60 protein-coding genes (2 of these 60 running past the window's edge) are annotated in these 57,671 nt (G+C 33.6%); 43 read left to right on the top strand and 17 right to left on the bottom strand.

The genetic code is table 11. The features are described from left to right. The 3 genes from AC1Q5Z_RS00915 to AC1Q5Z_RS00905 all read left to right on the top strand — a co-directional run. Positions 1–55, top strand: the end of a protein-coding gene (locus AC1Q5Z_RS00915) for a PUR family DNA/RNA-binding protein (RefSeq protein ID WP_095931384.1). It extends 314 nt beyond the left edge of the window; only the last 55 of its 369 coding nucleotides appear in the window; the start codon falls outside the window, past its left edge; the stop codon is at positions 53–55. A gap of 164 nt (positions 56–219) precedes the next feature. After that, on the top strand, positions 220–1,044 hold the full coding sequence (locus AC1Q5Z_RS00910; protein ID WP_492443389.1) for an alpha/beta hydrolase: 825 nt from the start codon (positions 220–222) through the stop codon (positions 1,042–1,044). Positions 1,045–1,067: 23 nt separating this feature from the next. Then, positions 1,068–1,616 carry an RBBP9/YdeN family alpha/beta hydrolase gene (locus tag AC1Q5Z_RS00905; protein ID WP_492443387.1) on the top strand — a complete coding sequence of 183 codons (549 nt, stop codon included), beginning with the start codon at positions 1,068–1,070 and terminating at the stop codon, positions 1,614–1,616. Positions 1,617–1,774: 158 nt separating this feature from the next. On the opposite strand, the gene AC1Q5Z_RS00900 is transcribed toward AC1Q5Z_RS00905, so the two are convergent. Next, positions 1,775–2,110, bottom strand: a complete 336-nt coding sequence (locus tag AC1Q5Z_RS00900) for a tRNA-binding protein (RefSeq protein ID WP_278022415.1) — start codon at positions 2,108–2,110, stop codon at positions 1,775–1,777. A gap of 130 nt (positions 2,111–2,240) precedes the next feature. On the opposite strand from AC1Q5Z_RS00900, the gene AC1Q5Z_RS00895 reads away from it, so the two are divergent. The 3 genes from AC1Q5Z_RS00895 to AC1Q5Z_RS00885 all read left to right on the top strand — a co-directional run bounded on the left by AC1Q5Z_RS00895 (position 2,241) and on the right by AC1Q5Z_RS00885 (position 4,589). Beyond that, a complete protein-coding gene (locus tag AC1Q5Z_RS00895) occupies positions 2,241–3,134 on the top strand; it encodes an alpha/beta fold hydrolase (RefSeq protein ID WP_492443385.1) in 894 nt (297 codons plus the stop codon). A gap of 126 nt (positions 3,135–3,260) precedes the next feature. Next, positions 3,261–3,815: a thioredoxin family protein gene (locus AC1Q5Z_RS00890; RefSeq protein ID WP_492443383.1), complete on the top strand. Its 555-nt coding sequence runs from the start codon at positions 3,261–3,263 to the stop codon at positions 3,813–3,815. Positions 3,816–4,193: 378 nt separating this feature from the next. Beyond that, positions 4,194–4,589: a GreA/GreB family elongation factor gene (locus AC1Q5Z_RS00885; protein WP_198856838.1), complete on the top strand. Its 396-nt coding sequence runs from the start codon at positions 4,194–4,196 to the stop codon at positions 4,587–4,589. 104 nt (positions 4,590–4,693) lie between these two features. On the opposite strand, the gene AC1Q5Z_RS00880 is transcribed toward AC1Q5Z_RS00885, so the two are convergent. The 8 genes from AC1Q5Z_RS00880 to AC1Q5Z_RS00845 form a co-directional block, all read right to left on the bottom strand. After that, on the bottom strand, positions 4,694–4,990 hold the full coding sequence (locus tag AC1Q5Z_RS00880) for a cytochrome c (RefSeq protein WP_492443380.1): 297 nt from the start codon (positions 4,988–4,990) through the stop codon (positions 4,694–4,696). A 92-nt stretch (positions 4,991–5,082) separates the two neighbouring features. Continuing rightward, the gene (locus AC1Q5Z_RS00875; protein WP_198856836.1) at positions 5,083–6,015 is read right to left on the bottom strand and encodes a peptidylprolyl isomerase; all 933 of its coding nucleotides are present in this window, start codon (positions 6,013–6,015) and stop codon (positions 5,083–5,085) included. A 42-nt stretch (positions 6,016–6,057) separates the two neighbouring features. Next, positions 6,058–7,212, bottom strand: coding sequence for an MFS transporter (locus AC1Q5Z_RS00870; protein ID WP_233074116.1), 1,155 nt, complete (start codon positions 7,210–7,212; stop codon positions 6,058–6,060). Positions 7,213–7,426: 214 nt separating this feature from the next. Beyond that, a complete protein-coding gene (locus AC1Q5Z_RS00865; RefSeq protein ID WP_198857226.1) occupies positions 7,427–7,774 on the bottom strand; it encodes a cupin domain-containing protein in 348 nt (115 codons plus the stop codon). Positions 7,775–7,783: 9 nt separating this feature from the next. Then, a complete protein-coding gene (locus AC1Q5Z_RS00860; RefSeq protein ID WP_488754114.1) occupies positions 7,784–8,689 on the bottom strand; it encodes a Zn-dependent protease in 906 nt (301 codons plus the stop codon). A 12-nt stretch (positions 8,690–8,701) separates the two neighbouring features. Continuing rightward, a complete protein-coding gene (locus AC1Q5Z_RS00855; protein WP_492443377.1) occupies positions 8,702–9,574 on the bottom strand; it encodes a sugar phosphate isomerase/epimerase family protein in 873 nt (290 codons plus the stop codon). Positions 9,575–9,605: 31 nt separating this feature from the next. Beyond that, positions 9,606–10,142, bottom strand: a complete 537-nt coding sequence (locus AC1Q5Z_RS00850; RefSeq protein ID WP_492443375.1) for an NADPH-dependent FMN reductase — start codon at positions 10,140–10,142, stop codon at positions 9,606–9,608. Positions 10,143–10,212: 70 nt separating this feature from the next. Next, positions 10,213–10,563 (bottom strand): hypothetical protein, encoded by a 351-nt coding sequence (locus tag AC1Q5Z_RS00845; RefSeq protein ID WP_343589320.1) that lies wholly within the window; start codon positions 10,561–10,563, stop codon positions 10,213–10,215. 181 nt (positions 10,564–10,744) lie between these two features. Here AC1Q5Z_RS00845 and trmD point away from each other — a divergent pair, with 181 nt between their 5' ends. From trmD to AC1Q5Z_RS00830, 3 genes are all read left to right on the top strand, one after another. Beyond that, positions 10,745–11,419 (top strand): tRNA (guanosine(37)-N1)-methyltransferase TrmD, encoded by a 675-nt coding sequence (trmD, locus tag AC1Q5Z_RS00840; protein ID WP_343589322.1) that lies wholly within the window; start codon positions 10,745–10,747, stop codon positions 11,417–11,419. 221 nt (positions 11,420–11,640) lie between these two features. Continuing rightward, positions 11,641–11,991, top strand: a complete 351-nt coding sequence (rplS, locus tag AC1Q5Z_RS00835; RefSeq protein ID WP_144214894.1) for a 50S ribosomal protein L19 — start codon at positions 11,641–11,643, stop codon at positions 11,989–11,991. Positions 11,992–12,271: 280 nt separating this feature from the next. Beyond that, entirely contained in the window at positions 12,272–14,491 is a 2,220-nt protein-coding gene (locus tag AC1Q5Z_RS00830) for an NADP-dependent isocitrate dehydrogenase (RefSeq protein ID WP_492443373.1), read from the top strand. Between the two features lie 182 nt (positions 14,492–14,673). Here AC1Q5Z_RS00830 and AC1Q5Z_RS00825 read toward each other — a convergent pair whose 3' ends face one another. Then, complete coding sequence (locus AC1Q5Z_RS00825) at positions 14,674–15,696, bottom strand: DUF2931 family protein (RefSeq protein ID WP_492443371.1); 1,023 nt, start codon at positions 15,694–15,696, stop codon at positions 14,674–14,676. Between the two features lie 2 nt (positions 15,697–15,698). Next, positions 15,699–17,252, bottom strand: coding sequence for a T6SS phospholipase effector Tle1-like catalytic domain-containing protein (locus AC1Q5Z_RS00820; RefSeq protein ID WP_492443369.1), 1,554 nt, complete (start codon positions 17,250–17,252; stop codon positions 15,699–15,701). A gap of 373 nt (positions 17,253–17,625) precedes the next feature. Between AC1Q5Z_RS00820 and AC1Q5Z_RS00815 the strand changes: the two genes are divergently transcribed. The 9 genes from AC1Q5Z_RS00815 (at position 17,626) to uvrB (ending at position 27,123) form a co-directional block, all read left to right on the top strand. Next, complete coding sequence (locus tag AC1Q5Z_RS00815) at positions 17,626–20,007, top strand: TonB-dependent receptor (protein WP_492443367.1); 2,382 nt, start codon at positions 17,626–17,628, stop codon at positions 20,005–20,007. Between the two features lie 28 nt (positions 20,008–20,035). Beyond that, positions 20,036–20,857 (top strand): DUF4249 domain-containing protein, encoded by an 822-nt coding sequence (locus AC1Q5Z_RS00810; RefSeq protein WP_343586337.1) that lies wholly within the window; start codon positions 20,036–20,038, stop codon positions 20,855–20,857. Positions 20,858–20,859: 2 nt separating this feature from the next. Beyond that, positions 20,860–21,342, top strand: a complete 483-nt coding sequence (locus AC1Q5Z_RS00805) for a GyrI-like domain-containing protein (RefSeq protein ID WP_343586335.1) — start codon at positions 20,860–20,862, stop codon at positions 21,340–21,342. A gap of 1 nt (position 21,343) precedes the next feature. Further along, entirely contained in the window at positions 21,344–21,790 is a 447-nt protein-coding gene (locus AC1Q5Z_RS00800) for a DinB family protein (RefSeq protein ID WP_343586333.1), read from the top strand. Positions 21,791–21,912: 122 nt separating this feature from the next. After that, a complete protein-coding gene (locus AC1Q5Z_RS00795) occupies positions 21,913–22,575 on the top strand; it encodes a thiamine diphosphokinase (RefSeq protein WP_343586331.1) in 663 nt (220 codons plus the stop codon). A gap of 212 nt (positions 22,576–22,787) precedes the next feature. Then, entirely contained in the window at positions 22,788–23,738 is a 951-nt protein-coding gene (gene rlmF, locus AC1Q5Z_RS00790; protein ID WP_492443364.1) for a 23S rRNA (adenine(1618)-N(6))-methyltransferase RlmF, read from the top strand. 85 nt (positions 23,739–23,823) lie between these two features. Beyond that, entirely contained in the window at positions 23,824–24,060 is a 237-nt protein-coding gene (locus AC1Q5Z_RS00785) for a uroporphyrinogen decarboxylase (protein WP_111365373.1), read from the top strand. An 85-nt stretch (positions 24,061–24,145) separates the two neighbouring features. Next, positions 24,146–25,084, top strand: a complete 939-nt coding sequence (locus AC1Q5Z_RS00780; protein ID WP_492443361.1) for an alpha/beta fold hydrolase — start codon at positions 24,146–24,148, stop codon at positions 25,082–25,084. A gap of 47 nt (positions 25,085–25,131) precedes the next feature. Continuing rightward, complete coding sequence (gene uvrB / locus AC1Q5Z_RS00775) at positions 25,132–27,123, top strand: excinuclease ABC subunit UvrB (protein ID WP_198856819.1); 1,992 nt, start codon at positions 25,132–25,134, stop codon at positions 27,121–27,123. Here uvrB and AC1Q5Z_RS00770 read toward each other — a convergent pair. After that, entirely contained in the window at positions 27,120–27,521 is a 402-nt protein-coding gene (locus tag AC1Q5Z_RS00770; protein WP_343586323.1) for a TerB family tellurite resistance protein, read from the bottom strand. The two genes, uvrB and AC1Q5Z_RS00770, sit on opposite strands and share 4 nt — an antisense overlap. Positions 27,522–27,578: 57 nt before the next feature. Here AC1Q5Z_RS00770 and AC1Q5Z_RS00765 point away from each other — a divergent pair, with 57 nt between their 5' ends. The 5 genes from AC1Q5Z_RS00765 to AC1Q5Z_RS00745 all read left to right on the top strand — a co-directional run bounded on the left by AC1Q5Z_RS00765 (position 27,579) and on the right by AC1Q5Z_RS00745 (position 31,665). Continuing rightward, entirely contained in the window at positions 27,579–28,376 is a 798-nt protein-coding gene (locus AC1Q5Z_RS00765; protein WP_198856817.1) for an alpha/beta hydrolase, read from the top strand. A gap of 28 nt (positions 28,377–28,404) precedes the next feature. Continuing rightward, positions 28,405–29,415, top strand: a complete 1,011-nt coding sequence (locus AC1Q5Z_RS00760; RefSeq protein WP_278022435.1) for a dipeptide epimerase — start codon at positions 28,405–28,407, stop codon at positions 29,413–29,415. Position 29,416: 1 nt separating this feature from the next. After that, positions 29,417–30,439, top strand: coding sequence for an aminotransferase class I/II-fold pyridoxal phosphate-dependent enzyme (locus AC1Q5Z_RS00755; protein WP_492443358.1), 1,023 nt, complete (start codon positions 29,417–29,419; stop codon positions 30,437–30,439). Between the two features lie 217 nt (positions 30,440–30,656). After that, positions 30,657–31,124, top strand: a complete 468-nt coding sequence (locus AC1Q5Z_RS00750) for a DUF1456 family protein (RefSeq protein WP_198856814.1) — start codon at positions 30,657–30,659, stop codon at positions 31,122–31,124. Positions 31,125–31,254: 130 nt separating this feature from the next. Then, positions 31,255–31,665, top strand: coding sequence for a hypothetical protein (locus AC1Q5Z_RS00745; RefSeq protein ID WP_492443355.1), 411 nt, complete (start codon positions 31,255–31,257; stop codon positions 31,663–31,665). A 5-nt stretch (positions 31,666–31,670) separates the two neighbouring features. On the opposite strand, the gene AC1Q5Z_RS00740 is transcribed toward AC1Q5Z_RS00745, so the two are convergent. Together AC1Q5Z_RS00740 and AC1Q5Z_RS00735 are read right to left on the bottom strand one after the other, a co-directional pair. Then, a complete protein-coding gene (locus tag AC1Q5Z_RS00740) occupies positions 31,671–32,384 on the bottom strand; it encodes a LytR/AlgR family response regulator transcription factor (RefSeq protein WP_492443353.1) in 714 nt (237 codons plus the stop codon). A gap of 3 nt (positions 32,385–32,387) precedes the next feature. Then, the gene (locus AC1Q5Z_RS00735) at positions 32,388–33,428 is read right to left on the bottom strand and encodes a sensor histidine kinase (RefSeq protein WP_343586310.1); all 1,041 of its coding nucleotides are present in this window, start codon (positions 33,426–33,428) and stop codon (positions 32,388–32,390) included. 221 nt (positions 33,429–33,649) lie between these two features. Here AC1Q5Z_RS00735 and AC1Q5Z_RS00730 point away from each other — a divergent pair, with 221 nt between their 5' ends. Further along, positions 33,650–34,447 (top strand): DUF5694 domain-containing protein, encoded by a 798-nt coding sequence (locus AC1Q5Z_RS00730; RefSeq protein WP_343586309.1) that lies wholly within the window; start codon positions 33,650–33,652, stop codon positions 34,445–34,447. Positions 34,448–34,797: 350 nt separating this feature from the next. On the opposite strand, the gene sucC is transcribed toward AC1Q5Z_RS00730, so the two are convergent. Beyond that, positions 34,798–35,991: an ADP-forming succinate--CoA ligase subunit beta gene (gene sucC, locus AC1Q5Z_RS00725; RefSeq protein ID WP_091131042.1), complete on the bottom strand. Its 1,194-nt coding sequence runs from the start codon at positions 35,989–35,991 to the stop codon at positions 34,798–34,800. Between the two features lie 415 nt (positions 35,992–36,406). On the opposite strand from sucC, the gene gltB reads away from it, so the two are divergent. The 18 genes from gltB to AC1Q5Z_RS00635 all read left to right on the top strand — a co-directional run bounded on the left by gltB (position 36,407) and on the right by AC1Q5Z_RS00635 (position 54,420). After that, positions 36,407–40,924: a glutamate synthase large subunit gene (gltB, locus tag AC1Q5Z_RS00720; RefSeq protein ID WP_492443350.1), complete on the top strand. Its 4,518-nt coding sequence runs from the start codon at positions 36,407–36,409 to the stop codon at positions 40,922–40,924. A 108-nt stretch (positions 40,925–41,032) separates the two neighbouring features. Continuing rightward, positions 41,033–42,487: a glutamate synthase subunit beta gene (locus AC1Q5Z_RS00715; protein WP_012024227.1), complete on the top strand. Its 1,455-nt coding sequence runs from the start codon at positions 41,033–41,035 to the stop codon at positions 42,485–42,487. Positions 42,488–43,085: 598 nt separating this feature from the next. After that, positions 43,086–44,378 (top strand): diaminopimelate decarboxylase, encoded by a 1,293-nt coding sequence (lysA, locus tag AC1Q5Z_RS00710; RefSeq protein ID WP_343586301.1) that lies wholly within the window; start codon positions 43,086–43,088, stop codon positions 44,376–44,378. A gap of 266 nt (positions 44,379–44,644) precedes the next feature. Then, complete coding sequence (locus AC1Q5Z_RS00705) at positions 44,645–44,959, top strand: GIY-YIG nuclease family protein (protein ID WP_343586299.1); 315 nt, start codon at positions 44,645–44,647, stop codon at positions 44,957–44,959. A gap of 170 nt (positions 44,960–45,129) precedes the next feature. Then, positions 45,130–45,534 carry a helix-turn-helix domain-containing protein gene (locus AC1Q5Z_RS00700; protein ID WP_343586297.1) on the top strand — a complete coding sequence of 135 codons (405 nt, stop codon included), beginning with the start codon at positions 45,130–45,132 and terminating at the stop codon, positions 45,532–45,534. A gap of 537 nt (positions 45,535–46,071) precedes the next feature. After that, positions 46,072–46,521 carry a hypothetical protein gene (locus AC1Q5Z_RS00695; protein WP_343586295.1) on the top strand — a complete coding sequence of 150 codons (450 nt, stop codon included), beginning with the start codon at positions 46,072–46,074 and terminating at the stop codon, positions 46,519–46,521. 53 nt (positions 46,522–46,574) lie between these two features. Continuing rightward, entirely contained in the window at positions 46,575–47,111 is a 537-nt protein-coding gene (locus AC1Q5Z_RS00690; protein ID WP_343586293.1) for a hypothetical protein, read from the top strand. An 82-nt stretch (positions 47,112–47,193) separates the two neighbouring features. Further along, positions 47,194–47,559, top strand: a complete 366-nt coding sequence (locus tag AC1Q5Z_RS00685; protein ID WP_492443345.1) for a hypothetical protein — start codon at positions 47,194–47,196, stop codon at positions 47,557–47,559. Between the two features lie 237 nt (positions 47,560–47,796). Continuing rightward, positions 47,797–48,348, top strand: a complete 552-nt coding sequence (locus tag AC1Q5Z_RS00680; RefSeq protein WP_343586290.1) for a hypothetical protein — start codon at positions 47,797–47,799, stop codon at positions 48,346–48,348. A 35-nt stretch (positions 48,349–48,383) separates the two neighbouring features. Continuing rightward, complete coding sequence (locus AC1Q5Z_RS00675; protein WP_343586288.1) at positions 48,384–48,851, top strand: DUF1572 domain-containing protein; 468 nt, start codon at positions 48,384–48,386, stop codon at positions 48,849–48,851. A gap of 21 nt (positions 48,852–48,872) precedes the next feature. Continuing rightward, positions 48,873–49,361, top strand: a complete 489-nt coding sequence (locus AC1Q5Z_RS00670) for a YegJ family protein (RefSeq protein ID WP_343586286.1) — start codon at positions 48,873–48,875, stop codon at positions 49,359–49,361. Positions 49,362–49,414: 53 nt separating this feature from the next. After that, complete coding sequence (locus AC1Q5Z_RS00665) at positions 49,415–50,122, top strand: M949_RS01915 family surface polysaccharide biosynthesis protein (protein WP_343586284.1); 708 nt, start codon at positions 49,415–49,417, stop codon at positions 50,120–50,122. Positions 50,123–50,202: 80 nt separating this feature from the next. Next, a complete protein-coding gene (locus AC1Q5Z_RS00660) occupies positions 50,203–50,568 on the top strand; it encodes a hypothetical protein (protein ID WP_198856798.1) in 366 nt (121 codons plus the stop codon). A 186-nt stretch (positions 50,569–50,754) separates the two neighbouring features. Then, positions 50,755–51,942 carry a hypothetical protein gene (locus AC1Q5Z_RS00655; RefSeq protein WP_343586281.1) on the top strand — a complete coding sequence of 396 codons (1,188 nt, stop codon included), beginning with the start codon at positions 50,755–50,757 and terminating at the stop codon, positions 51,940–51,942. 153 nt (positions 51,943–52,095) lie between these two features. Beyond that, positions 52,096–52,422 (top strand): ArsR/SmtB family transcription factor, encoded by a 327-nt coding sequence (locus AC1Q5Z_RS00650; RefSeq protein WP_198856796.1) that lies wholly within the window; start codon positions 52,096–52,098, stop codon positions 52,420–52,422. Next, positions 52,412–52,909: an SRPBCC family protein gene (locus tag AC1Q5Z_RS00645; protein WP_343586279.1), complete on the top strand. Its 498-nt coding sequence runs from the start codon at positions 52,412–52,414 to the stop codon at positions 52,907–52,909. The genes AC1Q5Z_RS00650 and AC1Q5Z_RS00645 overlap by 11 nt, the downstream gene beginning before the upstream one ends. A gap of 41 nt (positions 52,910–52,950) precedes the next feature. Next, positions 52,951–53,454, top strand: a complete 504-nt coding sequence (locus AC1Q5Z_RS00640) for an SRPBCC family protein (protein WP_278022454.1) — start codon at positions 52,951–52,953, stop codon at positions 53,452–53,454. Positions 53,455–53,550: 96 nt separating this feature from the next. Next, positions 53,551–54,420 (top strand): alpha/beta hydrolase, encoded by an 870-nt coding sequence (locus AC1Q5Z_RS00635; RefSeq protein ID WP_198856793.1) that lies wholly within the window; start codon positions 53,551–53,553, stop codon positions 54,418–54,420. Positions 54,421–54,480: 60 nt separating this feature from the next. On the opposite strand, the gene AC1Q5Z_RS00630 is transcribed toward AC1Q5Z_RS00635, so the two are convergent. Then, positions 54,481–56,016: a YifB family Mg chelatase-like AAA ATPase gene (locus tag AC1Q5Z_RS00630; protein ID WP_492443339.1), complete on the bottom strand. Its 1,536-nt coding sequence runs from the start codon at positions 56,014–56,016 to the stop codon at positions 54,481–54,483. An 80-nt stretch (positions 56,017–56,096) separates the two neighbouring features. Further along, positions 56,097–57,071: a Gfo/Idh/MocA family protein gene (locus AC1Q5Z_RS00625; protein ID WP_492443337.1), complete on the bottom strand. Its 975-nt coding sequence runs from the start codon at positions 57,069–57,071 to the stop codon at positions 56,097–56,099. Positions 57,072–57,386: 315 nt separating this feature from the next. Here AC1Q5Z_RS00625 and AC1Q5Z_RS00620 point away from each other — a divergent pair, with 315 nt between their 5' ends. Beyond that, positions 57,387–57,671: the start of an ammonium transporter gene (locus AC1Q5Z_RS00620; protein ID WP_198856788.1), read on the top strand. 1,032 nt of this gene lie beyond the right edge of the window; 285 of the gene's 1,317 nt are visible here — the first part of the coding sequence; its start codon is at positions 57,387–57,389; its stop codon lies beyond the right edge, outside the window.

The following is a 57,671-nucleotide window of genomic DNA, read 5'->3' as shown; positions in this document are numbered from 1 at the left end:
AAAAACTGAAAGCCAAAGATCTAGCTTCACAGATATCGATTTTGACGATATTTAATCAAAATCATCTATATAAAGTAGGAGTCCAATTTGTTCTGCATTTTGGACTTTTTTTATATATTTATATTTGAGATGTGAATTGTAAAATGTGAGACGTACGATTCAAGCATCTTAAACTTCTAACTTTTTCACAAATTACACTTTACTATTAACTCACAAAAAATGAAAAAACTAATTCTTCTTTTAAGTTTCGTTTTCTTTGGAATTTCCATTTCCGCACAGAATACAGAATATGAAACGAAAAATAACATTCAATATTATAACGCTGCTACAAATAAATCTGATAAATATATCAGCGAACGATGTGTTTTAGATATTTATTACCCAAAAAACAAAACTGGTTTTGCAACAATCGTTTGGTTTCATGGTGGCGGATTAACTGGCGGAAATAAAGAAATCCCGGAAGCTTTAAAAAATAAAGGCTTTGCTATTATTGGTGTAAACTACAGATTATCGCCAAAAGCAAAAGCTGAAAAAGCTATTGAAGATGCAGCTGCGGCAGTAGCTTGGGCATTTAATAATATTTCAAATTACGGAGGAGATAAATCTCAAATTTTTGTTTCTGGGCATTCTGCTGGTGGATATTTAGCTTTAATGATAGGGCTTAATAAAAAATACCTTCAAAAAGAAAATATTGATGCGAATCAAATTGCTGGATTAATTCCTTTTAGCGGACAGTGTATTACACATTTCGAAATTAGAAGAGAAGACGGAATTCCAGAAAAACAGCCAACAATTGACGAATTTGCTCCTTTATATCACGTTCGCGCCGATGCTCCACCATTATTGTTAATTACTGGAGATCGCGAACTTGAAATGTTGGGACGTTATGAAGAAAACGCATACATGGCTAGAATGATGAAATTGGTTGGACATACGCAAACTAAATTATACGAATTAGACGGTTACGGTCACGGAATGACAGAACCTGGTTTTCCGCTTTTGGTTAATGAAGTAAACCGAATTTTAAAAGAACGCAAAAAATAATCACTAAATAAAATTCCACGGCAATGGAGACACAACTATTAATCATACCAGGACTTGGAGATTCTGGAGAGAAACACTGGCAAACTTTTTGGCATAAAAAATTCGGAAATTCCATTCGCGTTGTACAAGACAACTGGGACGAACCTATTCTAGAAGAATGGCTTGAAAGACTAAACGAAAACATTTTAAAACTTAACCAGCCAACTATTTTAGTGGCACATAGTTTAGCAGTTTCATTGGTTTTGCATTGGGCAGAAAAACACAATAATCTAAATATTATTGGCGCTTTTTTAGTCGCACCAGCAGATGTAGATTCACCAAACCACACACCAGAATGTACGAGAAACTTCTCGCCTATTCCGCTTTATAAATTACCTTTTCCGTCTGTAGTCGTTGCGAGCGAAAATGATCCCTATGCTTCTTTTGAAAGAAAAAAACTCTTCGCTGAAAAATGGGGAAGCGATTTTGTGAACATCGGACAGCAAGGTCACATCAATTCTGATTCTGATTTAAAATATTGGGAGGAAGGACAGGAGATACTACAGAAGTTAATTAAAAAGACAAACCTTTAATTTAACCGCAAAGAGCGCAAAGATCTACGCAAAGAACGCAAGCTTTATGCGAAGTTTTTATCAATTAAAGTTCGCAAAGCTTTGCGCTATAACTTTGCGAACCTTGCGTAAGCCTTTGCGGTCTTTGCGGTCTTTGCGGTTAAAACTAAGGATAAAAACTATCCAATACGTAGTCCATTAGGAATCTTGAAATCGGGAGCCAATAAAATCACGTCTCCCTCCTCACCTACAGCACCAAGCACTAAACATTCACTCATAAATTTTCCGATTTGTTTTCTTGGAAAATTTACAACCGCAACAATTTGACGATTTACTAAATCTTCTTTCTGGTATCTTTTAGTAATTTGTGCAGATGACTTTCTAATTCCTATTTCCGAGCCAAAATCTATTGTTAGCTGAAAAGCCGGTTTTCTGGCTTCAGGAAAATCATTTACTTCTATAATAGTTCCAACACGCATGTCGGTTCTTTCAAATTCATTCCAAGTTAAATCCATTTTAATTTCTTTTAATTACAAACCTATAAATTTTGTAATTAATGAGCCTAATTCTATAACCCATTTCTTTTTCTTTAAATCTAATTTTACGAGAAGAAAAAATGAAAATACTCACGTAAAAAGATATAACATGGAACATACTGAACCAAATGCATGCATGTCAACCAAAGATTTTGAATCTAATTTAAAACAGGTTCATACTGATAAATATATAGAAACTGCACAAAACGTAAGGCTGTACGTTAAGGATTATGGTCAAGGAAAACCTGTTATCCTGATTCACGGCTGGCCTCTTTCTAATGAAATGTGGGAATATCAAATAGATCATTTAGTACAAAATAATTATCGTGTTATTGCATATGATCGTCGCGGATTCGGAAAATCTTCTCAGCCTTGGGACGGCTACGATTACGACACTTTAACAGATGATCTTAAGGAAATTATCGAACAATTAGAGTTAGAAAATGTAACGCTTGTTGGTTTCTCAATGGGCGGTGGCGAAGTAGTTCGTTATTTTAGCCGTCATGGCGGAAAAGGCGTAACCAAAGTTGCTTTGATTTCTTCAATTATTCCTTTTCTTCTAAAAACCCATGATAATCCTGACGGTCATCCAAAAGAAAAAAGCGACAATACTGCAATGGCAATCAAAGAAGATCGAATCGGATTTATTGATAATTTTGGAAAAACGTTTTTTGGCGTTAATATTATCAACAAACCTTTAAGTACACCTTTACTAGAATATTACAGAAATTTATGTTCTGTAGCTTCTCCAAGAGCTACTTTAAAATGTGCTGAATCTTTCTCTTATACTGATTTTAGAGATGAAATAGATTTCATTAAAGTTCCAACTTTAATTATTCACGGAGACGACGATAAAATCGTACCAATTGATCTTACTTCAAGAAAAGCGGCAAAATCTATATCAAACAATACTTATATCGAATATGAAGGTGCGCCACACGGACTTTTTTATACGGATAGAGAAAAGCTAAATGAAGATTTATTGGATTTTTTGAATTCATAAAAACTTAAAAAAGTATCCAAAGAAGCAAGCTGTTGCAGCTAACTGCTTTCTTTGGATATTTTTATTCTTGTGCTCTTTTATTTACAGAATTTTAAAGCTATTTTTGAAATTCAAATTTCAAATAAAATGGCACGAACAGAATCAACAATGCTTCCATTAGGAACAATTGCTCCTGATTTTTATTTAAAAGACACCAATTCTAATGATACTTTTTCTTTTAAAGACTTAAAAGGTTCAAAAGGAACTTTGGTGATGTTTATCTGCAACCATTGTCCGTTTGTGCATCATGTTATTAAAGAAGTGGTAATGATTGCCAACGATTACCGCGTGCAGGGACTTGGAGTAATCGCTATTTCGAGTAATGATGTTGTAAAATATCCGCAAGACGGACCAGAATTAATGGCTGACTTTGCAATGGAAAACAAAATTGATTTTCCTTATCTGTATGATGAGAGCCAAGAAACAGCAAAAGCATATCAGGCGGCTTGCACTCCGGACTTTTATTTATTTGACAATCAAGACAAATTATTCTATCGCGGACAATTGGATGATTCAAGACCTGGCAACGGAATTCCTCTTAGCGGAAGCGACCTTAGAGGTGCCATAGATGCCTTAATTTATAACCGAAGTTTGAAAGAAACACAGAAGCCAAGTCTTGGTTGTGGCATAAAATGGAAGTAAATACGCACTAAATCCAAAAAGATTACGTATCTTTGCCGTTCAATTTAACATCCTTATGGGAAATACAACACTACTTACAGCCTCTATAAAGTCGTTTTGCATTGCAAAACCGCTTCATGCTGTAATTATTTCGCATAATAAGGCCTTTATTTTTTAGGCCTCCGTCTACTTCACTTTTTCTTCTTTTTGACGGAGGATTTACATCAGCTTAAGCATTCACTTATTTGACAAAAATCATTTTTTGATCAGATATTTTTTTGTTTTTCAGATTAAACATTTCGATTCTGTCTTTTTTAAGACTCTGAAATTTTTCGTTTATAAATTGTTCTAAGAAGAAAAAATCATTTAAAATTTTATAACAATAAATTCAATATAGATATGAAACCAACACCCACTTTCTGTAAATCAGATTATCAATTTTTAAGAGAATTGATTTTAAAAAGTAAAAACTCAACAAATACTAAAGAAGCCAATCAGCTTTCGCAAGAATTAGATCGCGCTGTAATTAGTAAAGAAAGCGAATTGGATAGTTCGGTAATTCGAATTAATTCACTTGTAACGATAGAAGATGTAAAGGCCAAGAAACAAATGAAAATTCAAATCGTTTTACCTTCTGCAGCAGACGTAAAACAATCTAAAATATCAATTCTAGCACCTTTAAGTGTTGCTATTATTGGTTTTAAAGAAAATGACGAAGTGGATTGGGAATTACCTGCTGGCATCAAAACTTTAAAAGTAATAGCTGTAGACAATTCGGCTGTACATCATTCTTAAATTTTAAAACACCTCATTCTGTGACGGTGTTTTTTTATATCTATTTGAAAACAAAAAAACTGTTCAAATGAACAGTTTTTTTATACCTCTTTTTAAAATTCAAATTACAATTGCGAATCAATATAATTCGTAATCGAAGCCATCTGAGTATCATCTAACTTCGCTTTCTTACCCATTTTTACCAAAATCGGCGTCCATTCTTCTTTTGTAAACTTTTTCGGTTCAAACAATTTATGGCATTTTGCACAATTGTTTTCATACAAACTTTTACCTGCTTCTAATTCAGGTGTTAAAGCTACCGTTTTTGTGGTTTCGCTGGCTGATGCTACTGGAGCTGCTTTCTTACTTCCGCAAGAAACCATAAATAATGCAAGTCCTGCAAGGATTAATATATTTTTCATTGGCTTTGTTTTTTTAGTAAATATAAAAAAATCCCATATGCAGTAACATATGGGATTTCTATTTATAACAATACTAAATTGCTAATGAAGTCTTATTTTACGTCCATTAATTCAACATCGAAAATTAAAGTAGCGTTTGGTGGAATAACTCCTCCTGCTCCAGATGGTCCGTAAGCTAAATCAGATGGAATCACAAAACGAGCTTTGTCACCAACTTGCAATAAAGCAATACCTTCGTCCCATCCTTCAATAACTTGTCCAATTCCTAATTTGAATTCGATTGGTTTTTTACGTGGGTAAGAAGAATCAAAAACTTTTCCGTTTTCTAAAGAACCTTCGTAGTGAACAGAAACTGTTTTTCCTGCTTCAGCTCTTTTTCCTTCACCTTTTTGAATCATTTTATAACGTAAACCGCTTTCTGTTTTATCAAAACCAGCAGCTAATTGTTCCATTTTTGCTTCAGATTCTGCCTTTAAAGCTGCTTCTCTTTTTAGACGAGCACCTTTTAAACCAATAAAAGCTTCAATAGCATTCCATTTTTGAGCTTCATCACCAACTCTGATAATTTCTACAGACTCTAAATTATCACCTTGAGCAACAGCATCAACGATATCTTGTCCTTCAACAACATATCCAAAAACACTGTGTTTTCCGTCTAACCAAGGAGTTGGGACGTGAGTGATAAAAAATTGAGAACCATTGCTTCCAGGACCAGAGTTTGCCATAGATAAAACTCCTGGGCGATCGTGTTTTAAAGTTGGGTGAAATTCATCATCAAATTTATAACCTGGATCTCCAGTTCCAGTTCCTTTTGGGCAACCACCTTGAATCATGAAATCTGCAATTACTCTGTGAAAAGTTAATCCATCATAGAATTTTTGTCCTTGAGGTTTCACTTTATTTTCCATATTTCCTTCTGCAAGCGCAACAAAGTTACCTACAGTTCCTGGTGTCAAATCGTGTGTCAATTTTACTAAAATTGAACCTTTGCTAGTATTAAATTTAGCGTATATTCCGTTTTCCATGTTATTTTTTTTAATTTGAACGCAAATTTACAAATTAATTTCTTAATCAATTTGCGCTTTCGCTTTTTTAGATTTTGATTTATAAGTAAGTCCGTAAATCGTTAATGATATTAAAGATAGAGCCATACAACCAATAGTTACAGCAGGCCATCCGCCCAATTTCCATAACAATAAACCGTACGCAGATCCAGCAGCCGTCCCTAGAAAAGTAAGCGACATAAATACCGTATTTAATCTGTTTCTAGCTTCTGGCAATAACGAATATACTCGCGTTTGATTTGAAATGTGAACGCCTTGAATTCCAATATCAATAAATACAATTCCGATTGCAATTCCGATTACACTTTCAATCGCAAAATAAAAAGTTAAAAAACTGATTAAAATCAATAAACAGCCATAACCAACTGCAATTCTCGAGTTTCCTTTATCTCCCAGTTTTCCAACCAAAGGCGCTGCTAAAGCCCCAGAAGCTCCAACAATTCCAAACAAACCGATTGTCGCACTATTGAAATGAAATGGTTCTCCTGAAAGCAATAAAACCATTGTAGTCCAGAAAGCTCCAAATTGAGCAAAACAAAAAACATTGATTGCTGTTGCCTCACGTAAAACAGGTTGTGTTTTTATTAGTGTAAATAAAGATTTGATCAATTGACCATAAGTTCCTTGAAACTGTGGTTTGTTCTGCGGAAATTTACTTTGAATCACAAAAAAGATCAAAAGACAAATTCCTGCTGCGATATAAAACATTGATCTCCAACCTAAAACTTGGCCAATAAACCCGCTTAATGTTCGCGAAAGCAAAATCCCAACTAAAAGTCCGCTCATAATAGTTCCTACAACCTTTCCTCGTTCTTCAGGCGCGCTCAAAGAAGCGGCTAAAGGAAGAATAAGCTGCGGTACAATGGATGTGATTCCGATTAGCAGGGAAGCAATTTGTAAAATAAGAAAACTTTGTGCTGTTGCTGCAATTAACAAAGCAATTACAGTAGCAAAAGTGGTCATTAAAATTTGCTTTTTTCGTTCTAATTTATCGCCAAGCGGCACCATAAAAAACAGTCCGATTGCATAACCTGCTTGTGTTAGATAGGTTATTGTTCCGGCACTGGCTTCAGGAATTTTAAATTCGTTGGCAATTAAAACAATCAAAGGCTGGCAGTAATAAAGATTTGCAACTATAAGACCAGTGCAAACTGCCATAAACAGTACATTAGTTTTTGATAAATTCATGCTGCAAAAATACCATCAATATTTAATCTAAACTTATATTTTAAGTTATTTTTATAATAAAATCTGCGTAAATCTGTGTCTTCGCGATAGCGAATCCGTTTAATCTTTAACTGTTTCTAGAACGCAGATAACACAGATTTGCTATCGCAAAAAAACGAATATCAACTGATTTTCTTTATTGAATTTACTTCAAAAAGTCTTCTCTTGCAGGACCAAAAACGTCAGTTAGCATTCCTGTTTCCAAACAAACAACTCCATGAATTGCGTGCGGCGGAATATAAAAACTATCGCCTTCTTTTAATGTTTCTGTTACGCCATTTATTGTAACATCAAACTTCCCGCTCGCTACATATGTAACCTGAGTATGATAATGCTCATGCAAGATGCCTATTCCTCCCTTTTCAAAATGTACATTTACAAGCATCACTCTTTCGTCAAAAGCTAAAATTTTACGTTTGATGCCTTCTCCAACTACTTCCCACTCGATCTCGTCGCCTTTTATAAATTCTTTGCTTGTTCCTAAACTCATAATCTTTTATTTTTATTGAATGTTTTTAAGGTCTTTTTCCATTAACTCAAAACCGCTGGTTAATTTGTTGTCCTTAAAGTATTTTTCTAGTTCTTTTAACCTTTTTATGTTATCGTATTTAAATCCTGAATTTAATTTTCTTTGACAAAGAGAACATAATCTAATAAAATGCCTATCTGTTTCTACCATACTATTTGTTCCGTTCATCACGCAATTCCCTTCAATGCAATGATGCAAACCGAACATATGTCCTATTTCGTGTGAGCAAATCTTCAATAATCGATCTAAACTCAAATTAAAATCTGCTTCTTTTTGCATTCTGTACATAGAACTTACCGCAATTTTATCTCTATATGATGCTAATCCAAAAACATAATTCCATTCTGGCTTTGGATACAAATCGTTTTCTGTTATTGCCATTAAAGCAACTCCTTTATTTGGTTTTTCTTTTTTTAGAACATCAGTTAAAATATATCCCGCTAAAAATTGTTCCTGTCCTACATCGCCAGTTCTTCTAGCATTGTTCGGAATAATATCATTGGAAACATCTTTTAAAACTTTGGTTTCTAACTGAAAAAATATCTGCAAATATTGACGAACTAATTCGATTTGTTTCTTCTGCAACGAATTAAACTTTCCTATTGGTTGCAAATAAATAATGTTTTCTTCTTTCGTTGGAATAACATGTTTTGTTCTGATAAACTGCTCAAAGGTTTGCCCTTTTTCATTGCGAGAATAAAGCCAATCACCAAAAACAGGCTTGCCAAGCTTAACATCATTATTTTTGATGGCTACAAAATATGGATCTAGTTTTAAATTAAGCTCTTGCTTTGGTTCTATATTTGAATTTGATTTCTCTTTCTTATTTGATTCACAAGAACAAAGAATTGCCAGCAATAACAAAAGAAGTCTCCTCATAAACGGAATGTACTAGATTAAATTTTTCGAAACAAAATCACAGCTCGATTTAATCGAATCAAAAGAATTGGCAGCAAAATTATTTTCTTGCTCTACAAAAAAATGAATCATTCCTGATTGTTTTGCTGCGGCAAATAATGGTTTGAAATCTATTGTTCCAGAACCTACTTCGGTATTTAAATCATTATTATTTTTATCCTTGTCTTTTACATGCCACATTTTAAATCGGCCAGGATTTTCTTTGAACAATTGTAAAGGATCATTTCCAGAATGAACAACCCAGTACAAATCAAGTTCAAAAAAGACTAAATCTTTGTCTGTTTCTTTTAATAAAATTTCAAAACCTGTAACACCATCGTGCTTTTGAAATTCAAAATCATGATTATGATACGCTAGTTTTAAACCAGCTTTTTTGCACATTATTGCTGCTTCATTTATACGAGCTACAATCTTTTTATAATCTTCGATATTTCTTCTAAAAGGTTCATCAACCCAAGGAACAGTTAGAAATTCGCTTTTTAGAATTTTGGCCGCTTCAATTGCCGCACTTAATTCTGTAGTGTTTCCATCATATAAAAAGCTGCCTAAATTATAATGTCCGCTAACTGCTTTCAATCCATTAGCATCCAAAATCTTTTTCAATTCTTTTGGCGTTAATCCCCAAAACTGATCTTTGGCAGAAAAGCCATATGTCTCGACTGTTGCATAACCAGCCTTAGCTACTTTTTCTAAAGTTCCTTTTACGTCTTTCGGAAGTTCTTCGCGAAGCGTATACAACTGTAAACCTATTTCTTTTTTATTCATAGAAAATGCAAATGATGGTGAAGCCAAAACTGCTGTAGTGGCAAGACCTGTGGTTACGATGAAATTTCTTCTGCTAATCATTTTATAATATAAAATTCAGAAAGTAAATATATTATAAAAATTGATTCTTAAAGTTTTTTGCAAAATTTTGAAGTGCATTTGCTGTCTGTTCTGATACAATTTCTCCTTCAGCATTAACTTTTCCCCGAACTCCCTGAATAAGAAGCTGCGTGTTATCATTAAATTTTGCTTCTAATGTTTTCATTACCAGCAAAAGCTGTTCATGCCCCATTTCTCCAGAAGCAGAAGCGGTAATCAGACCTGTATTTTTGTTTGAAAAGATAGTGGTAGAAACACACCATTCTAAGGCGTTTTTTAAACTTCCTGGAAGACTAAACACATATTCGGGCGTACAAATAATAACACCATCAACATTTTTTATTTTACTTCTAAAAACACTGATTTCTTTCGGAGGATTTTCTGTATCTAAATCAGGATTAAAATGAGGAAGGTTTTCTAGATCTTCAAAAATTTCTACTTCAAAATCTGGTTGCAAACAGTTTGAAACGTATTTCAGAATTTTGAAATTACTGGAGTTACTTCTTGTACTTCCAGATATAGCAAGGATTTTTATTTTGGGTGAAGTCATTAAATGAACAATTCGTATTTATAAATTAAATTTAAAAATACGAATTGTTTAAAAACATATAAGAAAAAATTTACTTAGAAGTCAATAAACCTAGTCCTTCCATTTTTATCGAATCAATTGCTTGTGGCGGATAATTTTGTTTTTCTTGTCGCGTTGATGTGACTTTACCTTCTTTGCTTATATATACATAATTATAATGCCAATAATGAGATCCTGCCAATCGCGTTCCTTTTTTAGAAAAAACCTGATCTGCATAAACAAAAATTTCTCCATCTTGTTTATTATCTAGTGTCATTACTGGACTGCCCAAAGTTTTTAGCACTTTCGACTTGGTTTCTCCTACGGCAACGGCTGTCGAATTGGCACTTGCGCAGGATATAAAAAATGCAAATACTACAGAAACTAATAGTGTTTTTTTCATAATTAACTGTTCAGATTTTAAGATTCGCTTGGTTGATATACCTTGATAATAAGGAGCGTAATGATAATTAAAGTTAGCCTATTAAAATTTACACCATTCAAAAAGTGTGTTATATAATTATTACTAAAAGACTCAAGGGCATTATTTGTATCTTTGCCAGCAAGAAAATTATCGAATAAAGATGCGAATTGACATTATAACTCTTTTACCTGAATTACTAAGAAGCCCATTTGAGGCTTCAATTATGAAACGCGCCATTGATAAAGGCTTGGTTGAAGTGCACTTTCACAACCTACGTGATTATAGCACCAACAGACAAAAAAGCGTAGATGATTATCCTTTTGGAGGAGGTGCAGGAATGGTAATGACGATTCAGCCTATCGATGATTGTATCACACATTTAAAAAGCCAACGCGAATATGACGAAGTAATTTATATGTCACCAGATGGGGAAACTTTAGATCAAAAAATGGCCAACAAAATGTCAATGTATGAAAACATTATCATTTTATGCGGGCATTATAAAGGCGTTGATCAAAGAGTTCGAGATCATTTTATTACAAAAGAAATTTCAATTGGCGATTACGTTTTATCTGGTGGAGAATTGGGCGCAATAGTTTTATCAGACGCCTTAATCCGATTAATTCCAGGTGTTTTGAGTGACGAAACTTCAGCATTAACAGATAGTTTTCAGGACAATTTATTATCAGGTCCAATCTATACAAGACCGGCAGATTACAAAGGATGGAAAGTACCTGAAGTTTTAACCAGCGGGCATGCTGCCAAAATAGATAAATGGCGAGAAGATATGGCATACGAACATACTAAAAATAGACGTCCAGATTTACTTGAATAGTCTTAAAATTTTTAAAGTTCAAAGTCATAAAGTCCACAATTTAGTGTCTTCATTTTTAAATCATTAAGACTTTATGACTTTCGACTTTATGACTCAAAAAATAATTTACAATTTATAATTCATAATTTATAATTATTTTTTACATTTGCACCCGAATTTGACCAACCTCTGGCGAGATCCGTGAATGTTGTTCTAATATAAAAACCATAATTTAAATTATCATGGCAGATTTATTAAAATTCGTTCAAGACGAATTCGTTGCTAAAAAAGATTTCCCAGATTTCGGAGCTGGAGACACAATCACTGTTTTCTACGAAATTAAAGAGGGTGAAAAAACAAGAACTCAGTTCTTTAAAGGAGTTGTGATTCAAAGAAGAGGTTCTGGTAACACAGAAACTTTTACTATCCGTAAAATGTCTGGATCTGTTGGTGTTGAGCGTATCTTCCCAGTAAACTTGCCAGCTTTACAAAAAATCGAAGTGAACAAGAAAGGTGCTGTACGTAGAGCTAGAATTTTCTACTTCAGACAACTTACTGGTAAAAAAGCTAAGATTAAAGATAAAAGAAGATAATCATTTATCAAAATGTTATAAAAAACTCGTTTCATATTGCTTGAAACGAGTTTTTTTTATGTTCTATTTTCATCACTAACAAAACCGTAATTTTTTAATATCAAAATCATCGATTTAGCAATTTAACGAGTCCTAAATAACAATCTGTTAATTTCGTCTTTTCTCATCAAAACTCAACCGTTTTCGTTGTGATTTTATTATATTTGCTCCGCTCATTTTGAGCCGAATATATCTTTTACATCGTTAACTCCTGACGATACGATTATAAAAAAAAAAGAAAATGAATAAATCAAAAATTTTTTACACCTTAACTGATGAGGCGCCTCTATTGGCAACTTACTCTTTGTTACCAATTGTTCAAGCTTTTACAGCAACAGCTGGAATTGAAATCGAAACCAGAGATATTTCGCTGGCAGGAAGAATTTTATCAAATTTCCCAGAATCTTTGACTGATGCTCAAAAAACTGGAGATGCATTGGCAGAATTAGGTCAATTAGCAACTCAGCCAGAAGCTAACATCATTAAATTACCAAACATTTCTGCATCTGTACCGCAATTAAAAGCGGCTATTGCTGAATTACAATCGCACGGATACAACGTACCAAATTTCCCAGAAGACCCACAAAACGATGCTGAAAAGGAAATTAAAGCAAAATATGCTAAAGTTTTAGGTTCTGCTGTAAACCCAGTTTTACGTGAAGGAAACTCTGACCGTAGAGCTCCAAGAGCAGTTAAAAACTTTGCAAAAGCAAACCCTCACTCTATGGGTGCTTGGTCTGCTGACTCAAAAACTAAAGTGGCTTCTATGTCAAGTGGCGATTTTTACGGAAGTGAAAAATCTGTTACTGTAAACGAAGCTAACGATGTAAAAATCGAATTTGTTGCTAAAGACGGTTCAACAACTGTTCTTAAAGCAAGCACTCCACTAAAAGCTGGAGAAATTATTGACAGCTCTGTTTTAAGTGTAAGCAAATTAAAAGCTTTTGCTGCTGATGTAATCGCAGAAGCTAAAGCTGCAGGACTTTTACTTTCTGTACACTTAAAAGCTACAATGATGAAAGTTTCTGACCCAATTATCTTTGGCGCTATCGTTGAAGTATATTTTGCAGATGTTTTCAAAAAATACGCTTCTTTATTTGCTGAATTAAACGTTGATACAAGAAACGGTTTAGGCGATATCTACGCTAAAATTGCCGGAAGACCTGAGCAAGCTGAAGTTGAAGCTGCTATTGATCAAGCAATCGCAAACGGACCAGCTTTAGCAATGGTTAATTCTGATAAAGGAATTACAAACTTACACGTACCTTCAGACGTAATCGTTGATGCTTCTATGCCAGCAATGATCCGTACTTCTGGACAAATGTGGAACAAAGAAGGAAAAGCACAAGATACATTTGCTGTTATTCCAGATCGTTCTTACGCTGGAGTTTATACTGCAACTATCGATTTCTGTAAAAAACACGGTGCTTTTGATCCAAAAACAATGGGAAGTGTTCCTAACGTTGGATTAATGGCTCAAAAAGCTGAAGAATACGGATCTCACGACAAAACTTTCCAAATGAAAGCTGATGGTGTTGTTCGTGTTGTTGATGCAAATGGAAATGTTTTAATGGAGCAAAACGTTGAAGCTAATGACATTTTCAGAATGTGTCAGGCAAAAGACGCTCCAATTCAAGACTGGGTTAAATTGGCTGTAAACAGAGCTCGTTTATCTAGCACTCCTGCTGTTTTCTGGTTAGACGAAAACAGAGCACACGATAGAGAATTAATCGTAAAAGTTCAAAAATACCTTAAAGACTACGACACTACAAACTTAGATATCCGTATTTTAAACCCAATTGCTGCTACTGAATTTACTTTAGACAGAATCATCAAAGGTTTAGATACTATTTCTGTAACAGGAAACGTTTTACGTGACTACTTAACAGATTTATTCCCAATCTTAGAATTAGGAACTTCTGCAAAAATGTTATCTATCGTTCCATTAATGAATGGTGGTGGATTGTTTGAAACTGGTGCTGGAGGTTCTGCTCCTAAACACGTTGAGCAATTTACAGAAGAAGGATATTTACGTTGGGATTCATTAGGAGAGTTTTTAGCTCTTGGCGCTTCTTTAGAGCATTTAGGACAAACTTTAGACAATTCTAAAGCGCTTGTTTTATCTGAGACTTTAGATCAAGCTAATGACAAATTCTTGGCTAACGATAAATCTCCAGCTCGTAAAGTAGGCCAAATCGATAACCGTGGATCTCACTTCTATTTAGCATTCTACTGGGCTCAAGCCTTGGCTGCTCAAACTAAAGATGCTGAATTAAAAGCGATCTTTACTCCAATTGCTGCTGAATTTGAAGCTAACGAAGCTAAAATCGATGCTGAATTAATTGGTGCTCAAGGTAAACCACAAAACATAGGAGGTTACTACCAACCAACTCCAGAATTAGTAAGCAAAGCAATGCGTCCAAGTGAAACTTTTAACGCTATTATAGCTAAAATTAAATAAGCATATTAGAGTATAAGTTTTAGCTCAAAATAAAAAAAGAGAGGCTGTCTAAAAATTGACAGACTCTCTTTTTTTGCACATATTGTAGTATTGTTTTCTTCACTCTCTTTAATTACTAACATAATTAACAACGTATTACTAACTTTGAGACGTTCGCACAATTGTTTAAAAAACGTCTACTTTTACTCATTACGACTAAGACTTTCATATTCCCACGTATTTTCTAAGTCTATTTTATGGATAGGGATTTCTTTATCGCCTTGTTTAAAAATAAGACTGGGGTGACTTAAATCTTCATTAGCCTTTAAAATAATTTCTATGGTTTTTGCAGTATCAGCTTGTTTGAATAAATTAAAAATTTCTTTTTCGTCTAAATCCAATGCATAAACGATTCTTTTTCTTTTGAGGTTTCTTAGCATAAAAGTTGCATTCTGAGGAACTGCCCTTTGTTTGAATTCATTTCGCTTGAGCTGTTCATCAAAAATATCTTCCCTTTCGCCATTGAACATTTCTAAACTCATGTCCTCAAATCCATGATTTGGAATTTCTATGCGCGTGCGCCAGGTATACTTTTTTCTGTAGCTATCCCAAAGACCATATTCAATGCCTCCTTTTTTCTGTATCGCCTCTGCTATTTCCGGATAATCTTTAATATTAAAAAATTCTTCTTGCGTAATAGTCGGATTGCCAGGCACATAATCACTCAGGGCAATGTAGGTTTCATGAGCCTGAAAACGTCCAATTTCGACTTGGTTTCCTGCGCCATACATCCAGACCACAACCACTCCGCCAGGTGCGCAACCTACTAGAATTTGAGTATAAGTCTCCCGTTTTGCCGTGTCGTAATTTACTATGCCTTCCTTAAATAATTTCAGCATTTTGTCCTTAGGCAGATCCCAGCTGCCGGTATAGAATTTGTTCTCTGTAAAAGATGCCCAGGTAACGGCTAGTTTTACAGGAACGGGTTTTAAATCCTCGCCCTGAGTGTGCGTAGAGCCTTCATTGCCCCAGCCGTTATGTGCAAAACCCGAACAGGGTATATAAACACTGCCGCCATCTTCAAAATATAAATGACCGGTATAAATATTCATAGGGTATAGTTTTGGCGCACTTTCTGTGGGCAGCCATTCAAATTTCTCTTCCATTTTTTGACATGAAATTGTTATCGTTGTTAATAAAATAAGATGCAGGAAATACTTTTTCATTTTTATGAATCTTTTGCTGTTTTTCTAAACCTGCGAATGTTGAATTTATCTTTAAACTCAAAATTAGGCTCCATACCCATTTCGCCGTATTTGGCAGACCAATGGAAATATTTACTTCTTAATTGCCACAACATATTGTGGTCATTGACCATGAGATTAAATTCTTCAACCGTTATTTTCTTTGCAGTAAGCTGTTTTCTGTAATCCTCTAGCTGTTTGTTGGTATAGTATTTCATCCTCGGTTTTTCCCCTTTAATATAGTCGTCTAATCGTTCTTTTACGGCTGTTAGATCTACGGGATATATTTCATTGCCTTTCCCATTTGGAATTTTAAAATCCCTATTTAATATTCTAAAATCTATTGTCTCATCATGAAATGCATTTGTATTTTCGCCCATGATGTGCAGCGGTACGTAGCTGTATTTGTTACTTATGTTTGGGCGGTTTCCGTACGTTTCGTGCCACTTATTGGGCTGCACGACTTCTTTATTAGTGTACCAACCTTGAGCAATCAGATTATTCAAATCGTTATTGAGCACTTTGTCCCATTCTTCATCATTGTAACCATCGCCCCAGGTATTGTCAAAATCAAGCAGCTGAACGTTATCTGGCTTATCATGCACATAGGAGCCTCCAACATCGCTATGTACACCAGGCAAAACATATTCACTTCCACCGGCAGCTTTTACGCTGGTAAGCATAAAATTAACCCTGTGTTCATCAGCTGCTACCAAATGAAATATTTTTTTTGCTTTGCTAATCGCATTTAGCTGAAGCTCTACTACATCATTTTCAAAATCTCCTGATGTCGTTGAATTAGGACTGTAAGAAGAAACGGTATCAAACAAACCTACAAACGAAACTTTCACTTTTGTTTGTGGTACATCTATATCAGCTTTACTAAGCATCAATCCTAGATGACCATATTTGGGCAATATTTTCAGGTCTGTTCTTTTATTATGATCATCTACTTTTATATACTTACCGTCATATTTATTGACTGCTCCTTCAACAAAAATCTCCTTAGGATAATATCTTTGTTTGCTTACTTCATATACAAAATTTCGTGCCGCGGCAGCCCCTCGACTAAAACCAAAAACATCAAGATAAATACAGTTGATTTTCTCTTTCCTTTTAATCTTGGCAATTTTTTCTGCTGTTTTTTCACACCCTTTCAGCACTTTGGCAATAATACCTGTAGATCCTGTTCCAAAAGCTGCTCCAGAGCCTTTTGTAAAATAAACACTATCCCTTTGATAATCTTCTGTGCCGATACCTTCGATGTAAACTTTCGAAACGAATTTCTCTAAATTTTCTGTGTAAGCGGTTTCTAATCTTGCTATGTTAGACAAATCATTTTCATAGCTGCTGTCACCTCCGCCATAACTTTTATAAGCTTTGGCTGCTTTGACTTTATCCTCTGCAATGCCTATTTTAGGATTGGCTTTGGTATTGGTTCTATTATTCATAGTGCCATCAAAAAAAACACCAATTCGAATATCAATTGTTCCTTTGGGCGGCGGCGGTGGCGTGTAATCTCCAAATACTATACTCATCTTTACTGAATTTTATTTTTTCGCGCTATTTTTTCTTTTATTATATATATTATTAAATACCAAATCAGTTTCTGCTTCTACATTTTTTAAATATCGCATCGATCATTTACTGGATCAGCTTCAAATCGTAGAATATTACATTGTAGGAGAATCCATTGCATTTTGACATATTCTTTGGGTTTTAGCAATTAAATGTTTCTAAAGATACATTTACGAAAAATCAAAAACCGCCTCAACAAGCCCAATAAATATCAAAATAAGACAAAGACGAAAAAGCTATCTTAGAATGTATTAACAGCCTCTTTTTTGTTTATATTAACTTGTTTTAATATATTAGTCAGGATTTTAGCCAAGTAAATCAAAATACCACAAAATGATTTCGAAAAAAATTAATCTGTTTATAATTTTAATCTTAACTGCCTATAATTCATTCTCCCAAGAAAAATTTACTTTAAGCGGAATCATTAGCGACAGCAAAAACAACGAAACTTTAATTGGAGTTAACATCTTTATTCCAACCTTAAAAATAGGAACTACAACCAACGAATATGGCTTTTATTCTCTTTCTGTTCCAAAAGGAGAATACGAAATAGAAATTAGTTATGTTGGGTATCAAACCATTCAAAAAAACATCATTTTAAATCAGAATACAAAAAGCAATTTTTCGATTAAAGAAGGTGGCGAAGAATTACAAGAAGTCGTCATTACAGAAAATAAGGGCAAATCAAACATTAAAACTCCAGAAATGAGTGTAAACAAACTCTCAATTTCGACCATAAAAAAAATGCCCGTGGTCTTAGGAGAAGTTGATGTCTTAAAATCTATTTTATTGCTTCCCGGCGTTACCAATGCAGGCGAAGGCGCTTCTGGTTTTAATGTTCGCGGGGGTGGTGCCGATCAGAACCTGATTCTCTTGGATGAAGCAACTATTTTTAATTCGTCGCACGTTTTCGGATTCTTTTCTGTTTTTAATCCTGATGCCATCAAAGATTTAAAATTATATAAAGGAGGAATTCCTGCACGCTATGGCGGAAGAGCTTCTTCTGTTTTAGAAATTTACCAGAAAGACGGAAGCAGTAAGGATTTTCATTTAAATGGCGGAATCGGATTAATTTCAAGCCGTTTACTAGCTGAAGGTCCAATTGTAAAAGACAAAGGTTCTTTTTTAATTGGAGGAAGAGCTTCTTATGCGCATCTTTTCCTTAAATTCTCTGAAAAAGATAAAGATAATGCCGCTTATTTTTATGATTTAAACACCAAATTAAGCTATAAACTCAACGATAATAACAGCTTGTATTTGTCTGGATATTTTGGCAGAGACGTTTTTAGATTAAACAAAAGTTTTACCAATACGTACGGAAATTCAACTTTAAATTTGAGATGGAATCATTTGTATTCTGATAAATTGTTCTCCAATCTTTCTTTAATCTACAGTGACTATTATTACGGATTAGATCTTGATTTTGTAGGTTTCAATTGGGATTCTGGAATTAAAAATTACAATATCAAATACGATTTCAAACATTATCTTTCAGATAAGCTAAAACTGAATTATGGTGTAAACGGCATATATTACGATTTTAATCCCGGAACTATAAAGCCAACTGGAGAAGATTCAGGAATTAATCCAGATCAACTGGACAGAAAATATGCTTTTGAACCTTCTGTATATTTAGATGCAGAAAGTCAGCTTTCTAAAAAAATCACTATTGCCTACGGATTGCGTTACAGTTTATTTTACAGATTAGGTGCTTCGACTATTAATTATTACGATAATAATGAGCCTGTGGTTTTTAATCCAGATATGCAGATTTACGAAAAAGGCACACCAACTTCAACTCAGTATTTTGGCAAAAACAAAGTCATTCAGAGTTATAACAATTTAGAACCTCGATTTTCTGTTTCTTATCAATTAAACCAAGACCAATCATTGAAGGCGAGTTATAATAGAATGGCACAATATCTCCAATTAATTTCTAATACCTCATCTCCTACTCCGCTAGATGTCTGGATGCCAAGTGACAATTACATTAAACCGCAACTTGCAGATCAAGTAGCTTTAGGTTACTTCAGAAATTTTTATAATGACGCTTATTCTCTAGAAGTAGAAACCTATTATAAAAAAATACAAAACAGATTAGATTATATAGATGGTGCCGATTTAATTGCAAACGACGCTATCGAACAGGTTATTTTAAACGGTCATATGCGTTCATACGGTTTGGAACTTATGCTAAAGAAAAACAAAGGCCGATTGAATGGCTGGATTTCATACACCATTTCAAGATCTGAACAGCAGACTCCTGGAAGAACACCTGAAGAAATAGGCATCAACAATGGCAAATGGTATGCATCAGCTTATGACAAAACACATAATTTAGCAATTACATCTTCATACAATTTAAACGAAAAATGGTCTTTTGGCGCTAACTTTGCATTGCAGTCAGGACAGCCGGTAACGTATCCGAATGGACAATATCAATATTTAGGAATCATAGTTCCAAGTTACGGATTACGAAACGAAAACAGACTTCCTTCTTATAATCATTTGGATATTTCTGCCACTTTAACGCCTCGCAAGAATAAAGATAGAAACTGGAAAGGCGAATGGGTTTTCAGTATTTACAACCTCTATAATCGAATGAATGCAGCCTCAATCAACTTTAGGCAAAATGTTGATACAGGCGCAAACGAAGCAGTAAAATTATCCATTTTCGGAATTGTTCCTGCGGTAAGTTATAATTTCAAATTCTAAAAAAGTTCAAAAAACTAAAGATATGCTCATGAGAAAATTAGTTTTGTTAATCGTGTTTTTTACATCGCTTTTTTTTACCAGCTGCGAAGAAGTAGTTGATGTTGACTTAGACACTGCTGCACCAAAATTGGTAGTTGAAGCGGCTATCAATTGGGAAAAAGGCACTTCTGGAAAATTGCAGGTCATTAGATTATCGACCACAACAGGCTATTTTGAGAATACAATTCCTGTAGTTTCAAATGCCGTAGTATTTATAGAAAACAGTAAGAATCAAAAATTTAATTTTACTGAATTCAACAAAACGGGCAGTTATGTTTGCAATGATTTCAAACCAGAGATTAATGAAGAATACACTTTAACCGTAATTAGCAAAGGAAATACATATACAGCTTCTGAAACTTTAAAATCGGTAGCGCCAATTACTCGAATCGAGCAAAAAAATGATGGCGGTTTTACGGGAGAAGATATCGAAATAAAAACGTACTTTACAGATCCTGCAGACGAAGATAATTTTTATTTGTTTAAATATGTTTATTCGAACAAAGTCACTGCAAATTATTATGTTTCTGAAGACAAATTCTATCAAGGAAATGAAATTTTCAGCAGCGCCATTGACGAAGATTTAAAAGCAGGAGACGAAGTTGAAGTAACACATTACGGAATTTCTAAGCAATATTATAATTACATGAATATCTTGGTAAGTATAGCTGGAAGCAGTATTGGAGGACCGTTTCAATCTCCACCTGCAACCGTAAAGGGAAACATTATCAATACGACAGACAAAAATAATTATCCGCTGGGGTATTTCTCTCTCGGCGAAATCAGTACAAAAAAGTACAAAATTCAGTAATCATGCAACCGATCATCAAAACCTTAGCCGAAAAAAAACTCATTGGACATTCGATAGAAATGTCATTTATCGAGAATAAAACTTTTCAATTATGGAGTGGTTTTATGCCACATCGAAAAGAAATAAAAAATACAATTAATCCTAATTTGTATTCTTTAGAAGTATATTCAGAAAACCATTTTGATAATTTTGATCCTAATGAAAGTTTCAAAAAATGGGCTGCTGTAGAAGTTTCAGACTATGAAAATATACCAGAAGGAATGGAAACCTTAGTTGTTCCAGACGGTTTGTATGCGGTTTTTCTTCATTTAGGTCCAGTCGCAGAAGCTCATAAAACCTATCATTATATTTTTGCAGAATGGTTTCCGAATTCTGAATATACTGTAGACGATAGACCGCATTTTGCCGTAATGAATGAAAAATACAAAAAAGACGATCCTACTTCTGAAGAAGAAATCTGGATTCCGATAAAAAACCGAAATTAAAATGGTAATAGAATCACTAAAATCTCTTTTCAACAGAGATCTAAATAAACTGAAAACAGAAATTGAATTATACCAAAAAGAAAACACTATTTGGGCAATCGATAAGAATATTTCAAATTCAGCAGGAAATCTATGCCTGCATTTAATTGGAAATTTAAACACTTACATTGGCGCCGAAATTGGCAAAACGGGTTATGTTCGAGATCGCCCTTTGGAATTTTCGCTAAAAGACATTCCAAAATCAGAACTAATTTTAAAAATCGAAAACACCATTGAAGTCATCAACAATACTTTAGATTCATTAACCGAAAAAGATTTAGAAGAAGTTTACCCACAAATTGTTTTCGAAAAAGAAATGACAACAGGCTTTTTCTTAATACATCTTTCAACCCACTTGGCATATCATTTAGGACAAATTAACTACCACAGAAGACTACTAGATTTTTAGTTTTTTGCCACAGATTAAAAGAATTAAAATGATTAATCCTTTTAATCTGTGAAATCTGTGGCAAAAAATCAGAAATCTAAAATTCTAAGCCGTACTTTTGCACCACATTCAAAAAAACGCATATGTCATCACACCATATAGTTCGCGACGATCAAGAACCAGCTTTAATAATTGCAAATGGCGCAGCCTGTGATCCTGAACTATTAGGGCAATTGCTAGAATGGTCACCATTAGTTGTTGTTTTAGATTCGGCTATAGAAAGAGTGATCGAACTAGGCATAAAAGTCGATGTTTTACTCGGTGATTTCGATCGCGGTTTTGACCCTGAAATTTATAAAACCTCACAATTTCCAATCGAAATCGTTCACACTCCAGATCAAGACAAAACCGATTTAGAAAAAGCTTTTGATTATCTTATCGAAAGAAAAATTCCTGCCGTAAATGTCGTTTGGGCAACAGGAAAACGAGCCGATCATACGATTACAAACTTAACACAAATTGTTCGTTACCGAGATTTACTAAAAATCGTAATCCTCGACGATCACTCTAAGATATTTCTTCTGCCAACAAAATTTGAAAAATGGTATACTGCAAACACACCAATTTCACTTATTCCGATTGGTATTGTAAACGGAATTTCTTCATCAAATTTAAAATACGAATTAAACGACGATACACTAACAATGGGCTACAGAACCGGAAGCAGTAATTCTGTCCAAAAAGATGGAATTGTAACCATTACACATCGTGAAGGTGATCTTCTTTTAATGGAATGTTTTGATTAAAAATAGTAATGAATAAAGAGTCTCAGCGGGACGAAATATTTATAGATCAAAATATCGCACTCTCATTTAAGCCTCAGCGAGGCGACACACTACACATATGTCGCTCCGCTGGAGCTTTTTTTTAATATTAATTACCTAGCTATAAATATTAAGCTTCTCTGGAGCTTTCTTAAAAAAAGGAATATCTATCTTTGTTCTCGAAATCAATGAAAATGAAAACAAACGACAATTCCGAAAAAAGCAATTTACACCCAAGAAATCTTCATCGAAATCGATATGATTTTGAAAAACTAATTTTAAATTGCCCAGAATTGAAAGCTTTTATTGCTGTAAACAAATACGGAATCGAAACCATCGATTTCAGCAGTCCAGCTGCAGTAAAAACATTAAACAGCGCTTTACTTAAAACGTATTATAATATTGAGAATTGGGATATTCCTAAAAATTATCTTTGTCCGCCAATTCCTGGACGTGCAGATTACATTCATTATATCGCAGATTTATTAGCCGAAAGCAACAACAATCAAATTCCAGAAACTTCGCATGTTTTAGGACTAGACATCGGAACGGGCTCCAATTTAATCTATCCGATATTAGGAAATGCAATTTACAATTGGAGTTTTGTTGGAACAGATATTGACCAGAAATCAATTGAAAATTGCGCCAAAATTATTGAAGCAAATCCAAATTTAATTGATTCTATAAGTTTACAGCAACAAACAGAACCTCGATTTCTTTTCAAAAACATCATTACGCCCGAAGATCGTTTTACATTTACAATGTGTAATCCGCCTTTTCATGCCTCTGCCGAAGAAGCCAATAAAAGTACTTCCAGAAAGGTTTCCAATTTAAATCCGAAAGAAAAAAGAACTACAAATCCAGTTTTAAACTTTGGAGGACAAAATGCCGAATTATGGTGTAACGGCGGAGAAATCGGATTCATTACACAAATGATTTACGAAAGTGCGAAATATCCATCGCAAGTTTTATGGTTCACGACTTTAGTTTCCAAAAAAGAAAATCTTCCTTCGATTTATAAAACTTTAAAGAAAGTAAATGCCGTTTCTGTCAAAACAATCGAAATGTCGCAAGGACAAAAAAACAGCCGAATTGTAGCTTGGAGTTTTTTTGAAAACCCAAATTCTCAAAAAAGTTTCTTTTAATACACTCATTTCCAATACCAAAATCTTGATTTTACAGTTTACTTTTGCTACATTTATTGTATGCAAACTATTTAAAATCAAGATTATGGCTGAATATATTGGTTATCTCGCATCTGTATTTATTGTTGGAGGATTTCTACTCAAAAATCTTAGAGCTATTCGGTTCATTAATATGTTTGGCTGTATCTGTTTTGTAATCTACGGCATCTTTTTAAACGACTACAGAGATTTCAATCAATGGCTTTGGCCGGTAATTATTCCGAATGCCATTTTAGCGTTTGTACAGATTTATTATCTGACTTCTAAAAATGATAAATCTTAAAATTATGATACTTTAAAATAAAATTCTAATACACTTTCTGCTTACACATCTCGTAACTTTAGGTTTAAAACTGAATTTTACAATCATGTTAAAACTATATTCTCGTTTAGCAGTCATCTTATTCCTAGTAACAAGTTGCGCTTCAAAAAAAGTAAAATTTGAAGACTATGTTTTTAAAACCAAAAGCGAAGAACTAAAATACCAATCTGCTTACGACAAAGCTTTAAAACTTTGGAACATTCCTTATACTGAAGAAGATGTAAAAACCAGTTTTGGAACCGCTCATGTAGTAATTGCAGGTCCAAAAAATGGAAAAAGTCTGGTTTTACTACATGGAATGGACGCCAGTTCTACCATGTGGTATCCGAACATTAAAGTTTTAGCCAAAAATCATCGCATTTACGCGATCGATTTTATCATGGAACCTAATAAATCCAATCTAACGGCAAAACCGCTTTCATCAGACGATATTGTTGTTTACTACAACGAAATTTTCGATCATTATAAATTAAAGAAATTCGACCTAATCGGCGCTTCTCGAGGCGGATGGATTGCGACATTATTAGCGATTCAAAAACCAAATTCTATAAATAAAATTGTTTTATTGAGTCCCGCGCAAACCTTTAAATTTATAGATAAAGTCAGAAAAACAACTTCGGCATTAATGCTGAAACTTTTTCCAAGCGAAAAGAAATTCAGCAAAACATTATCAACTTTTTCAACTCATCCAGAAAACATAAGCCGCATTTATAAAAGACAGTTTTACTTGGCCAATAAATATGCAAAATCAAACTCTAGCATGTTAAAAATGCTTCCGTTTTCAAACAAAGAATTAGAATCTATACAAAACCCAGTTTTGGTTTTAATTGGTGACAAAGACGTTATTAATTCAGAAGAAAGTCTGGAAATAGCGCAGAAGCATTTGCCCAACTGTAAAACCAAAATAGTAAATGATGCAGGGCATTTTCTAACCATCGATCAACCTAAAGTCATTAATGATGCGATTATTAATTTTTTAGATTAGCATTCAAACTTCGTATCTTTACAAAACAAAATTTTCAGCTCAAATAAATGAAATTTCAAGTTTCTTCAGAATATAGTCCAAAAGGAGATCAGCCGCAAGCCATTCAAAAATTGGCACAGGGTGTGGTCGACGGAGATAAATACCAAACTTTATTGGGAGTTACAGGCTCGGGAAAAACGTTTACCGTTGCCAATGTAATTCAGGAAGTGCAAAGACCAACTTTAGTTTTGGCGCACAATAAAACCTTGGCCGCGCAATTGTATTCAGAGTTCAAACAATTCTTCCCGAATAATGCTGTTGAGTACTTCGTTTCCTATTACGACTACTATCAGCCAGAAGCTTTTATGCCTGTAACGGGAGTTTTTATTGAGAAAGATTTATCTATCAATGAAGAATTAGAAAAAATGCGTTTGAGCACCACTTCTTCTCTACTTTCAGGAAGACGTGACGTTTTGGTCGTGGCATCGGTTTCTTGCCTTTATGGTATTGGAAATCCTGTCGAGTTTCAGAAAAACGTAATTGAAATTAAAAGAGATCAGGTTATTTCGAGAACCAAATTATTGCATAGTTTAGTTCAGAGTTTATACGCCAGAACTGAAGCCGATTTTAATCCAGGAACTTTCAGAATTAAAGGAGATACTGTCGAAGTTTATCCGAGTTATGCTGACGATGCATACAGAATTCATTTCTTTGGAGATGAAATTGAAGAAATAGAATCATTTGATGCTACTACGTCTCAGGTAATAGAGAAATTCCAACGCTTAACCATTTATCCTGCTAACATGTTTGTGACTTCTCCAGAAGTTTTGCAAGGTGCTATTTGGCAGATTCAGCAGGATTTAGTGAAACAAGTTGATTATTTTAAAGAAATTGGAAAACATCTTGAAGCGAAACGTTTGGAAGAGAGAACCAATTTCGATTTAGAAATGATTCGCGAATTGGGTTATTGTTCTGGAATTGAAAATTACTCAAGATACCTTGACGGACGTGAAGCTGGAACAAGACCTTTCTGTCTATTAGATTATTTTCCAAGCGATTATTTAATGGTTGTTGACGAAAGTCACGTAACCGTTTCGCAAGTTCATGCCATGTATGGTGGTGACCGAAGCCGAAAAGAAAACTTAGTTGAATACGGTTTCCGTTTGCCTGCTGCAATGGACAACCGACCTTTGAAATTTGAAGAATTTGAAGCGTTGCAAAATCAAGTAATTTACGTTTCTGCAACTCCCGCTGATTATGAATTGCAAAAATCGGATGGTATTTATGTCGAGCAGATTATTCGTCCGACTGGATTATTAGATCCTGAAATTGAAGTTCGCCCAAGTTTAAATCAGATTGATGATTTGATTGAAGAAATTCAGATTCGCTGCGAATTGGACGAAAGGGTTCTGGTTACGACTTTAACTAAAAGAATGGCCGAAGAATTGGCCAAATACTTAACAAAAGTCAACATTCGATGCCGTTATATACATTCTGAGGTAGATACTTTAGAGCGTATCGAAATCATGCAAGATTTGCGAAAAGGTATTTTTGATGTTTTAATTGGTGTAAACTTACTTCGTGAAGGTCTCGATTTACCAGAGGTTTCTCTTGTAGCGATTTTAGATGCCGACAAAGAAGGTTTCTTGCGTAACCATAGATCTTTAACACAAACTATTGGTCGTGCGGCGAGAAACTTAAATGGTAAAGCGATTATGTATGCCGATAAAATTACGGCAAGTATGCAGCGAACAATTGATGAAACCAATTATAGAAGAACCAAACAGATTAATTTCAACGTAGAAAACAATATAACTCCACAGGCCTTAAATAAAAAAATCGAAAGTGCGTTTACCAAAAATCCATTGGTTGAATATGAATTAGGACATCCGATTCCTGTGGCTGCTGAACCAGAAACGGCTTATCTGTCTAAAGCTGAATTGGAGAAAATGATTCGCGAAAAACGTAAAACAATGGAGAAAGCTGCAAAAGAATTAGATTTCTTGCAAGCAGCTAAACTTCGTGACGAAATTAAAAAACTACAGGAACAGCTGCCTTAATTATGCTGTTCCTTAAAAATCTCCAACAATACAATTGGATTAATTACTGTATTGGGAGATTTTTTCATCATTTCCAAAACACGTTTTACTGCTGAAAGATTTAAACCCATTTCTAATGCAATCTGCTGAATAGCTTTAAATTCTTTTTCGTGCAAAACGCCGTCAATATGCATTAATAAAGCCAATCTGTAAAACTGATTAATACGTTGTAATTCAGATTTTATTGGAATAGTTTTGTGTTCTTGATGAAATAAATCTTGAAATTCTTCTTCACTAATATTCAATTCGAAAGCTACAAGTCTTAAAAATTCAAGCTCACGTTTGTGTAAATGTCCGTCTACAGTGGCGAACATAATCATTTCTAAAAGTAAACTTCTTTTTTCTGCTTCTGTATTCATCAATTTCTTATTTTTAGCTAAAATATTGCTTTTAAATAAAAATACAAAACACAGATAATGAAGAGGATTTTCTTGGCAGTTTTACTTCTATTTACTTTTATTGGAAAAGCTCAAAGCACCGTTTCAAAAAATATTTCTACTTTTACAATTGAAGCTCCTCAACTGAATACCACAAAGAAGATCTGGATTTATCTTCCTGAAAATTACTCCAAAGACATTCAAAAAAAATACAGTGTTATTTACATGCACGATGCTCAGAATCTGTTTGATGCCAAAACTTCTTTTGCGGGAGAATGGAATATAGATGAAAAGTTAGACAGTTTAAAAGCTCCTGTAATTGTAGTAGCGATTGAGCATGGAAACGAAAAACGAATCGACGAACTTACTCCGTTCAAAAACGAAAAATATGGCGGAGGAAATGCCGATAATTATTTAGATTTTATTGTAAAGACATTAAAACCACATATCGACAAAAATTATAGAACCAAAACAAAAGCTAAAAACACTATTCTTTTTGGAAGTTCACTTGGCGGATTGGTTTCGTATTATGGCGCTTTAAAATATCCTGATGTTTTTGGCAAAGCAGGCGTTTTTTCTCCCTCATTTTGGTTTTCTAACGATATTTATGCTTTTACAGAAAAACAGTCCAAAATTAAGACTAAAATCTATTTTTTGTGCGGCGATAAAGAAAGTGACGATATGGTAAAAGATTTAACTAAAATGAAACGTTTACTAGATTCTAAACGCTGTTATTGTCTTCATCTTGATAAAACTAAAATTGTAAAAGGCGGAGAACATAACGAAAAACTGTGGCGAGATCATTTTGTTGAAGCGCTACTTTGGCTGGGCTATTAAATAAAAATAAAAAAATACTCCTATAAAAATGAAACTTATTTTAAGAGAATACAATCTCAAACTAAAGCACACTTTCACTATTTCGAGAGAATCTATTGACGTACAGCCATCATTAATTGTAGAATTGCAGAGCGATGGTTTTTCTGGTTTTGGAGAAGCTACCTCAAATCCGTATTATCATATTACGGTTCCGATGATGATTTCCGATTTGGAAAAAATAAGAGCGATTATTGAAAATACCGAAAACGAAACGCCAGAGGCATTTTGGTCAAAAATTCATCCGTATTTAAAAGACGATATGTTTGCCTTGTGCGCTTTAGATTTGGCGTATAATGATTTGTATGCTCGTAAAAAAGGCAAAAAATTATACGAATTATGGAACTACAAAACCGATCATAATCCGTTAACCGATTACACGATCGGAATTGACACAATTGAAAAAATGGTTTTTAAAATGCAAGAACTGCCTTGGCCAATTTATAAAATTAAACTAGGCACAAAGGAAGATATTGCGATTGTAAAAGAACTTAGGAAACACACAAATGCCATTTTTAGAATTGATGCCAACTGCGGATGGACAGTTGAAGAAACGATAAATAATGCTGTAGAATTAAAAAAATTAGGCGTTGAATTCTTAGAACAGCCCATGAAAGCTGATAATTGGGAAGGACATAAAGAAGTATTCAAACATTCTGTTCTTCCTGTAATTGCTGACGAAAGCTGTATTATTGAAGAAGATGTAGCAAAATGTTTCAATCATTTTCATGGAGTGAATGTAAAACTAGTAAAATGTGGCGGTTTAACTCCGGGAAAACGTATGATTGAAGAAGCTAAAAAATTAGGTTTAAGAACTATGGTTGGCTGCATGACCGAATCTACTGTCGGAATTTCTGCAATTGCACATTTGCTTCCGCAATTGGATTATGTAGACATGGATGGCGCATTGCTTTTGGCCGAGGATATTGCAACTGGCGTAACAATTGAAGACGGAATTATCAATTACTCCAATCTTAACGGAACGGGAGTAACATTACTGTAAAATGATAGTCGAAAAATTTCCAGATAGAATCATTGAAATTGACCAAAAGCGATATTTGTATTTTGGAGGAACAGCTTATTTAGGTCTTCCGACAAACCATAAATTTCAAGATTTAGTCGTTCAAAACATCTTAAAATGGGGAACAACTTATGGAAGTTCTAGAACCGCGAACATACAATTAAGCGCTTATACTTCTGGAGAAAATTTTCTAGCTCAACATATTGGTTCAGAAAAAACAGTAACCGTTTCTTCTGGAATGCTGGCCGGAAAACTTGTTTTAGAAAAACTGAAAAAGCAAACGGATTGTTTTTATCATTTAAATGAAATTCATTCGGCTATTCAGATTGAAAACAGTCTTCCTGTCTTTATAAATAAAAAATTGAATACTAATTTATTAGATTCCAAACCAGAAAAAATAACGATTTTAACAGATGGAGTTCCAACATTTCAAACCAGACCAATTGATTTATCTTTCTTAAATGAGATTTCAAATCAAAAGGAAATTACATTGGTTATTGATGAATCTCATTCGTTGGGAATTATTGGCAAAAATGGCTCTGGAATTTATTCTTCAATTGATTTTCCGATTAAAAGAAAAATCTTGGTTTCGTCTTTAGGAAAAGCTTTCGGATTAACAGGCGGTGTAATTGCTTCAGATTCTAATTTCATCAAAGAAATAAAAGAAATCGAAACTTTTACAAGTGCTGCCGGAATGAATCCTGCTTTTGCGCAAACACTATCTGATGCTTCGGAAATTTATAAAATACAGCATCAAAAATTAAAGGAGAATCTAAATTATATTAATTCGATTTTAGTTCAACCAAATAATGTAAAATTTGACAAAAACTATCCATTGATATATTTATTATCCAATGAATTAGTAGAAAAACTAAAACGAGAAAAGATCATTATTGCCAGTTTCAGATACACTAAAGAAGCCGAACCATTAAATCGAATTGTTATTACAGCAAATCATTTAAAGGAAGATTTAGATAAATTAATTCAGGTTATAAATTATAAATAAAAAAGTTCGCCACAAATTACACTAATTTCCACGAATTAATTTTTATGCTTTTTGCCACAGATTAAAAAGATTTTAATGATTTTTTTAGCAATTATAAATCCTCATAATCTTTTTAATCTGTGGCAAATAAAAATTAATATAAATCCGTGCAATTCGTGGCAAAAAAAAAATAAATAGTCCGAATGTTTTTAAACCGTACCTTTGCAAAAAATAAACAATGACAAATAACGATATACTTAAAAAACTTCGCGTGGCTTTGATGCTCCGTGATGACCAAATAATTGAAATTTTAGAATTAGTAGATTTTAGAATTTCAAAGTCAGAATTGGGCGCTTTTTTTAGAGCAGAAGATCATCCAAACTACATGGAATGTGGCGATCAGGTTTTGAGAAACTTCTTAAACGGATTAGTAATTCATTTAAGAGGCACTAAAGAAAATCCTAAAAATCCGAATGATGTTTTAGCAAAGCATAAAGCTGAAATTCCAAAAAAGGAAACTTCTAAAGAAAGACCAGAATTTAAAGCTGCTCCAAAAGATTCAGAAAAATACAGAGGCGATCAAAGTTCATCAAAATCAGGTTCATCAGCTGGAAAACCTAAAAAGAAATCATTCCCAAAAGGAAACGGAAAACCATCTGTTGTAGAAAAAGTGGTATTTAAAAACGGTAATAAGAAAAAATCTTAGCGCTTTTGTAAACGCCAACAAATAAAATTAAAGATGTCTTTTTAATATATCTTTACAACATAAAAATCCATTCTTTGAAGAATGGATTTTTTTATATTTTTAATGCAAATTAAACAAAGATCAATCTATCATGAAATATTTACTTTTAAGCATCACTTTCTTTTTATTTCTAAATGCAAAAGGTCAAACATCCATCAAAGACCAAATAGTTGGAAACTGGAAAGTAAAAAATGTAATAGTAAAATCGAATAGTAAAGAAATGACTGAACTCTCTCAAACTTTTACAAATTCAATATTTTCATTCCAAAAAAATCAAAATTTTAATTTCATTCCAAAACAGAAAACGCAGCTTACTCCAATGTTTGTGCAAATGTTGCAAAATCAAAAATGGGGTTTTGAAGAGAAAAGAAATTTAATTAGAATCGGCACAGCTAAAGATCATTATTCAATAATGGGAATAACTCCAAAAATTGAAAAAAATAATGCGGTTTTTAAACTTGAAGAAGCAGAACTAAGTCTCGAAGTAGTAAAAACCGAATAATCGATTTATATTTTATTCTGATCAATTTCATCGAAAAAAGCATCTTTATAAGTTGCTCCAATTGGCAACTCTTTTCCGTTTACGAAAACAGAAAAATTATCTGTCGATTCGATATGTTTTAAAGAAACAACATACGATTTATGTATTTGAATAAAATCCTTTTCTGGCAATGATTCAATAACATTTTTTAATGACGAATGTGTAATAATCTGCTGCTTTACTGTATGAATGCAAACATAATTCTGTAAACTTTCTACGTATAAAACATCATTCAAAAAAACTTTCTGAAATTTATTTTTTCCATCTGTTTTTATAAATAAAAAATCTGGCGTACTACTATTACTTGTACTCGAAAATTCTATTTTGGATTCAGAATTTAGTTTAGAAACGGCTTGATAAAATCGTTCGAATGCAATTGGTTTTAGTAAATAATCAACTGCATTCAGCTCAAAACCTTCTAAAGCAAAATCGGGATAAGCTGTCGTAAAAATGACTTTTATATTTTTCGAAATAATTCTGGAAAGCTGTAATCCTGTTAATTGAGGCATTTGAATATCTAGAAAAATCACATCTACAGATTGTGAGTTTAGAAATTCTAATGCTTTTAACGAATCATTAAAAACGCCAACTTTCTCTAGAAAATTTACTTTTCCGATGTAATTTTCCAATATTCGAGTTGCAGGCGGTTCATCATCTACAATAATGCATTTAAAAGCCATAAATTATTTCTTTAGCGGAATTTTTAAGTAAGTTTTAAAGGTATTATTTTCTTCTGTTTTTTCAAGAATAAATTGGTTCTTGTACATATATTCTAATCTTTTGGTCAGATTTTCATAACCAATTCCAGTTGACGAATAATTCTCTCCATTCACATTATAATTGAAAGTTGAAATCTCTAAAAAATCCTCTTTTATTTTGATTAGAATAACAGCTTTTTCAATTTCATTATTCAGTTTTCCGTGTTTAAAAACATTCTCTACAAAGTGAATTAAAGCTGACGAAAGAATTCTTTCATTTGAATATTCTCCCTCTATAGAAAAATCCAAATATAACAGATCTTCAAATCGTTTTTTCTGTAAATGAATGTAGTTTTGAATAAACTGAATTTCTTTTGAAAGTATCGCTTCATCTTTATCCGTTTCTGTAATAACATATCGAAGTAAATCAGAAAGAACCAAAATATCATTGGCCATTTCATCTTCTTTCAAAACCAATTGACTGTAAAAAGAATTCAATGTATTGAATAAAAAATGCGGACTAACTTGCGCTTTTAGCATTTGAAATTCAGCCTTTTTGTTCTCCAAAAGCAATTCCTGATTTTGATGTTGCGTAGTATGAAACTGCCAAAACAAAAAAGTTAATGCACTTAGAATGACCGCCGGCAATCCGAAGAAAAAATTGTCTTTTATGTAATAACCTATTTCTCTAGCTTCTTCATAGTAATTGTGTCTTCCGGTAATATTAAACATAACAATTTCTTGTAAAAAATAACGAACAGCCGCAAAAAGCAATAGCGAAACTGGAATTGTCAGGATGTAAAAAAGTAATTTCTTCTTGTTTAAAAACCATTCACAGAAATAGTAAAAGTTGAGAATGTAAATACAAAATATTGCTAACAAATGAGTTGGCGTAATTCCATAACATATTCCTTTGATTACAATTTCTACTTTTTTATCATTAAGTCCAATATCCCAGAAAATGTACGTTAGAAATAATAAAAAGAAAAAAACAATGTGATAGTAAAAAGGGATTCTTGATTTCATAGTTTTTTGATAATTGACTCAAAAATACAATTAAGCCTTAAATAGAAAATTAGATTTATTCAAAACATGCGTTTTTAGGGATGAACTATCAAAAACGTTACACGAAATTATTACACTGCTAATTTCATGTGTTTATAAAATAAAATCCTAGGTTCATCAAAAACAAAAAATAGAGATCAAAAGACAGAATACATTTGTCATGAATTTAAAAACAAAACGTCATGCACAAAATCATTTTACTACTAACAATTATTACATTAAACTTAACTTCTGCTCAAACTAAGAAAAAACAGATTTTATTGGTTGGAACATTTCATTACGCCAATCCAGGTCTTGATGTTGCTCAACTAAACAGTTTTGATATCCTATCTGAGAAGAGCCAAAAGGAACTCGAAATAATGAGTGACAAAATCAAAAAATTTGGCCCAGATAAAATATTTGTAGAATGGGAATTTAACGAACAAGCCGATTTAGATAAGTTTTACAATAAAAACACCGACAGTCTTTTTAAAACTAATAAAAACGAAATAACACAACTGGCACTTCGCACGGCTAAAAAACTGAATCATAAAAAATTATATGGAATGAATCTCTATACTTCTTTTCCATATGACAGTTTACTGATGTCAATGGAAAAAGCAAACCAGCAGGATTTATTGAAAAGAAATAACGAGTGGAAAAAAAGGAATGAAAAAGATCATAATGAAAGAATAACAAAAAGCTCGTTACAAGAACTCATGCTGCATTATAATAAAAAAGAAACCGAAAATAAAAATATACAATGGTATTTGGAAGTAGCCAACAGAACTGGAAATCCAGATGATTTTACAGGAGCGTCTTTAGTCTCAAATTGGTACAAAAGAAACTTATATATGTATTCTTTAATTCAGAAATTAACGGAAAGCACAGATAATAAAATAATGGTTTTAGTTGGCGCTGGTCATGCTGCATTGATTAGAGAATTTATAACACATGATCCAGAATTTGAAATTGTAGATTTGGCGACTGTTTTGAAATAATTCTTTTCTAACCGCAATCCCGATAGCTATCGGGAGCAAAGTTTTTTTAGCCACAGATTATACAGATTAACACAGATTTTTTAAAATCATTTTAATCTTAGTAATCTGTGGCTATATCTTTTACAAGCTACTGAGATTTTTGTCTCCCGCAGATTTTGCAGATTCAGCAGATTTATCTTTTTCTTTATCATTAAAAATCTGCTCAATCTGCGAGAGAAAATTTTTTAAGCATATTATTTTATTGTAGAGAATCACTGCAGTGCGCCTTTAGGATACGCAAACTTTACAAAAACAAAAAAATCCCTCCGAAGCACGGAGGGATTTTCTATATAAATTGATTTCTTATTTAATTAAGAAAGAGCAGCTTTTACTTGGTCAGCAGCTTCTTGGAATTGAACTGCAGATAAGATTGGCATACCAGAGTTGTCAATTAATTCTTTTGCAATTTCAGCATTTGTTCCTTGCAAACGAACGATAATTGGCACATTGATAGCGTCACCCATGTTTTTGTAAGCATCAACAACACCTTGAGCAACACGGTCACAACGAACGATACCTCCAAAGATGTTAATCAAAATAGCTTTTACGTTTGGATCTTTCAAGATAATTCTGAAAGCAGTTTCAACACGTTTAGCATCAGCAGTTCCACCAACGTCAAGGAAGTTAGCAGGCTCAAAACCAGCGTATTTAATTAAATCCATAGTTGCCATTGCAAGACCAGCTCCGTTTACCATACATCCTACAGTACCGTCAAGGTCAACATAGTTAAGACCAACTTCTTTAGCTTCAACTTCGATTGGATTCTCCTCACGGATATCTCTCATTTCAGCATATTTTGGTTGTCTGTATAAAGCGTTATCGTCGATGTTAACTTTAGCATCAACAGCTAAGATTTTGTTATCAGAAGTTTTTAATACAGGGTTGATTTCAAACATAGAAGCATCAGAACCAATGTAAGCATTGTAAAGTGCATCGATGAATTTAACCATTTCTTTGAAAGCATTTCCAGAAAGTCCTAAGTTAAAAGCAATTCTTCTAGCTTGGAAACCTTGTAATCCTACAGAAGGATCAATTTCTTCAGTAAAGATTAAGTGTGGAGTGTGCTCAGCAACTTCTTCGATATCCATTCCACCTTCAGTAGAATACATAATCATGTTGCGTCCTGTACCTCTATTCAATAAAACAGAAACATAAAATTCAGAAGTTTCGCTTTCTCCAGGATAGTACACATCTTCAGCTACTAATACTTTGTTAACTTTTTTACCTTCAGGCGGAGTCTGAGGAGTAATTAACTGCATTCCGATGATTTGTTCTGCTAACTCTTCAACTTGTTGTAAGTTTTTTGCCAGCTTAACTCCACCACCTTTTCCACGACCACCTGCGTGAATTTGTGCTTTAATTACATGCCATCCTGTCCCAGTTTCGGCAGTTAATTGTTTTGCAGCGGCCACAGCTTCAACTGCATTATTAGCCACGATTCCGCGTTGTACGCGTACTCCGTAACTCGCTAAAATTTCTTTTCCTTGATATTCGTGTATGTTCATAATATAGAATTTGTCTGGTTCTGAATTTATTTCAGAATAAAAGTGCGACAAAAGTAACAAAATACAACTGAAAAGTAAAATCTTTTTTAAATTAATAACGGCTCCTTAAATGATTCTTCAGCTATTTAAATCGAAAGAAAAAAAATCATTAAACAATTGTATCTAAAAAGTTAACACAAAATCGCTAAAACGTTTGAGATTTAACAAAAACTTCACTGATATCAATACCTAAGCGACGATTTTTCTTAATATATTTTAATCGCAATTATGATTTTGATAATTCGCAATGCTTTATCTGATAATTTTATCATTTAAGAACCCTTTTTCTAATATTCCTATAAAAATGAAAGCGAATTCATAATTTCAATACATTATATTTAACGAAATCTTTATTTTTGTAAAAAAAATATCAAGAATGAGAGTTAAAGAACAAGGGCTTTATCTGCCTGAATTTGAACACGACAATTGTGGTGCAGGATTTATTTGTAATTTGAATGGTATTAAGTCAAATGATATTATTCACAAAGCATTAGACATCTTAATTAAATTAGAACATCGTGGTGCCGTTAGTTCTGATGGAAGAACTGGAGACGGAGCCGGAATTTTATTCGACATTCCTCATGATTTTTTTAAGAAAGTTTGTGACTTTGAAATCCCAGAAGCGCGTGAGTATGCAGTAGGAATGGTTTTTTTACCAAAAAGCAAAAACCAGGTTTCTTTTTGTATTAATGCATTTGAAGCTACTATCAAAGACCAAAACTTAAAAGTTTTAGGTTGGAGAGACGTACCCGTTGACGTTGAAAATCTAGGTGAAATTGCCGCAGAAAAAGAACCAACAATTAAACAAGTTTTCGTTTCTAAAAACGGACAAGATTTAACTGAACAAGAATTTAATGCAAAACTTTTTGCAGCTAGAAAAATTGCTGAACATGCCGTAAGAGGATCTAAAACCTCAGAAAGCCACATGTTTTATTTTACTAGTTTATCGACAACTACTATAATATATAAAGGTCTATTGATGCCAGAAGACATCAGCCGTTATTATATAGATTTAAAAGATCCAGACTTGGTGACGCGTTTAGCGCTTGTACACCAACGTTTCTCTACCAATACATTCCCATCTTGGGACTTAGCTCAGCCGTTTAGATACATGTGTCACAATGGTGAGATCAACACACTTCGTGGAAACGTAAGCCGTATGCGTGCTCGTGAAGAGCTTATGCAGAGCAAAGTTTTTGGCGATGATATCAAAAAATTATTCCCAATTATCTTAGAAGGAAAATCAGATTCTGCTTCTATGGATATGGTGGTTGAACTTTTATTAATGACTGGCCGTTCTCTTCCAGAGGCAATGATGATGGTAGTTCCTGAAGCTTGGGAAAAACACCAGACAATGTCTCCAGAAAAAAAAGCTTTCTATGAATACAACGCTTGTATCATGGAGCCTTGGGATGGTCCTGCTTCTATTCCGTTTACAGATGGTAACGTGATTGGAGCTTTACTAGACAGAAATGGTTTACGTCCTTCTCGTTATACATTAACGAAAAGCGGATTCGTAATTATGTCATCTGAAATTGGTGTATTAGATATCGATCCAGAAGATGTAATTCAGCATGGTCGTTTAGAGCCAGGAAAAATGTTCTTAGTTGATATGAATGAAGGCCGTATCATCGAAGACGAAGAAGTTAAAAAAGCAATCGTTACAAAACGTCCATACAAGCAATGGGTTGACGAAAACTTATTGCCATTGGCTAGCGTTCCTTACACAAACAACCCTACTCCTGTTGAAAAATTAGATTTCTTAACAAGACAGCGTTTGTTTGGTTATACTATTGAAGATTTAAAAACAATCATCAACCCAATGGGTAGCGACGGAGCTGAAGCAATTAGTTCTATGGGTAACGATACACCTTTGGCGGTTCTTTCAGATCAGCCTCAGTTGTTATACAACTACTTCAAACAGTTATTTGCTCAAGTTACAAACCCGCCATTGGATGGTATTCGTGAAGAAATCATTACTGACATCAGTTTAGCGATTGGAGGAGATTTCAATATTTTCGAAATCGAATCGAAACAATGTAAAAAATTAAAAATCCAAAATCCAGTTGTTTCTAACGAGGATTTGGATAAAATCAGAAACATAGATCACCCAGATTTCAAATCGGCTACAATTTCTACTTTATATAAAATAGAAAAAGGAGTTAACGGTTTAGAAAGAGCTCTTGAAAAATGTGTTCAAGCTACTTTTAAAGCAGTTGAAGAAGGATGCAACATCATTATATTATCTGATAGAGGTGTAAGCGAAGAATTGGCTCCAATTCCAATGTTATTGGCATGCTCTTACATTCACCACTCACTAAACATTTTACAGGTTCGTTCTAAATTCGGAATCATCATCGAATCTGCAGAACCTAGAGAACCTCATCATTTTGCTTTATTGTTCGGATACGGTGCAAGCGCCATCAACCCTTACATGGTAAACGAAATCATTCACGATCAAGTTGAAAAAGGTTTCATTACAAAAGTAAAAGCGGATTATGCTGTAGTTAACTACAACAAAGCGATTGCAAAAGGAATCGTGAAAATCATGAATAAAATTGGTATCTCTACTTTACATTCATATAGAGCTGCTCAAATTTTCGAGATTTTAGGTTTAAACAAAACATTTACATCTAAATACTTCCCTTACACTCCATCAAGAATTGAAGGAATTGGTTTAATGGAAGTGGAGAAAGAAGTGAAAAAACGTTTCCAAAAAGCTTTCCCAAATTCAAAAATTGCAAACTTGCTTTCTCTTGAAATTGGAGGTATTTACAGATGGAGACGTGGTGGAGAAAAACACATGTTTAACCCAACCACTATTTCTAAATTACAACAAGCGGTTCGTTTAAACAGCCCAGAAAGTTATAAAGAATACTCAAATGCCGTTAATGAGCAAAGCTCAAACTTAATGACGATTAGAGGTTTATTTGAATTCAACAACTTAGATCCAATTTCTATTGACGAAGTAGAACCTTGGACAGAAATTGTAAAGAAATTCAAAACTGGAGCAATGTCTTACGGTTCTATCAGCCAAGAAGCGCATGAGAACTTAGCAATCGCAATGAACAGAATTGGAGGAAAAAGTAACTCTGGAGAAGGTGGAGAAGATCCAAGACGTTTCCAGAAAGAAATTAACGGAGATTCTAGAAACTCTGCAATTAAGCAAGTTGCATCAGGACGTTTTGGTGTTTCGATCAACTATTTGACAAACGCTAAAGAAATCCAGATTAAAATGGCTCAAGGTGCAAAACCTGGTGAAGGTGGTCAGTTACCTGGAGAAAAAGTAGTGCCTTGGATTGCTGAAACTCGAAACTCTACTCCTTATGTAGGTTTGATTTCGCCTCCTCCTCACCACGATATTTACTCTATTGAGGATTTATCTCAGTTGATTTACGATTTGAAAAACGCAAACCGTGAAGCTCGTATCAACGTGAAATTAGTTTCTGAAGTCGGAGTTGGAACTATCGCTGCGGGTGTTGCCAAAGCAAAAGCTGACGTTATCTTAATTTCAGGTTATGACGGAGGAACGGGAGCGGCACCATTAACATCTTTACAGCACACAGGTATTCCGTGGGAACTTGGATTAGCTGAAGCACAACAAACTTTGATCTTAAACGATTTAAGAAGCCGTGTAGTTTTAGAGTGTGACGGACAGTTGAAAACTGGTCGTGACGTGGCTATCGCAGCTTTATTAGGAGCTGAAGAATTCGGATTTGCAACTGCACCGCTTGTAGCTTCTGGATGTATCATGATGAGAGCTTGTCACTTAAATACTTGTCCAGTTGGTATTGCAACTCAGGATCCTGAATTGAGAAAAAATTTCAAAGGAACTCCAGAGCACGTAATCAACTTCATGTATTTCATTGCTGAAGAGTTAAGAGAAATCATGGCTCAGTTAGGTTTCAGAACTTTAAAAGAAATGGTAGGTCAGTCACAAAAATTAAATGTGAACAAAGCCATCAAACATTATAAAGCAAATGGTTTAGACTTGTCAACCATTCTATACAAACCGGAAAAAGCGAAAACAGAGCCAAATCATAATACAACAACTCAAGATCACCAACTTGAAAATGTATTGGATTTTGACATCATCAAAGAAGCGATTCCGTCTATCTATAGAAAAGAGAAAACAAGAGTAACTTTTAAAATTAAAAATACAGACCGTTCTGTAGGTGCTATTTTGAGTAACGAAATCTCAAAAATCTACGGCGCACAAGGATTACCTGATGACACTATTTTAGTTGATTTTGAAGGTTCTGCTGGACAAAGTTTTGGTGCATTCGCAACAAACGGATTGTCATTTAAAATTCACGGAAACTGTAATGATTATTTAGGAAAAGGTCTTTCTGGAGGAAAATTAATTGTAAAAGTACCTCCTACAGCAACCTTCAACCCTGAAGACAATATCATTATCGGGAACGTTGCCCTTTACGGAGCTATTACCGGAGAGGCTTATATTAATGGAATGGCCGGAGAGCGTTTCTGTGTAAGAAATTCTGGAGCAACAGCAGTTGTTGAAGGAATTGGAGATCACGGATGCGAGTACATGACCGGTGGTACAGTAGTAGTTTTAGGAAAAACAGGAAGAAACTTCGCTGCGGGTATGAGCGGTGGTGTAGCTTATGTTTACGATCCAAACAAGAAATTCGATTCTACAGTTTGTAACATGGAAATGGTTGCATTCGACCCAATGGAAGAAGAAGATCTTACGAAACTAAGAAAACTGATCAAAAATCATTCGTTGTACACAAGCAGTCCATTAGCAAAAAGAATTTTAGCAGACTGGGAAAACCAACAACAGCACTTCGTAAAAGTAATGCCAACTGATTACAAAAAAGCATTACAAAGAATTGCAGAAGAGAAAAAAATAGAAGAATTAATAGCTGGATAAAAATCAATTTCAAAAACCAAAAATCAATTTCAATTACAATGTCTTCCTGAGCGAAGTCGAAGGATTTGGAATTTGGGATTTAAAAATTGAAATTTTAATAAAAAAGTCATGGGTAAAATAGGCGGATTTAAAGAATATAACAGAGCCGATGAAAGTAATTTAGCAGTAGCAGAACGTGTTTCTAACTACAATGAATTTACTATTCCGGTACCAAAAGATAAATTAAAAGAACAAGGATCAAGATGTATGGACTGTGGAATTCCTTTTTGCCACAGTGGTTGTCCGTTAGGAAATTTAATTCCTGACTTCAACGACATGGTGCATCAGGAAGAATGGCAGAGTGCGTTAGAGATTTTACAATCTACTAATAACTTTCCTGAATTTACAGGACGCTTATGCCCTGCTCCATGTGAGAAATCATGTGTATTAGGAATCATCAAAGATCCGGTTTCTATCGAAAACATCGAAAAAAGCATCGTAGAAAGAGGTTTTGCTGAAGGATGGATTAAACCACAAGCGCCAAAAACAAGAACTGGAAAAACTGTTGCTGTAATTGGTTCTGGACCTGCGGGTCTTGCTGCGGCTCAGCAATTAAACAGAGCAGGTCACACTGTAACTGTTTTTGAAAGAGACAATGCAATTGGAGGTTTATTACGTTACGGAATTCCAAATTTCAAATTAGAAAAAGGAATCATCGACCGTCGTGTAGCTATTCTGGAAGCAGAAGGAATCACTTTCAAAACTAATGTAAACGTTGGTGTTAATTTCAGTGTTGAAGAATTAAACCAATTCGATTCTATTGTTTTATGCGGAGGAGCAACTGAAAGAAGAAGCTTGCCAACTAAAGGAATCGAAAGTAAAGGTGTTGTTCAGGCAATGGATTTCTTAACTCAACAAACTAAAGTTTTATACGGAGAATCAATTCCAGATCAAGTTAAAGCAACTGGTAAAGATGTAATCGTTATTGGTGGTGGAGATACTGGTTCTGACTGTATTGGAACTTCAAACAGACACGGAGCTAAATCGGTAACTAACTTTGAGATTTTACCAAAACCTCCAGTTGGAAGAAGCGAGTCAACTCCTTGGCCTTTCTGGCCGTTGCAACTTAAAACATCTTCTTCTCACGAAGAAGGTTGCGACAGAAACTGGTTAATCAATACAAAAGAATTCATTTCTAACGATAAAGGTGAATTAACTGGATTAAAAACGGTTGAAGTACAATGGAAAATGACTCCAGGTCAGCGTCCTGAATTAATCGAAAAAGAAGGTTCTGAGAAAATCTGGCCTTGCGATTTAGCTTTATTGGCTCTTGGATTTACAGGTCCGGAGAAAACGTTAAGCGAGCAATTAGGAATCGAAACTGATATGAGAAGCAATTACAAAGCGCATAACTATCAGACAAACGTTCCTCACATTTTCACTGCTGGTGATATGAGAAGAGGACAATCATTAATCGTGTGGGCTATTTCAGAAGGTCGCGAAGCAGCAAGAGAAGTAGATTTGTTCTTAATGGGCTCTACCAACCTGCCTACTAAAGGAAAAGGAGATTTACCGAGCTTATAATTTTAAGGTTCTGAGATACTAAGATGCTAAGGTTCTAAGTTTTTTTCCTTGCATTTTATTAAATCTTTATTCCGATAACAACATAACTACTAACAAACCCTTGAATTGATATTCAGGGGTTTTGTTTTTTTTTTAGCCACAGATTACACAGATTACACAGATTAAATAGATTTTTTTGTTTGCCACGAATTGCACAAATTTTCACTAATTTTTCTCTTCTCATTGGTTTCTATATTCAATATAGCTCGTGGTTTCAACCACGGGGACACAATATATGATTATACTCAATCCGTAACGTTTCCCGTGGTTGAAACCACGGGTTATGTTTTAGCATTTTGCGAAAAATTAAAAATTTATGGAAATTCGTGTAATTGCTTCGCCTATTCGCTATCGCTCGGGTCGTGGCGAAAAAAATCCATTTAATCTGTGTAATCTGTGGCAAAAAACAACTTCAACAGCATTTAAGAATAAGTTAATTCACAAATTCGAGCCAAAAAAACTTAGTATCTTAGCATCTCAGAACCTTAGCATCTTTAAAAAGGTTACAAAATTCCAAAAACAGCAACTTTTTGTTTAAAATAAAACAATTTGTTATAATTTGTTATTTTTCTGCAAATTATTTGCTGATAGACAAAAGTGTAATAACTTTGCCCAAAATGATTTAAAAATGCAAGCAAAAGATTTACTGCAGTTAGCAGACCAATTTGGAAGTCCATTGTATGTTTACGATGCTGAAAAAATCCAATCTCAGTACAACAGATTAACTAAAGCTTTCTCTAAGGTAGAAAACTTAAGAGTTAATTACGCCATGAAGGCATTGTCTAACGTTGCGATTCTACAGTTATTAAAGAACATGGGGTCTGGTTTAGACACTGTATCAATTCAGGAAGTTTTATTAGGACTTCATGCTGGCTATGAACCCGAAAGAATTTTCTTTACACCAAACGGCGTTTCTCTAGAAGAAATCGAAGAAGTTGCCGCAATGGGTGTACAAATCAATATCGACAATTTATCTATTTTAGAGCAATTCGGAACAAAACATCCACATATTCCGGTATGTATTCGTATCAACCCACACGTAATGGCGGGCGGAAATGCTAATATTTCTGTTGGACATATCGATAGTAAATTCGGGATTTCTGTGCACCAGATTCCGCATATCTTGCGAATTGTTGAAAACACAAAAATGAGCATTGTTGGAATTCACATGCACACAGGATCTGATATTTTAGATATCGAAGTATTCTTGTATGCTGCTGAAATCTTATTTGATACAGCAAAACATTTCAAAGATTTACAATTCTTAGATTTCGGAAGCGGATTCAAAGTTCCTTACAAAAAAGACGATATCGAAACAGACATCGAAGAATTAGGTAAAAAGTTATCAAAAAGATTCAATGCTTTCTGTGCAGAATACGGAAGAGATTTAACGTTGATTTTCGAACCAGGAAAATTCTTGGTGAGTGAAGCAGGTCATTTCTTAGTAAAAGTAAACGTAGTAAAACAAACAACTTCAACAGTTTTCGCTGGAATCGATAGTGGTTTCAACCACTTAATTCGTCCAATGTTTTACGGGTCTTCACACCATATAGAAAACATCTCCAACCCAAAAGGAAAAGAGCGTTTTTACTCTGTTGTAGGATACATTTGCGAAACGGATACTTTTGCAAACAACCGTAGAATCGCTGAAATCACAGAAGGTGACATTTTAGAGTTCAGAAATGCAGGAGCATACTGTTTCTCAATGTCTTCAAACTACAACTCAAGATACAAACCAGCCGAAGTTCTTTGGATGAACGGTCAGGGAATCTTGATTCGCCAAGCTGAAACATTTGAGGATTTACTTAAAAATCAAATTCCGTTGCCACAAGAAATTGCTGCTACGGTTTAACAATAGAAAAAAAGAGAATATCATTTTAATCCCGTTTCTTAATTGAGGCGGGATTTTTTTATTTCAGATTTTTGAGTTTAGATTTTAGATTATTTTGCAACGTCTTGTCAGGCTGAGCGAAGTCGAAGCCCACGCAAAGTAATCACAATATTTGTCATTTCGACGTAAGGAGAAATCTTCGCAAGAAACTCCACCAAGCATATAAAAACCTATCACAAAAAGAAAGAAAAATCTTAAATAATTATTTATCTTTAGCCGAAAAAAAAATGCATCAACAAGAAGGCTATCACACATACTACACATACATTCTTACAAACAAATACAAAACCGTTTTCTACACAGGAGTCACAAATAATTTAAAAATTCGCTTAAGTCAGCACAAAGAACACAATACAACGGGAAACAAAACTTTTACCGCAAAATACAATGCTACTTATTTGTTGTACTACGAAAAATTTACTTGGATTCAAGAAGCAATTGCTCGTGAAAAAGAAGTAAAAGACTGGCGAAGAGAGAAGAAAATTGAATTAATAAAAACCATTAATCCTGATTTGGATTTTCTAAATTATTTATTTGAATGATCTGTTTCCAATCTTTGCGGAGCTACTTGCGAAGATTTCTCCTTCGTCGAAATGACAATATTGTGGATAATTGCAACTGTAAATAGAAAATTGGAATATTAAATATTACCTCAGAAAAATCATATATTTACTCTTCAATAAAATCAAAAAAATTAAATACCTTTGAAATTATGAGCACGACATCAAAACCAAAACATATCGGCAGAAACATAAGCCGAATCAGAGAGCTTAAAGGTATGAAGCAGGAAGCGCTTGCAATTGCAATTGGTTTAAGCCAGCAAACTGTTTCTAACATTGAAGCAAGTGAAACTGTAGATGAAGAAAGACTTGACGAAATTGCAAAAGCTTTAGGCGTTACTAAAGAAGCAATTGAAAATTTTTCTGAAGAATCTGTTTTTAATTTCTTTAATAACTTTTATGACAATAGTGCAAATAACGGAGCGCAAGGAAGTGGAAACACTAACAATTCTTGCACTTTCAACCCGCTTGACAAAGTTGTAGAACTTTACGAACGTTTGGTTCAAGCTGAAAAAGACAAAGTGGAATATTTAGAAAAATTATTAAAAGGAAAATAATTCCTTAGAAATATAAATTTTACGAAAGCACAGAGATTTACTTTGTGCTTTTTTTAAGCCCAGAAACAAAATGTCATATCTTCTTCTTGCTCTTTTTATTGTCATCGTAAATTGCTCCATTTTTTATTTTTTAAAATCTGAAAACGAACTAAAAAAAATACTTTTATATGCATTAGTCTATTTTATCATTGCTCTAATCTTTACAAAAATTTATATTTTACTAGATTTCAAAACAATGCCAAATGATTTTGGGTTCTTTTTACTTTTAATGTTTAGTTGGACTATGATATTAATGCATTTTATAAAAAATCTAAACAACAGAAGAGTAAATATTGCCAAGCGATTACAGATGGAAGATAATCAACTTATCACACCTTCTGCTTATCTTACATTTATTGTAATCTCTGTAACTGCCTTTCAATTGTATTTAATTTTATCAAAAACTATCAATGTTTTTAGAAGTTAAGCAGAACGCTAAAATTTATCCCAACAAATAAAATTCTTATTTTAGCATCCAAAATCAAACCCCAAAATCAAATGAAACCTACAATCCTACTATCAACACTATTACTATTATTTGCAACCAATTCATTCAGCCAAACCTTAGCTGATTTAAAACTAAAACCAAAAGAAATTCCAAAAGGCTATACACCAAACGACGGTAATATTTGTGTGTCGCCTCAGGCTTGTAATTTTTATACTGACATTGAAACCTACAGCAATATTGTTGGAACTGTAAAAAGTAAAGCCATTCAAAGTTTTAAAAACAAAGGTGACAAAGGCTCTATTATGTATTTTGAATTTGACCACGTTTTTAAAGGCGATCGTTTTCTGCAAGGTTTATTGTGGGGAAAAGCTGGCGAACCAACAGACGAACATCCGGAAGAATATGTTGTAAAAGGAAAATTTCTAATAATTTGGAGTTTGAAGGCAGATAGTCCGCTAAAGGAAAAATCGGAAACCAAAATAGAAACACTTTTGCCGTAAAATCCTAATCAGCGCTATTTTGTGTTTTTCAAAACATTCGAAATAAATTAAACATGAAAAAAATACTTTTTATTCTTATATCTCTTTTAGCGATAAGCTGCAGCAATGATGATAAAACGCCTCAAACCGATAAGACTTCTATAAGTCTTGTAACAGGAGTTGATTTTAGACAAACTACAGACGATATGGGATTAAAACTCGGTAACCCAAATACTTTTGTAAAAAACAAATTTTTAATTTTCCCAAATCCTGCACGTAACAACAACAATCTTTACATTTCAGCTCAAGAAAGTATTACAGCAATATGGTTAGTTCCTGCAACTCCCGAAAAAATTTATCAAAGTGTTGATTTCAGCACTATTTTAAACAGCAGCTTATATAGCGAACAATCTATTATATCAAGTTCTAAACTTTCTTTAAACGAATTGTCTACAAGTAATCCTAAACTTGATATAAAAACCCTTACTACAGGATATTATAAAATTTTCGTTAAAATTGGAGGTGTTATTTATTGGGATAATTTATATGTATACACTGATGCAGAAGATAATGAAGAGCATTTTAACACAGTAAAGAATTTTTGGAAATAGGTCTAAAATTATCTTAACGACATTTTAAGACATTAAATAGTATCTTCGTATCTAAAAAAATTATCATATTAAATAATACAAAATGAAACCACAAGTACGAATCCTAATTTATTCTATTCTTTTCTTTTTATACCTTACTTCTACGCATTTTTTTCTTGAATTAAATGAGAAATTTAAAGGTGATGGTTTTGTAACTTTAGGAGTTGGCTTTGGTATTCTGAATCTTATTTATACTTTTACAGCCCTAAAATGGAAACCTCTGCTTAATGTACTTTGCGCTGTCGGAATTGCGGCTTTGGCTATGTTTTTGGCCTTACAGTTTACCAATTTGCATCTGCTTGTAAATTACGATCCGTATCAGGTTAAAACTGCCATTTTTGCTAATGCTGTTTTCTCAATTATCTTTTGGGAAATTGTATATCAAGTTAAGATTAGAAAATCTAAATAAATATATTTTCAGTTGCCTCCAGCTTTAGCTGGGGTTTCATAAAAAGTCTCGAAAGGGCTTTAGCCAAAATTATTCATTTGGCTAAAGCCCTTTCTTTTCAATATACACTACTCCCCAGCTAAAGCTGGAGGCAATCCATAATATGATTTGTAAGGATAATATTCAATAGTTCGCAAAACCATATATTTTCGTACGTAATTTTTTATATTAGCATTTTAAAATTTATCTAAGCCTAACATGAAAATTAGAACTCTACTCCTTTTGTCTGTACTTACTATTTCTTGTAAAAAAGAAGCAAAAACAGAAACTTCTAAAATTGCTCCAAAAGATTCTTTGAAGGTAACTGAAAAGAAAGAACCAGAAACACAAAAAACAGATACGATTGTGTTATCTACAAAACATAAAATCAACAAAATCTTATGTGATCTTGACGGAGATAATTTAGATGAAACTGTAGAAATTTTTAGAAGTACAAAAAACCAAAAAAGCGGTCTTAAAATCACTTACGGAAACGGAAAAAGAACTGATTATTTAGGTTTTGGAAATGATATTTTAAATCAAGGTTTTGACGAAATTGATTGGATTGGAATATTTGAAAAAGCGCCCAAAAATGAGGTTTATTTTGAAAATGTAAATGAAGACGGAGAAATCATTGGCGAAGAACAAGTTGCAGAAGAAGACAAAATAAAACTTCCAAACGACGGAATCTTTATTCACGCCGAAGAAAGTTGCGGAGGCGGTGTTATTTATCTTAAAAATGGAAAATACGAATGGATTCAGCAAGAATAAATTAATCGTAATTTAACTTCTAAACTATTTTGAATATGAAAAGTACAACCGAAATTGCAAATCGTTTTAGAGAAGTCATTTTAAACGGAACTTGGATTGCGAATACCAATTTTAAAGATCAGCTAGAAAATCTGGATTGGAAAATTGCAGTTAGTCCAATAAAGAACTTAAATACAATTGCAGTTCTGGCTCAGCATATTCATTATTACATTAAGGGACTTAATGAAGTTTTTAAAGGTGGAACTTTGGATATAAAAGACAAATTTAGTTTTGATTTTCCACCAATTCATTCGCAAGAACAATGGAATGTTTTTTTAAATAGATTCTGGAATGATGCCGAAGAATTTGCTTCACTAATAGAACAAATGCCCGATAAAAAACTCGATGATGTTTTTGTAGATGCCAAATACGGAACTTATAAAAGAAATATCGAAGCTATGATTGAACATAGCTATTATCATTTAGGACAGATCGTCTTAATAAAAAAACAAATAACAAACTAAAAATCAAACAGTAGCATAATAATGAAAAGCTATATTTTAATACTAACAAGTCTTTTTTGTTTAGCAAGTTGCAAAGATTCTAATAAAATAGAAAGAGAAGGCGAACCAACAATTTACAACGTAGAAAGTGAAGATCCGGAAATGAATGCTGCAATTTTGGAAGCAAATGAAACTCTAGATGAATTCAATAAAGGATTATCTAATTTTAATGCCGATAGCCATTCTTTAAAAGTTAAGTTTTCTAATTCAAAAGGCATAGAACATATGTGGATTGGGGAAATTAAGTATATAGACGGAAATTATTCTGGAATTTTAAACAGTGATCCTGAATACATTACAGAATATAAAGCTGGCGACAAAATCGATATTGAAACTTCTAAAATTAGTGACTGGATGTATCTTATAAACGGCAAACTATATGGAGGTTACACCATTCGTGTTTTAAGAGACCGAATGAGTGAAGAAGAACGAAAAGTATTTGACGAAGAAAGCGGTATGCTGATAGATTAATTTTTCTTTAAATAAAAAAACAACTCAACTATTAAATTGTATAAATGCATTTCATGAAAAAAATTACAATCCTATTATTAGCTATCGTTCTTTTTTCAAGTTGTAAATCAGATAAAAAAGAGGAAATTACAACTTCTGCGCCAACTGAAAAATCAACAGAAGAACCTTTTGTTTTAACTGTTGAAAAAATCGATTCAACTCAATTTCCTAAATCAATAAAATATGAAGGTCATATTAAAAATGCTGTTCGTTGGAAAGATAAATCAGGAGATAATATTGTAATTACTACTGAAACAGGTTACCACATCAATAAAAAGTTCGTACACGAAACAGATGGCTCTGATGCCGAATTATTTGCCTACCATTATATCATTTCAGGAAATCAAGTTAAGCAAACTTGGCGAGTTTACGATTTCATTTCAGATTGTCCTGTCGATCTTGTTGCTTCGTTTATTAAAGACACTTTTCAAGTTACAGATTTAAACAACAACGGAATTGCAGAAGTCTGGCTTATGTATAAAACCGTTTGCCACGGAGATGTAAGTCCGTCTGAGATGAAAATTATTATGTACGAAGGAAACACAAAATATGCAATGCGCGGCGAGAATAAGGTTCAAATAGGTGTTGCAGATAATGGCGAAAAGCAATTTGAAGGTGGCGAATTCAAGTTTGATGAAAACTTTAAAAAAGGTCAAAAAGTCTTTAAGGAGTTTGCTCAGAAATTATGGAATGATAACTTAATCGAAACATGGGAAGATTAAAATAATTAAACTTAACGTTAGTTTTTTATTCTTGAAATAGAAAATACTTAAATTTATTCATCAATTCTAAAAAACTAAAAATGAGTAAATTATTTTTTTGCATCGCATTTTTACTTGCATTATCTACATCTGCCCAAACTTCTAAAGAACTTATTGGAAAATGGCAATTGGTAAAATGGACTAAAAACGGAAAAGAAAAAAATATTCAAGAGCGTTTTAAAACAGATCAGGTTTTTCAGGTTTTTAAAGAAAATGGCGATTTTGAAAGCGTTATCGGAGACGAATTGCACAAAGCCAAATGGAAATTATCTAATGACAATTCGCACTTGACTATTATTTCTGTTATCCTGCCGGTTGAGTTTACTATAAACTCTTTTGACAGTCAAAAACGTGTTATAACCAATACGCAAGTTGGTACTTTTGAGTATAAAAAGGTAAGCGAATAAATTAGCATTTATTTTCTTATTCCTTATAAAGATCAAAACATCTAATCTAATCCCGATGGAAGAGATAGCATGCATCGGGACAGATGTTTATTTTGAAAACTGCATTTCTGCTCCTTAAATAAATTAGAAAAAGGCATAGTTGTTGAAAGTTAAATAAAATATATTTGCAACTTCAAAAAACACACTATGCAAAAAATTACTTTTCTAGTTTCTATATTGTTTTTAGCCCTTTCTTCTTGTGGGGTAAAAACAACACAATCAATGCTTAGCGACGGAAATTACGACGGTGCAATTGATCGCGCTGTTGAGGCGCTTCGCACCAAAAAAGATTCTAAAGGAAAACAAGATTATGTTTATTTGCTTGAGGAAGCTTTTGCAAAAGCCAAAGATCGCGATTTGCGTAATTTGGAAATGCTTAATAAAGAAAATAATCCTGCAAATGCCGAACGTATTTATAATACTTATGTACAGCTGAATAATCGTCAAGAAAAAATCAGGCCGATTTTGCCTTTGCCTTTATTGAAATTAGGAAGAAATGCAAGTTTTCCGTTTGATAATTATTCAAATGAGATTGTAAACAGTAAAAATGCACTTTCTAAATATTTATATGAAAACGCTTCTACGCTTTTGAAATCGAATAATAAATTAGATTTTAGAAAAGCATACGACGATTTTGCTTATTTGGAAAGCATTAATCCTGGTTACAAAAACACTAAAAAACTAATGGACGACGCTCAGTTTAAAGGAACTGATTTTGTGGATGTTTACGCTAAAAACGAAACCAATATGGTAATCCCAAAAATGCTTCAAGACGATTTGTTAGATTTTAAAACTTACGGATTGAATGATAAATGGACGGTTTATCATAGCGCAAGACAAAAAAATGTGTCGTACGATTATAGCTTGATTCTTAGTTTCAGACAGATTGCAATTTCTCCAGAACAAATCAAAGAGAAAGAGTTTGTGAAAGAAAGACAAGTTAAAGATGGCGTAAAAACACTTTTAGACAGCCGCGGAAGACCAGTAAAAGATAGTTTAGGTAAAGAAATTAAAGTGGATAATTATAAAACACTTCGCGCAACAGTTTATGAATTCAGACAGTTTAAATCTTGTCTGGTAACGGCAAAAGTAGATTATGTAGACTTAAAAAGCAATCAGCTGGTTCAGACTTTCCCGATAAGCAGCGAATATGTTTTTGAAAATATTTACTCGACTTATAAAGGAAATAGAGGTGCTTGCGATGATAATTATCTAAGTTATTTTGACAAACGTGCCGTGCCGTTTCCGAATAACGAACAAATGGTTTATGATACAGGTGAAGACCTGAAAGCCAAGCTAAAAGACATCATTGTAAAGAATAAAATTAGACGATAATTATATAACACGAGTATAAAGAAAAAGACGCATTTTTGATGCGTCTTTTTTTGTTTAGGTTCTTTCATTGAAAAAAAATCATATTTTTTAATTGCGCAACCAAAAAGTTGCGTATATTTGCAACTGATTAGTTGCGAATTTATATTCAGAAAAATGAAAAGAGATATTTTTCAAGCTATTGCCGATCCGACGAGAAGAGCAATATTAGTTTTGATTTCTTCTACTGCATTAACACCAAATGCTATTGCAGAGCAGTTTCAAACTACAAGACAGGCGGTTTCTAAACACATTAAAATACTAAATGAATGTGATTTATTGGAAGAAAAAAAATTGGGTAGAGAAATTTATTATCAGCTCAAAATCGAAAAAATGAAAGAAGTTGATGAATGGCTAGAGCAGTTTAAAGCAATTTGGGAACAGCGTTTTAGCCAATTGGATCAAGTATTACTAAACTTAAAAGCTAAAGAAAATGAAAACTGATTTATTAATGAATTTTTCTGTAGATAAGGAAAATAAAACTGTAAATGTAAAACGCGAATTCGACGCGCCATTGTCTAATGTTTGGTCTGCTTGGACAGAACCTGAAATTTTAGATTTATGGTGGGCGCCGGCTCCTTTTGTATCTAAAACCAAAACAATGGAGTTTAAAGAAGGCGGAAAAAGATTATATGCCATGGTTGGTCCAGACGGTACAGAACGTTGGAGTTATTTTGAGTATTCTTCTATTTCTCCGAAAACTAACTTTAAACATTCTGCTACTTTTTCTGATGCAGAAGGAAATCCGAATTCAGAATTTGCTAGTTCGTATTGGGATATCACTTTTTCTGAGCAAAACGGTTCTACAATTGTTGACATCGCCATTAGACGTGACAGTTTTGAAGAATTGCAAAAAATAATTGAAATGGGCTTTAGAGAAGGTTTTACTTCGGCAATGCAAGGTTTGGACAAAATCTTAGCAGAAAAATAAACCAATCTAATTAACGATTTACAACTTAAAATCTAAAGAAAATGAAATCAAATCTTTTAATGAATTTTACTGTAGACAAAGAAAATAAAACTGTAAATGTAAAACGTGAATTTAATGCTTCATTGCCGCAAGTATGGTCGGCTTGGACAGAACCTCAAATTCTAGATTTGTGGTGGGCGCCAGCTCCGTGGAAATCACGAACAAAAAGCATGAATTTTGAAGAAGGCGGACGACGATTGTATGCAATGGTTGGCCCTGAAGGTGAAGAACATTGGGCTATTGCCGATTATACTTCAATAAATCCGAAGACAAACGTAAAATGGCTAGATGCTTTTTGCGATAGCGAAGGAAACTTAAACGAAGAATTTCCGCGTTCTGACTGGGACGTTACTTTCTCTGAAAAAGATGGTTCTACTTTTGTTGATGTCGTAATCAAGCACGAAAAATTATCCGATCTAGAAATGATTATTCAAATGGGATTCAAAGAAGGTTTTACCATTGCTATGGAAGGTTTGGATGCTATTTTTGCAGAAAAAGCAAAATAATTCTCCAATTACATATAAAAGGCCAAAACAAAAGAAGAATTTACTGATATTAAAATTGTATTTTCGTTTTACATAAACATTTTTACTTTACTATCAATGAACAAATTTTTTGCCCTGGCCTTTTTGCTTTTTTCTTCGACTTTAGCATTCAGCCAAAAGAATAAAACAAAAACCATAGAAACTTCAAAGCCTTTTGTGCTTGGCGTAATTGACGAAATTCAATCAAAAGAATTAAACGAAAAAAGAATTCTCAATATTTATCTTCCCGAAGGCTATAATCCTGCTGAAGCCACAAAATACCCTGTAATTTATTTATTGGACGGTTCTGCCGATGAAGATTTTATTCATATTTCGGGATTGGTTCAGTTTAATAGTTTTGAATGGATTAATCAGGTTCCAAAATCAATTGTTGTAGGAATTGCAACTGTCGACAGAAAGAGAGATTTCACTTTTCCAACTACTATCGAAAAAGACAAAACCCGTTTTCCTACAACAGGGCATTCTGATCAGTTTATTGCTTTTATCGAAAAAGAATTACAGCCTTTTATTGAAAAAAAATACAAGACAAATGATTCTAAAACCATTATTGGCCAATCTCTTGGCGGATTGTTAGGAACTGAAATCCTGCTTAAAAAACCAACTCTTTTTAATAAATACGTTATTATAAGTCCGAGCTTATGGTGGAATAATGGTTCTTTGTTAGATTTGGATTCTGAAATGCTGAAAGAAAATTTTAAACAGCCAACCGAAATTTATGTTGCTGTTGGAAAAGAAGGATTGGCTCCAACTGCAATTCCGCATGTTATGGAAGTTGATGCCAATTTACTTGCAGAAAAACTAAAAGGATCTAAAAGCAAAAATGTAAAAACTTACTTCGATTATTTCCCAGAAGAAAATCATGGTTCAATTCTGCATACAGCAGTTTTTAATTCTTTCAAATTCTTTTATCCTAAAAACAAGGAATAATATTTTTTTGTAAAATGTGAAATGTAAAACTTGTCATTTCACATTTTACATACAACAATTCTATCCAAGCCACCCTTCTCTATCCAAACTTCTATATTGAATCGCTTCGGCAATATGAGACGAAACAATATTTTCGGAATAATCTAAATCGGCGATTGTTCTTGAAACTTTCAAAATTCTATCATAAGCCCTCGCGGAAAGATTCAATCGTTCCATTGCGGTTTTTAGCAATTCTTTTGAAGGTTCGTCTAAAACACAAAATTCTCGAATGAGTTTACTGCTCATTTGAGCATTGTAATGAACATTTTCTACCGTTTCAAATCGTTTGGTCTGAATTTCTCTTGCTGCTGTAACTCGCTTGCGAATTTCTACACTGCTTTCTGCTTTTCTTTCATCAGCCAATTTCTCAAACGGAACTGGAGTAACTTCAATATGAATATCAATTCGATCCAATAATGGTCCAGAAATTTTACTCATATAACGTTGCATTTCCTGTGGAGAAGAAGTATTTGGCATGCTCGGATCGTTAAAGAATCCGCTTGGACTTGGATTCATACTTGCCACCAGCATAAAAGACGAAGGATAAGTAATGGTAAACTTAGCTCTCGAAATAGTTACTTCTCGATCTTCTAAAGGCTGACGCATGACTTCTAAAACATCACGTTTAAATTCTGGCAATTCATCTAAAAACAAAACACCATTGTGCGCCATCGAAATTTCCCCAGGCTGAGGATAGCTTCCGCCACCAACCAAAGCAACATTAGAAATAGTATGATGTGGACTTCTAAATGGTCTCTGATTCATTAATCCGACTTCCTTTAACTTTCCTGCAACACTATGAATTTTAGTGGTTTCTAAGGCTTCACGCAAAGTCATTGGTGGTAAAATACTCGGAACACGTTTTGCTAACATTGTTTTTCCTGCTCCTGGCGGACCTATCAAAATGATATTATGCCCGCCTGCTGCTGCGATTTCCATGCAGCGCTTAATGCTTTCTTGTCCGCGCACGTCTGAAAAATCATGCTCGGGAAAATCTAATGTTTTATAAAATTCTGCTCTTGTATCAATAACTGTTGGCTCTAGCGTTCCTTTTCCTTTAAAAAAATTAATTATTTCCTGAAGATTGGAAACTCCATACACATCTAAACCTGCTACAATTGCAGCTTCTTTTACATTTTGAATCGGAAGAAAAAAACCTTTATAGCCTTCTTCTTTCGCTTTTATAGCAATTGGCAATGCTCCGCGAATAGGCTGCAAACTTCCATCGAGAGAAAGTTCTCCCATAATAATATATCGCTCTATTTCTGGAGCTTTAATCTGGTCTGAACCGACTAAAATTCCCATTGCCAAAGTTAGATCATAAGAAGAACCTTCTTTTCTAAGATCAGCAGGTGCCATATTGATTGTGATTTTCTTTCCTGGAAGACTGTAACCATTATTTTTAAGAGCAGCGGCGATTCTATAACTGCTCTCTTTTATGGCATTATCTGGAAGCCCAACCAAATGATAGCCAATTCCTTTATCCATATGAACCTCAACTGTAATTGTTGTGGCCTCGACTCCAAAAACGGCACTTCCGTAAACTTTTACTAACATAATTATCTATTCATTAATTGTTTTTAAAACTAATGAAAAATAATTAATTGTAAATATTTTATTACAAAAATAATTTAATTCTAAAAAGGCAGTACAATTTGATTTTTAATCACCTCCACAATACTACTCAACTCCAAACAATTCTGATGTGACCACAATTTGCTCTCAACTTCATTATTCAAAATACAATTTTGGCATTCGATAATTTCATGTGAATATCCTTTTCCTAAAGTTGGTAAAGTAAAAGCTGCTTCTTTTTCTTCATTCATAAATAGAGAATAACCATCGGCAACAAACCATGGCGCATTCAACTCTATTCTTCCTTCTGTTCCAGAAATCACAGCTTTCATATCAGATTCTGAAACTATAGAAGCATGTAAAACTGATTGCCCTGATTCGTATTGTAAAATCATTGAAGTCTGCAAATCAATATCGTTTTTATGTTTAGCTGCTTTCGCCAAAATCTCTTTCGGATTCCCCAATATTATATAGGAGAGAAATAAAGGATAAACGCCAATATCAAATAATGCCCCACCTCCTAGTTCTTTATCAAAAAGTCTTTTGTTTTCTTTTTCACTTCCATGAAAGGCAAAATCGGCTTTTATATAATTTACTTTACCGATTGCTCCTTTATTGATTTTTTGCAAAACATCTTGAACTGATGGAATAAATCGAGTCCAAAAAGCTTCCATAAAAAACGTATTGTGCTTTTTGGAAGCTTCAATCATTCTTTCGGCATCTTTGTAAGATAGCGCCATTGGTTTTTCGCATAAAACATGTTTTCCTTTCTCTAACGCTTTTATGGATAATTCGGCATGCGAATTATGAGGAGTTGCGATATACACAATCTCAACTTCTGGATCTTCAAAAAGCAAATCATAAGAATTATACATTCTTAATGCATTGAATTTTCCGCCAAATTCCTCTGCTTTAGAAAAATCTCTAGAAGCAACTGCCGTCAGTTCAGCATTTTCAATCAATAATAAATCTGATGCAAACTGACTTGCAATATTTCCCAATCCTACTATTCCCCACTTAATACTTCTATTTTTCATCCTTAAATTATAATCATCAAAATTGTTAAAATGATTCAAAAAAATCCTTTACAACCAACTCTAGACGTTTTTTAAACAACAAATATCTATTATCCTACAAAAAATAGCAATCAATTACCCCAAAAATTATCAAAATTGAGGGTAAGTGAAAAAAAAATGTTGTCAAATTGTAAATTTTAAGTTTGTTTTAAGAAATTCACGCAAAATGATAGGGGTTAAATTTTAAATTTAACAAAAATTAAACATGTAACCCTATTTTTTTAGGGGGTATTAAATGATTTTATACTTTTATAAAAAATTTAAAACTAAATAACTATGCGAAAAATTATTTTAAGTGTGATTCTTATCACGATTTTGGTACTAACCTTTATTTCAAATTTTATTATTGCAGACAACCCAATTCCTGCAGAAGCTGTAAAATTTGATACTGGAGATACTGCCTGGATGATCGTTGCAACTGCTTTTGTATTGTTAATGACACCTGGATTAGGGTTTTTCTACGGAGGTATGGTAGGTAAGAAAAACGTAATTAGTACTATGCTTCAAAGTTTTATGGCAATGGTAATTGTTACTATTCTATGGACAGTTGTTGCTTTTGGA

It is taken from the genome of Flavobacterium sp. GW823-FHT06G12 (genome assembly GCF_058794775.1).
This window is presented reverse-complemented; position numbering and strand designations above follow the sequence as displayed.

Excerpts from the sequence above, each read along its gene's own strand:
- AC1Q5Z_RS00870 (WP_233074116.1), bottom strand. The coding sequence starts at position 7,212 with ATGGCAGTTTGCACTGGTCTTATAGTTGCAAATCTTTATTACTGCCAG.
- AC1Q5Z_RS00685 (WP_492443345.1), top strand. The coding sequence starts at position 47,194 with ATGAAACCACAAGTACGAATCCTAATTTATTCTATTCTTTTCTTTTTA.
- AC1Q5Z_RS00695 (WP_343586295.1), top strand. The coding sequence starts at position 46,072 with ATGAAACCTACAATCCTACTATCAACACTATTACTATTATTTGCAACC.
- AC1Q5Z_RS00750 (WP_198856814.1), top strand. The coding sequence starts at position 30,657 with ATGACAAATAACGATATACTTAAAAAACTTCGCGTGGCTTTGATGCTC.
- AC1Q5Z_RS00905 (WP_492443387.1), top strand. The coding sequence starts at position 1,068 with ATGGAGACACAACTATTAATCATACCAGGACTTGGAGATTCTGGAGAG.
- AC1Q5Z_RS00830 (WP_492443373.1), top strand. The coding sequence starts at position 12,272 with ATGAATAAATCAAAAATTTTTTACACCTTAACTGATGAGGCGCCTCTA.
- AC1Q5Z_RS00910 (WP_492443389.1), top strand. The coding sequence starts at position 220 with ATGAAAAAACTAATTCTTCTTTTAAGTTTCGTTTTCTTTGGAATTTCC.
- AC1Q5Z_RS00825 (WP_492443371.1), bottom strand. The coding sequence starts at position 15,696 with ATGAAAAAGTATTTCCTGCATCTTATTTTATTAACAACGATAACAATT.
- AC1Q5Z_RS00875 (WP_198856836.1), bottom strand. The coding sequence starts at position 6,015 with ATGGAAAACGGAATATACGCTAAATTTAATACTAGCAAAGGTTCAATT.
- AC1Q5Z_RS00640 (WP_278022454.1), top strand. The coding sequence starts at position 52,951 with ATGAAATCAAATCTTTTAATGAATTTTACTGTAGACAAAGAAAATAAA.
- AC1Q5Z_RS00845 (WP_343589320.1), bottom strand. The coding sequence starts at position 10,563 with ATGAAAAAAACACTATTAGTTTCTGTAGTATTTGCATTTTTTATATCC.
- AC1Q5Z_RS00630 (WP_492443339.1), bottom strand. The coding sequence starts at position 56,016 with ATGTTAGTAAAAGTTTACGGAAGTGCCGTTTTTGGAGTCGAGGCCACA.
- sucC (WP_091131042.1), bottom strand. The coding sequence starts at position 35,991 with ATGAACATACACGAATATCAAGGAAAAGAAATTTTAGCGAGTTACGGA.
- AC1Q5Z_RS00660 (WP_198856798.1), top strand. The coding sequence starts at position 50,203 with ATGAGTAAATTATTTTTTTGCATCGCATTTTTACTTGCATTATCTACA.
- AC1Q5Z_RS00625 (WP_492443337.1), bottom strand. The coding sequence starts at position 57,071 with ATGAAAAATAGAAGTATTAAGTGGGGAATAGTAGGATTGGGAAATATT.
- AC1Q5Z_RS00675 (WP_343586288.1), top strand. The coding sequence starts at position 48,384 with ATGAAAAGTACAACCGAAATTGCAAATCGTTTTAGAGAAGTCATTTTA.
- rplS (WP_144214894.1), top strand. The coding sequence starts at position 11,641 with ATGGCAGATTTATTAAAATTCGTTCAAGACGAATTCGTTGCTAAAAAA.
- AC1Q5Z_RS00860 (WP_488754114.1), bottom strand. The coding sequence starts at position 8,689 with ATGAGGAGACTTCTTTTGTTATTGCTGGCAATTCTTTGTTCTTGTGAA.
- AC1Q5Z_RS00755 (WP_492443358.1), top strand. The coding sequence starts at position 29,417 with ATGATAGTCGAAAAATTTCCAGATAGAATCATTGAAATTGACCAAAAG.
- AC1Q5Z_RS00760 (WP_278022435.1), top strand. The coding sequence starts at position 28,405 with ATGAAACTTATTTTAAGAGAATACAATCTCAAACTAAAGCACACTTTC.
- AC1Q5Z_RS00635 (WP_198856793.1), top strand. The coding sequence starts at position 53,551 with ATGAACAAATTTTTTGCCCTGGCCTTTTTGCTTTTTTCTTCGACTTTA.
- AC1Q5Z_RS00880 (WP_492443380.1), bottom strand. The coding sequence starts at position 4,990 with ATGAAAAATATATTAATCCTTGCAGGACTTGCATTATTTATGGTTTCT.
- AC1Q5Z_RS00645 (WP_343586279.1), top strand. The coding sequence starts at position 52,412 with ATGAAAACTGATTTATTAATGAATTTTTCTGTAGATAAGGAAAATAAA.
- AC1Q5Z_RS00810 (WP_343586337.1), top strand. The coding sequence starts at position 20,036 with ATGAGAAAATTAGTTTTGTTAATCGTGTTTTTTACATCGCTTTTTTTT.
- AC1Q5Z_RS00885 (WP_198856838.1), top strand. The coding sequence starts at position 4,194 with ATGAAACCAACACCCACTTTCTGTAAATCAGATTATCAATTTTTAAGA.
- AC1Q5Z_RS00770 (WP_343586323.1), bottom strand. The coding sequence starts at position 27,521 with ATGAATACAGAAGCAGAAAAAAGAAGTTTACTTTTAGAAATGATTATG.
- gltB (WP_492443350.1), top strand. The coding sequence starts at position 36,407 with ATGAGAGTTAAAGAACAAGGGCTTTATCTGCCTGAATTTGAACACGAC.
- AC1Q5Z_RS00680 (WP_343586290.1), top strand. The coding sequence starts at position 47,797 with ATGAAAATTAGAACTCTACTCCTTTTGTCTGTACTTACTATTTCTTGT.
- AC1Q5Z_RS00665 (WP_343586284.1), top strand. The coding sequence starts at position 49,415 with ATGAAAAAAATTACAATCCTATTATTAGCTATCGTTCTTTTTTCAAGT.
- trmD (WP_343589322.1), top strand. The coding sequence starts at position 10,745 with ATGCGAATTGACATTATAACTCTTTTACCTGAATTACTAAGAAGCCCA.
- AC1Q5Z_RS00895 (WP_492443385.1), top strand. The coding sequence starts at position 2,241 with ATGGAACATACTGAACCAAATGCATGCATGTCAACCAAAGATTTTGAA.
- AC1Q5Z_RS00815 (WP_492443367.1), top strand. The coding sequence starts at position 17,626 with ATGATTTCGAAAAAAATTAATCTGTTTATAATTTTAATCTTAACTGCC.
- AC1Q5Z_RS00670 (WP_343586286.1), top strand. The coding sequence starts at position 48,873 with ATGAAAAGCTATATTTTAATACTAACAAGTCTTTTTTGTTTAGCAAGT.
- AC1Q5Z_RS00715 (WP_012024227.1), top strand. The coding sequence starts at position 41,033 with ATGGGTAAAATAGGCGGATTTAAAGAATATAACAGAGCCGATGAAAGT.
- AC1Q5Z_RS00805 (WP_343586335.1), top strand. The coding sequence starts at position 20,860 with ATGCAACCGATCATCAAAACCTTAGCCGAAAAAAAACTCATTGGACAT.
- uvrB (WP_198856819.1), top strand. The coding sequence starts at position 25,132 with ATGAAATTTCAAGTTTCTTCAGAATATAGTCCAAAAGGAGATCAGCCG.
- AC1Q5Z_RS00800 (WP_343586333.1), top strand. The coding sequence starts at position 21,344 with ATGGTAATAGAATCACTAAAATCTCTTTTCAACAGAGATCTAAATAAA.
- AC1Q5Z_RS00890 (WP_492443383.1), top strand. The coding sequence starts at position 3,261 with ATGGCACGAACAGAATCAACAATGCTTCCATTAGGAACAATTGCTCCT.
- AC1Q5Z_RS00820 (WP_492443369.1), bottom strand. The coding sequence starts at position 17,252 with ATGAGTATAGTATTTGGAGATTACACGCCACCGCCGCCGCCCAAAGGA.
- AC1Q5Z_RS00735 (WP_343586310.1), bottom strand. The coding sequence starts at position 33,428 with ATGAAATCAAGAATCCCTTTTTACTATCACATTGTTTTTTTCTTTTTA.
- AC1Q5Z_RS00780 (WP_492443361.1), top strand. The coding sequence starts at position 24,146 with ATGTTAAAACTATATTCTCGTTTAGCAGTCATCTTATTCCTAGTAACA.
- AC1Q5Z_RS00855 (WP_492443377.1), bottom strand. The coding sequence starts at position 9,574 with ATGATTAGCAGAAGAAATTTCATCGTAACCACAGGTCTTGCCACTACA.
- AC1Q5Z_RS00705 (WP_343586299.1), top strand. The coding sequence starts at position 44,645 with ATGCATCAACAAGAAGGCTATCACACATACTACACATACATTCTTACA.
- AC1Q5Z_RS00690 (WP_343586293.1), top strand. The coding sequence starts at position 46,575 with ATGAAAAAAATACTTTTTATTCTTATATCTCTTTTAGCGATAAGCTGC.
- AC1Q5Z_RS00700 (WP_343586297.1), top strand. The coding sequence starts at position 45,130 with ATGAGCACGACATCAAAACCAAAACATATCGGCAGAAACATAAGCCGA.
- rlmF (WP_492443364.1), top strand. The coding sequence starts at position 22,788 with ATGAAAACAAACGACAATTCCGAAAAAAGCAATTTACACCCAAGAAAT.
- AC1Q5Z_RS00785 (WP_111365373.1), top strand. The coding sequence starts at position 23,824 with ATGGCTGAATATATTGGTTATCTCGCATCTGTATTTATTGTTGGAGGA.
- AC1Q5Z_RS00745 (WP_492443355.1), top strand. The coding sequence starts at position 31,255 with ATGAAATATTTACTTTTAAGCATCACTTTCTTTTTATTTCTAAATGCA.
- AC1Q5Z_RS00740 (WP_492443353.1), bottom strand. The coding sequence starts at position 32,384 with ATGGCTTTTAAATGCATTATTGTAGATGATGAACCGCCTGCAACTCGA.
- AC1Q5Z_RS00900 (WP_278022415.1), bottom strand. The coding sequence starts at position 2,110 with ATGGATTTAACTTGGAATGAATTTGAAAGAACCGACATGCGTGTTGGA.
- AC1Q5Z_RS00795 (WP_343586331.1), top strand. The coding sequence starts at position 21,913 with ATGTCATCACACCATATAGTTCGCGACGATCAAGAACCAGCTTTAATA.
- AC1Q5Z_RS00765 (WP_198856817.1), top strand. The coding sequence starts at position 27,579 with ATGAAGAGGATTTTCTTGGCAGTTTTACTTCTATTTACTTTTATTGGA.
- AC1Q5Z_RS00850 (WP_492443375.1), bottom strand. The coding sequence starts at position 10,142 with ATGACTTCACCCAAAATAAAAATCCTTGCTATATCTGGAAGTACAAGA.
- AC1Q5Z_RS00730 (WP_343586309.1), top strand. The coding sequence starts at position 33,650 with ATGCACAAAATCATTTTACTACTAACAATTATTACATTAAACTTAACT.
- AC1Q5Z_RS00650 (WP_198856796.1), top strand. The coding sequence starts at position 52,096 with ATGAAAAGAGATATTTTTCAAGCTATTGCCGATCCGACGAGAAGAGCA.
- AC1Q5Z_RS00655 (WP_343586281.1), top strand. The coding sequence starts at position 50,755 with ATGCAAAAAATTACTTTTCTAGTTTCTATATTGTTTTTAGCCCTTTCT.